This window comes from Sphingomonas sp. 2378 (assembly GCF_038084995.1).
Lineage (GTDB): Bacteria > Pseudomonadota > Alphaproteobacteria > Sphingomonadales > Sphingomonadaceae > Sphingomonas.
In genome coordinates this window covers 1-53137 of sequence record NZ_JAXCMJ010000021.1, presented here as the reverse complement: position 1 = coordinate 53137, position 53137 = coordinate 1, and the positions used below count along the sequence as shown (strand labels likewise).

The following is a 53137-nucleotide window of genomic DNA, read 5'->3' as shown; positions in this document are numbered from 1 at the left end:
TTGTCCCCCTTGCCGCCGTCCGAAACGCCGCCGCCGAAACGGTACACATAGGTCATCGGTTCGATCCTCTTCTGGTCGTATCGTCCGACGCCCTGGGGACACAGGCGTCGGTGTTAATAAGGCGATATTGCCGAAGGGGAAGACAGGAACGTCAGATTCCGCTTCCCGATCCGGCGCTTAGTCATCCCTCGATCCGCGAGAAATCGGCTACCGTGTGGACGGCGGCCCGGACACGGGCGAGCAGCGCGAGGCGCGCGGTCCGCTTGGCCGGATCGGCGTCGTTGACGGTCACATCGTCGAAGAACCGGTCGATCGGCGCACGCAGCGAGGCGAGCGCGGCCATGGCGGCCTCGAAATCCTCGGCCTTCACCGCCTCGGCCGCCTTGGGCTCGGCCGCGTCGAGCGCGGCGATCAGATCGGCCTCGGCGGGTTCGAGCGTATAGGTCGGCGCGGTCCAGGGCTGATCGCCCTCGACGCCTTCCTTCTTCAGGATGTTCGCGGCGCGCTTGTAGCCGGCGAGCAGGTTGGTGCCGTCGTCGGTGGTGACGAAAGCTTGCAACGCGCGGACACGGGCGAGCAGGCGGACGAGATCGTCCTCGCCGCCGAGCGCGAATACGGCGTCGATCAGGTCGTGACGGACGCCTAAATCGCGTTGCTGAACCTTTAACCGATCTGCAAAGAACTCAACCAGGCCTTCGACGGCTGGTATGACCTGCTCGTCTAGAATTTTATCGAGAGCCTCATCAGATATAGACCGTTGCTTGAGGGACTCTTGGAGATCGGCGACTGCCTCCTCCTTCGCTTGGACACCAGCTGCCTCAAATGCATTTAAAACTCGCCCTATCGCCTGATCATCACGCTGCCGCATAAATCGGCCCATGCCAGTACTCATCGCGTTCAGCGATACAGAGGAGATAGGCAGAGCGATCCGATTATCTACGATCAGGCGGATAATCCCAAGCGCTGCTCTCCGCAGTGCAAATGGATCTTTTGAACCAGAAGGCCTTAAATTAACCAAAAAGAATTTTGCGAGCGTGTCGAACTTGTCCGCCAGCGCCACGGCGACCGTCACCGGCGCGCTGGGGACGTCATCGCCCTGACCGACCGGCTTGTAATGATCGCGAACCGCCTCGGCCACGCGCGGGTCTTCGCCCTGCGCGGCTGCGTAATAGCCACCCATCAGGCCCTGGAGTTCGGGAAACTCGCCGACCATGCCGGTGACGAGATCGACTTTCGCAAGGTACGCGGCGCGCTCTGCCAGATCGGCAAGCTCGCCCCCTCCGCTTGCGGGGGGGGATGGGGGGGGGACGGTTCCGCTGGCCACGTCGCTTGGGGCAATGCCTTCCCCTAGCCCCTCCCGCCTGCGGGAGGGGGATTCGGTGACGATCCCCTCTTCCACCAGCCAGCGGGCGAGCTTGGCCACCCGCTCCACCTTGTCGGCGACGGTGCCGAGCTTTTCGTGGAAGACGATCTTTTCCAGCTTGGGCCGCAGATCGTCGAGCCTGGTCTTCAGGTCCGTCTCGTAGAAGAAACGCGCGTCGGACAGGCGGGCGGCGAGCACCTTGCCATTGCCCTCGACGATCTTCGCGCCGCCGTCGCTCGCCTCGATATTGGCGGTGCAGATGAAGGCGTTGGCCAGCTTGCCATTGCCATCGCGGCAGACGAAATATTTCTGGTTCACCCGCGCGGTCAGCTGGATGACCTCCGGCGGCACGTCCAGGAACGCTTCGTCGAAGCGCCCGAGCAGCGGCACCGGCCATTCGGTCAGCCCGGCATTCTCCGCGACCAGCCCTTCGTCCTCGACCAGTTCCAGCCCGGCCTCGGCGGCCAGCACCGACGCACGGTCACGGATGATCGCGCCCCGCTCGTCCTGATCGACCAGCACCTTGGCCGCGCGCAACTGCTCGACATAAGCATCCGCGCCGGTCAGCACGATCTCGGCGGGCGCATGGAAACGATGCCCTCGCGTCGTGTTGCCGCTGGTGATCCCGGCGATCTCGAACGGCACCACCTCTGCCCCGAACAGCGCGACGATGGCGTGCAGCGGGCGGACCCAGCGCATCGATTCGGTCGAGGCGGACTCCGCGCCCCAGCGCATCGACTTGGGCCAGGGGAAGGCGCGGATGATCGCGGGGATCGCCTCGGCCAGTACCTCGGCGGTCGGGCGGCCGGGCTTTTCGGTGATGGCGAAGAGGACACCGTCACGCTCGGTCAGTTGCTCGCGGGTCAGCCCGGTCTTGCGGAGAAAGCCCTCCAGGGCCTGGGGCGGGGCGGAGGCGCGCGGGCCCTTCACCTCCTCGGACACGGCCTCGGTCGCGGCGGGCAAGCCCTTGGCGATCAGCGCCAGACGCCGCGGGCCCGCATAGGTGACGATCTCGCCCGCCGACAGCCCGGCCTTGGCGAGTTCGGCGGTGAACAGCTTGGCGAGATTCTCGCGCGCGCCCGCCTGCATCCGGGCGGGGATTTCTTCGGAGCGGAGTTCGAGCAGGAAATCGGTCATGGTCACTCTCAATTCCTCCCCATCTCTGATGGGGAGGGGGACCGGCGCAGCCGGTGGAGGGGGCGGCGGGCATCCGCCGCTGACGCGGCGACCCCTCCACCATCACTGGCGTGATGGTCCCCCTCCCCAAGCTTGGCTTGGGGAGGAATGGGATGCGGGGTCACGCGGCCCATCCGTTCTTGTCCATCCAGGCGCCGCATGCGCCCTTCGCCAGATCGCGGACGCGGCCCATATAGGCTTGGCGCTCCGCCACCGAGATCACGCCGCGTGCTTGCAGCAGGTTGAAGGTATGGCTGGCCTTGATCGCCTGTTCATAGGCGGGGATGGGCAGCTTGGCCTCCAGACAACGCTCGCACTCGGCCGCCGCCTTGCGGAAGGCGTCGAACAGCGTGTCGGTGTCGGCGACCTCGAAATTCCAGGTCGACATCTGCTTCTCGTTTTCGAGAAACACGTCGCCGTAACTCACGCCCCGATCGTTGAAGCGCAGGTCGTACACATTGTCGACGTCCTGGATATACATGGCCAGACGCTCGAGTCCGTAGGTCAGCTCGCCCGCGACCGGCTTCATGTCATATCCGCCCATCTGCTGGAAATAGGTGAACTGGGTCACCTCCATCCCGTCGCACCAGACCTCCCAGCCCAGGCCCCAGGCGCCCAGCGTCGGGCTTTCCCAATCGTCCTCGACGAAGCGGATATCATGCTTGGCCATGTCCACGCCGATCGCGGCGAGACTGCCCAGATACAGGTCCTGCAAATCGGCGGGCGAGGGCTTCAGGATCACCTGATACTGGTAATAATGCTGGAGCCGGTTGGGGTTCTCGCCATAGCGGCCGTCGGTCGGGCGGCGGCACGGCTGGACGAAGGCGGCGTTCCACGAATCCGGCCCCAGCGCCCGCAGCGTGGTCGCGGGGTGAAAGGTGCCCGCCCCCATCTCCATGTCATAGGGTTGCAGGATCACGCATCCCCGCTCGCTCCAATAGTCATGGAGGGTGAGGATCATGCGCTGGAAGGACAATGGTCCTTCCGGGGGTCCGTTCCGGGTCTGCATAATGGGCGCAGGCTTTGGCGGAAGGCCCCTTCGCGGTCAAGGCGAGCCGAGGCCACCCCTGCCCATGCAGTCAGCTACACATGATATTTTGTCAGGCGTTGTTGACATTGTCGCGACTCACTGTCACTTTGTCATGGTCACCTGACATTAGGTCATGGTGTGATGACAAGGGAGGCCAGCCATGCCAGAGGAGGTGGAGATGAAAAATCGCCTCAAGGTACTGCGCGCCGAACGCAATTGGAGCCAGGCGGAGTTGGCCGGGCGGCTCGACGTGTCGCGCCAGGCCGTCAACGCCATCGAGACGGGGAAGTACGACCCCTCGCTGCCGCTCGCGTTCCGCATCGGCCGCCTGTTCGCCATGCCGATCGAGGAGATTTTCGATGACGAACATGATGGTGAATGACGCGACCCTTCCCGCACACCCCGGCCTGATCGGGCGGCTGTGGCGCGGACAGGCCCAGCTTTGCGCCGGGCTGGCCACGGGTCTGATCGGGCTGCCGATCATCGGCGGCCAGGTCCCGGACATGGCGGGCCGACCCTATGCCATGACCTATGCGCTTGTCGCCTTGGGCCTGGCGATGGTCGGCATGACCATGACCGTCCGGCTATGGTGGTGGAGCGCGCGGTTGAGCGCCGGGCTCGCCGCGGGACTGATCGCAGTCCCGCTGATCGGCGGGCGGGGACCAGCCATGATGACGTCCGGCTACGGCATGGCTGTTATCATGTTGCTACTCTTCGCCGCGAGTGGCGCAGTGGCCTATCTCGTGCGATATCGATCATGAGACGCCGCCTGACCCATGCGGCCATCGGCGCAGGCATCGCCCTGTCCCTGTTCGGTTGGAGCGTCGGGCGCTCAGGTGAGGTCGCTGGCCACGCCATCGTGCCCGGCACCCTCGCCGCAATCGGGGCCCCACTCCCCCATGTCTCCGTTCAGCTTTCGATTGAGGTACGACCATGACGACCCAATCTCCTCGCCCCATCAAAGGCCCCAGCGAGCGCGCCAATCACCGGCTGCTTGCCCTGTGTGGCGGCATCGGCGGTATCGCCGGGCTGTCGACCGCCATCGTGGTCCTGCGCCAAACGCCGGGCGGCGATGCCCGACCGGATCTGTGGTCCTCGCCGTTGCCGCTCTGGTTCGGCATACTCATGGCGCTGATCTGGGGCGTGGTCGTGCCGGTCATTTCGTGGCGCTGGCACCATGTGGTCGATGAGCATGAACGCCAGGCCTATCGCGATGGTGCGGTCGCCAGCTTCTATACCGTCGGACTGGGCGTACCGGTCTGGTGGTTTCTGTGGCGCGGCGGCGCACTGCCACCGGTTCGGATCGAATGGGTCTATTTCGCGATGATGGCGGTCGGCGGGCTGGTCTGGCTCTACCGCAAATATGCCTGATCCGCTGCTCCTCCCCTTTTCTTATCGAAAGTCCGATCCCATGAAGACGATCATGAAAACCGCCCTCACCTCGCTCGCGCTGATGCTGGCGCTCCCGGCCTGTGCCCAGACCACGCCCGCGAAGGACCCCAATGACGCCGATCCGGCGCTGTGGGTGGTCAAGGATGCCGACACCACCATCTATCTGTTCGGCACCATCCATGTGCTGAAGCCCGGCCTGAGCTGGTTCGACGAGGCGGTGAAGACCGCCTTCGACAAGTCCGATCAACTCGTCCTCGAAATGGTGCAGCCCGATCCGGCCACCATGCAACAGATCGTCGTGAAGAACGGCCTGGTCATGACCGGCCCGACGCTGACCGAGCAACTGCCCGCCGACAAGCGCGGGGCCTATCTGAAGGCGATGACCGATGCGGGTCTGCCGCCCCAGGCGTTCGACCGGATGAAGCCGTGGCTGGCGGGCGTCACCCTGTCGCTCGTGCCGATCCAGAAGCTGGGTTACGATCCGAAGAACGGCCCGGAAACGGTGCTGGCCGACGCGGCCAAGGCGTCGGGCAAGCCGGTGGCGGGGCTGGAGACCGCCGAGCAGCAGATCGGCTATTTCAACGGCCTGTCGCAAAAGGCGCAGATCGACTTCCTGACCTCGACCGTCGACGACCTGCCCAAGGCGGACGAGGAAATGGCCAAAATGGTGGACGAATGGGCCCATGGCGACCCCGACGCGCTGGCCCGCGACATGAACGAAAGCCTGAAGGACTCGCCCGAGGTCGCCAAGACCCTGCTTACCGATCGCAACGCCCGCTGGGCGACCTGGATCAAGGATCGGATGGCCAAGCCCGGCACCCTCTTCATCGCGGTCGGCGCGGGCCATCTGGCCGGTGACGACAGCGTCCAGGCGCAACTCGCCAGGCAGGGGATCACGGCGCAGCGCATCGCCTATTGACGATGCCTATTGCGATGCGGGGGGCAGGCGCCTTGCCTTTCCGCCCCATCCCCGCTATGCGCCGCCGCTTCCGGTCATGGTCATCCCTGGAGGCGTGGTCGGAAGCCTATATCCATTTTGTTTCGGAGTTACTGGAATGAGCGACACCCTTACGCTCGCCGCCGAGACGCGCGATCAGGTTGGCAAGGGAGCCTCCCGTTCGCTGCGTCGTGAAGGCCGCGTCCCCGCCGTGATCTATGGCCGCAACCAGGCCGCCGCGTCGATCCATCTCGAAGAGAAGGCCCTCGTCAAGGCGCTGATGACCGGCCATTTCTTCACCTCGGTCATCATGGTGGACGGCCAGCGCACGCTGGCGAAGGACGTCGCGTTCCATCCGGTCACCGACCGCCCGCTGCACGTCGACTTCCTGCGCATCGGCGAGCATGAGACCGTCACGGTCGCCGTGCCCGTCGTGTTCACCGACGAAGACCAGAGCGGCGTGAAGCAGGGCGGCGTCCTGAACGTCACCCGTCACGAGATCGAGCTGGTGGTCGACGCCGCCAATATCCCGACCGAGATCACCGTCTCGCTGAAGGGTGTGGCCGTGGGCGACTCGATCCATATCTCGGACGTGCAGCTGCCCAAGGGCGCAGAGCCCGCCATCGACGACCGCGACTTCGCGATCGCGACGATCGTGCCGCCGACGGTTCCGACCGCCACGGACGAAGCGGCAGCGGCCGAAGGTTCGGAAGAGGCCTGATCCGGCCTCGCTTTCTCTCACGAGTAAGCGAACGAAATCAGGGCAGGTGGCGGCGACGCCCCTGCCCTTTTTCGTGCCCGCTCAAATCCTCCCCAAGTTCGCTTGGGGAGAATTTGGAAGGATGAATAAGGCCGCCGAACCCGAAGGTCCGGCGGCCCCGCTTATCCCCGCTCAGGGATCATGTCGGAACGGAGGGGATGTTCCGATTCGGCCTTAGCCCTGACCCTGGCTCAGAAAGCCGGTCAGTTCGGTCTTCGACACCGTCTTGTCCTTGTCGGTATCGGCTTGGGCGAAGGCGGTGCCGATCCACTTCCTGGTCGCGGGCGCATCCGCCTTGGTCGACGGATCGGTCTGCGATTTCAGTGCGACCATCCACTGGCCGAACTCGGCCCTGTTCAACTTGCCGTCGCCGTCCTTGTCATAGGTCGGAAACTGGGTGTCCACGACCTGCGCGATCTGGTCGCCGGTCGCCTGGACCTGGCCCTGTGCCGGAGTCGTGGCAGCCGGATCGGTCGCGGGCTGCGCGGCCTGCGTTGGATCAGCCGCTGTAGCGGGCGCGGCCTGGACCGGAGCGGGTGAGGTCTGGCCGGGCGCGGTCGCCTCCTGCGCAAACACAGGGGCAGACGCCATCATGGCACCGGCAAGAAAAGCATATTTCATCATCTCGCCTCTCCTTACGCTGGTTCGATCGATGATTATGAAGACCGGAAAAGCATCTTCATCGTTAGAGATACGTTCCCGATCCGCATTTTGCCATATGGGTATCGCACCTTCGGATTTGAAGGCTCGGCTCGTCCCTGCTAACGGCACGACACACCGTGATTCCGAGAGGAAGTGCACGGTCGCCCGTGCCGATTCCACGACCAGAGGTATCCCATGATTCCGCGTTATTCCCGTGCCCCCATGACCCGGATCTGGGATCCGCAGACCCGTTTCCGCATCTGGTTCGAGATCGAGGCGCACGCCACCGACGCGCTCGCCGAACTGGGCGTCGTGCCCAAGGAAGCCGCCGCGCGCATCTGGGAAGCCGACAAGGCGGCGGGCGATTTCGACATCGCGCGCATCGACGCGATCGAGGCGGAGACCAAGCACGACGTCATCGCCTTCCTGACCCATGTCGCCGAGCGGACCGGGCCGGAAGCGCGCTTCCTGCACCAGGGCATGACCTCGTCGGACGTGCTCGACACCTGCCTGGCGGTGCAGCTTGCCCGCGCCTCGGACATCCTGATCGAGGACCTGGACGCGCTGCTCGCCGTCATCAAGCGCCGCGCGCTGGAGCACAAGCTGACCCCGACCATCGGGCGCAGCCATGGCATCCATGCAGAGCCCGTCACCTTCGGGCTGAAGCTGGCCCAGGCCTATGCCGAGTTCGACCGCAACCGTGCCCGCCTGGTCGCGGCGCGCGCCGATATCGCCACCTGCGCCATTTCGGGCGCGGTCGGCACCTTCGCCAATATCGACCCGCGCGTGGAGGCCCATGTCGCCGAGAAGATGGGCCTGACCGTCGAGCCCGTCTCGACCCAGGTCATCCCGCGCGATCGCCATGCGATGTTCTTCGCGACTTTGGGCGTCATCGCCAGTTCGATCGAGCGACTGGCCACCGAAGTTCGTCATCTCCAGCGCACCGAGGTTCTGGAGGCGGAGGAATATTTCTCGCCCGGCCAGAAGGGTTCGTCGGCGATGCCGCACAAGCGCAACCCGGTGCTGACCGAGAATCTGACCGGTCTGGCCCGCATGGTGCGCGGCTATGTGACCCCGGCGCTTGAGAATGTCGCGCTGTGGCATGAGCGCGATATCAGCCACTCCTCGGTCGAGCGGTATATCGGCCCCGACGCGACCATCACCCTGGACTTCGCCCTTGCGCGTCTGACCGGCGTGATCGACAAGCTGGTCGTCTATCCGGCGCGGATGGAGAAGAACCTCAACAAGATGGGTGGCCTCGTCCATTCGCAGCGCGTGCTGCTGGCGCTGACCCAGGCGGGCGTGAGCCGCGAGGACAGCTATCGCCTGGTCCAGCGCAACGCGATGAAGGTGTGGGAGTCGGACGGCGAATTGTCGCTGATGGAGCTGCTCAAGGCTGACGCGGACGTGACGGCGGCGCTGTCGCCTGAGGAGATCGAGGCGCGGTTCGACCTCGATTATCACTATAAGAATGTCGACACGATCTTCGCACGGGTGTTCGGCGAGTGATGAGTTGGGGGAGTTCCACCGGCGGAGTGACGCCGGGAAAGGGACTCCCCTCCCCCAGCCCCTCCCGCTTGCAGGAGGGGAGTTGTTTTGGGGAAACGCCTGCCCGTAACCACTCCCCTCCCGCAAGCGGGAGGGGATAGGGGAAGGAACGCCCGCTGTTATCGAGCCCGGCGACCGCCGAGCCCCCTCACCCCACCCACTGCGCCAGCCAATCCGCCACCGCCTGCGGCGTCATCGCCCGCGCATCGGCCAGCGCCGTTTCCCGCCCTGCATTGACCAGCTTGTTGGTCTTCGGATCGACGATCAGGACGGCTGGCACACCCTTTAGCCGTCCCTGGATGCCGTAGGACGCCGGAATATCCATATTCTGGTCGAACCGGCCGACATCGACCGTCACCACCTCGAAATGCCTGGCGACGAAGGGCCGCATCTGCGGCGTTTCCATCACGCCCGCCAGCAACCGGCAGTCGAGGCACCAATTGCCCCCCAGATCGATCAACACCCGCTTGTGCGCCTTCACCGCCCGCACCCGCGCCGCCGCGATCTCCGCCTTGGCGTCGCCCGCATGATAGGGAAGCGGCAAGGGCTTGGCCAACGCCTCGAAACTGGCGATCCCGACGCGCGGAGCCGATACGGGCGCCGCAGCGGGAAGCATCATCGCGGCCGTCATCATGGCCACGCACGTCATCACTCTACGCATCGGCAATCTCCTTATCTTACCGCCATCATGGAGGAGCGCAGCCCTCACTGGCAAGCGCCCCTCCCCCGGCCTCAGACGCGGGCGTTGACGCGGCGCTGATGCCGCTCGATGGCAATCAACAGGAAGAAGAACATCAGGATCAGGAATCCCGCCAGCACGTACAACATGAGGTGCAGCGAGCCCCAACCGATATTTTGGCCCTCTGCAATATCGGCGCGCTTGGCGGTGACGGACGCCGCTTCCCGCTCGCGTCGTTCAGTCAGCAACGTGAAATAGCGGTCCTGCATCCCCCGGAAAATCTGCGTATGGGACAGTAATCCGTCGGGCAGCGCCATGGACGTGACCGTCTGCGTATAGGGCACGCTGACCTGCCGCGTGACCGCACAGCCAATGGGCGCCTCGTACCAGCTTTCGCAATTGGTGCTCAGGCTGTCCCAACCCCGCCGGGACTCGATCCGGAAACGCTCGACCTGGCGTCGGACAGGCTTTTTGACGGCCTCCTTATATTGCTTCAGCCGCGCCATCGTTTCGGGCAGCGTCGACGCCTGGGTCATGGCCTGGAGCAATTCCTCGAGATCGGCGCGATCCTTGGCGAAATCGCCTTCGCTGCGTGCCAGCGCCGCCAGCCGCTCGCCCGACTTTACGAAATTGTCGTCGAACTCGTCGCGATTGAGGCGCTTGTCCTCGGCCCGGCGAAACGGCTCGAACCGGGTCTGGTAGAGCGAATGATATTGGTCGACGAAGCGGCTGTAGAATTGCCGCTCCGCCTTGAGCGACGGGCCGTCGTTCCGCTTGGCGGCGGCCTTCACCGCTTCCGGTGCGATGGCCGACGGCAATTCCGATGCCGCGACCGACACCGGCTGCTCGACGACGGATTCGGGCGACCGCATGATCCGGACCGTCGCCGATACCGCCAGCCACGCCGCCCAAATCAGGACGCCCGTGGCGATGACCAGGATCGCGGTTCTCAACAACAACAGATATAAGCGTTCGATACGGTCCAGCGTGGTCGCGAACCGCGACGCAGGCGGTATTGCCTCAACAATATCGGACATGATTCCCCCCAGTCTAAGAACGCCGGAGGGAGTACGGTCATGTCCTGACTAACGCAGACGGCTGGAGAGTCGAGAACCAGTCCTGGCGGACCTGTCCCGCTTTGGGGACATTACTCCCCCGCGAAGACACTCTTCAACTTGGCGAAGAAGCCCTGGCTTTCGGGGCATTCGTCGCCTGTCTCGGTCTCGCGGAAGAGTTCGAGCAATTCGCGCTGGCGGGTGGACAGCCGGGTCGGCGTCTCGACCTCGATCTGAATGACCAGATCGCCGGTGCCGCGCCCTTGCAATACGGGCATCCCCGCGCCGCGCTGGCGGAGTTGCTTGCCCGACTGGATGCCCGCCGGGATCTTGATCTCGTGCGTGCGGCCGTCGAGGCCGGGGATGGACAGCGATCCGCCCAGCGCCGCCGTGGTGAAGCTGATCGGCGCGCGGGCGAACAGGGTCGTGCCCTCGCGCTCGAAAATGGCGTGCCGCTTCACATGGAGGAAGATGTAGAGGTCGCCCGCCGGCGCACCGCGCGCACCCGCCTCGCCCTCGCCGGACAGGCGGATGCGGGTGCCTTCGTCCACGCCCGCCGGGATGTTCACCGCCAGCGTCTTGGTCTTTTCCACACGGCCATCGCCGCGACAATCGGGACAGGGATCGGCGATGATCTGGCCCGCGCCCTGACAGACCGGGCAGGTCCGCTCGACCACGAAGAAGCCCTGCTGCGCGCGCACCTTGCCGTGCCCGCCGCATTGCTGACAGGTCTTGGCACTGGTCCCGGCCTTCGCGCCAGAGCCGTCGCATGTGTCGCACGTGGCCGAGACATCGACCGTGATCTCGGTCTGCTTGCCGTGGAACGCTTCCTCGAGCGTGATCTCCATATCGTAGCGCAGGTCCGCGCCACGCCGGGGGCTTTGCCGCCCGCCGCCGCGTCCCCCGCCCATGAACTCGCCGAAGACGCTTTCGAAAATGTCGGAAAAGGCGCCGAAATCCTGCGCGCCGCCGCCACCGCCGCCGCCCATGCCCTGCTGGAACGCGGCATGGCCATAACGGTCATAAGCCGCCCGCTTCTGGGGGTCTTTCAGACAGTCATAGGCTTCGCTGATCGCCTTGAACTTGGCCTCGGATTCCTTGCAGCCCGCATTGCGATCCGGGTGATATTGCATGGCCAGCTTGCGGTAACGCGACTTGATCGTCGCATCGTCCGCCGTGCGCTCGCATTCGAGCAGTTCATAATAGTCGATCGTCGTGCTCATGCCCGGTCTCGCCCCGTCCGCCTGTGCGTGGCCCGCCGACCGACCATGCCGTCAGGCCGGACGGAGCGATCGCCCAAGCGCTTCGCCACTTCATGCCCCGAAAGGCGGTATTCTCACATCGGAACCGAAGGCCCGGCCCACCCGAAGGCAGGCCGGGCCGACGGCCTTACTTGGTCTCGTCGACTTCCGAGAATTCGGCGTCGACGACATCGTCCTGCTTGGCCGCACCGGCATCCGCCGAGGGCGAAGCCTCGGCCTGCTGCTGCTTCTCGTAGATCGCCTGGCCCAGCTTCATCGCGACCTGAGCGAGCGCCTGCGCCTTCTCGTTCATCGTGTCGGGATTGCCACCCTCGACCGCAGTCTTGGCCTCGGCGATCGCCGCCTCGATCTCGGACTTGAGCGAGGCATCGACCTTGTCGCCATTGTCGGCAAGCTGACGCTCGGTGGTGTGGATCAGCGATTCGGCGTTGTTCTTCGCCTCCGCCTCGGCACGACGCTTCTTGTCCTCTTCCGCGAACTTCTCCGCGTCACGGACCATCTGGTCGATGTCGTTGTCCGACAAGCCGCCCGACGCCTGGATGCGGATCTGCTGCTCCTTGCCGGTGCCCTTGTCCTTGGCGGAGACGTTGACGATGCCGTTGGCGTCGATGTCGAACGTGACCTCGATCTGCGGCACACCGCGCGGCGCGGGCGGGATGCCGACCAGGTCGAACTGACCCAGCAGCTTATTGTCCTGCGCCATTTCGCGCTCGCCCTGGAAGACCCGGATCGTCACCGCATTCTGGTTGTCGTCGGCGGTCGAATAGACCTGGCTCTTCTTGGTCGGGATCGTCGTGTTGCGGTCGATCATCTTGGTCATGATGCCGCCCAGCGTCTCGATACCCAGCGACAACGGGGTCACGTCGAGCAGCAGCACGTCCTTGACGTCGCCCTGGAGCACGCCCGCCTGGATCGCCGCGCCCATGGCGACGACTTCGTCCGGGTTCACGCCGGTATGCGGCTCCTTGCCGAAGAAGCTCTTCACCACTTCACGCACGCGCGGCATACGGGTCATGCCGCCCACCAGCACCACGTCGGCGATCTCGTCGGCCTTCATGCCCGCATCGGCCAGCGCCTTCTTGCACGGCTCCAGCGTGCGCTGGATCAGGTCCTCGACCAGACGCTCCAGATCGGCGCGGGTGATCGACTTGACGAGGTGCTTCGGGCCGTTCTGGTCGGCGGTGATGAAGGGCAGGTTGACCTCGGTCGACTGGGCCGAGGACAGCTCGATCTTCGCCTTTTCGGCCGCTTCCTTCAGACGCTGGAGCGCCAGCTTGTCCTTGGTGAGGTCGATGCCCTCGTCCTTCTGGAAGCCCGACGCCAGGAAATCGACGATCTTGTTGTCGAAGTCCTCGCCGCCCAGGAAGGTGTCGCCGTTGGTTGCCTTCACCTCGAACACGCCGTCGCCGATCTCGAGGATCGAGATGTCGAAGGTGCCGCCGCCAAGGTCATAGACCGCGATCGTCTTGCCGTCCTGCTTCTCCAGGCCGTACGCCAGAGCAGCCGCGGTCGGCTCGTTGATGATGCGCAGCACTTCCAGGCCCGCGATCTGGCCGGCGTCCTTGGTCGCCTGGCGCTGCGCGTCGTTGAAGTACGCCGGAACCGTGATGACCGCCTGGGTCACCGTCTCGCCAAGGTAGCTTTCGGCGGTTTCCTTCATCTTCTGGAGCGTGAAGGCCGAAATCTGCGACGGGCTGTAATCCTTGCCGCCCGCATTGACCCACGCGTCGCCGTTCGGACCGCGCGCGATGGCGTACGGGACCAGCTCGGTGTCCTTCTTGGTGACGGGATCGTCGAAGCGGCGACCGATCAGGCGCTTCACCGCGAAGATGGTGTTGTCGGGGTTGGTCACCGCCTGGCGCTTGGCAGGCTGGCCGATCAGGCGCTCGCCATCCTTGGCGAAGGCGACGATCGACGGCGTGGTGCGCGCGCCTTCCGCGTTTTCGATGACCTTGGGCTTGCCGCCCTCCATGACAGCGACGCAGCTGTTGGTGGTGCCGAGGTCGATGCCGATCACTTTTGCCATAAGTCTCTAAATGCCCCTCGAGAACATAGTCTGAAAGTTCGATGCCGGGGTCGTTCGGTCCCGAAAGCGGCGACCCGAAAACCCCGTTCACTGGCCGGATATAGGTGGGCGATCCGTTGCCGCAAGATTGGATGGAACCTAGGGTCGCGTCAGGATTTGCCGAAACGGGAGGGTTTGTCATGCGTCGCGCCATTTTTCTGGGGCTTTCGGCACTGGTCGGGGCGGCGGCGCTGACCGGATGCTCGCAAAAGCCCGAGCTTTATGCCGAGGAGGGCTGGGTCCGCCTCGCCGCCGTGCCGGGACGCCCGGCGGCGGCCTATTTCGTCGTCCATGGCGGGCCGAAGCCCCTCGACCTCATCTCGGTCGGGAGCGATGTCGCCATCACGTCCGAGATGCACGAAGGTGGAATGGCGATGAAGAAGGTCGACACGGTGCCGATCCCGGCGGGCGGCACGGTCGCCTTTCGGCCGGGCGGGCGGCATGTGATGCTGTACGACATGAATCCGGGCGTGAAGCCGGGGCGCATCCTGTCGCTGCTCCTGACCTTTTCGGACGGCACCCGGCTGCGCCAGGGAGCACGGGTGATCGGCGCGGCCGATCCGGCACCGCAGGGTTCGTGACGAAACGCCCCCTCACTCCCGCGGAGGAAGCGCTGGCGCGAAGCGTCTTCGGCGATGCGATCGATTATGACCGGGTGCGGCTGTCCCCGACCAAATGGGCGTTCTTCCAACCGCGCAACACGGTGATGGCGCCGACCGGCTGCATCCATTTCCATCCCGAGGGTGGGTTGTGGCGCGAGGATTTCGGCGCCTGCCCGCTGCATGAACAGGGGCTGTTCGTGCATGAGATGGTGCATATCTGGCAGCATCAGCGGGGTATCTTCCTGCCGCTGAAACGCCATCCCTTTTGCCGCTACAGCTATGCCCTGAAGCCAGGGCAGGCCTTCAGCCGCTATGGCATCGAGCAGCAAGCGGAGATCGTGCGCCATGCGTTCCTGTTGCGGCGGGGAGCGGTGGTGGCGGGGGCGCCACCGGTGGCGCAATATGAGACTTTGGTGCCGTTTCGGGGGGCTTAGCGAGGGGGTTTCGCTTGGGGCGGGGCCCTCCCCCATCCCCTCCCGCCTGCGGGAGGGGCGCGATGCGCGGCGAGGGTACGCCCTATCCTCGACGGCGGGAATGCGGCTGCCCCATGCACGCCCCTCCCGCAGGCGGGAGGGGATGGGGAGGGAAAGCCCCGAACTCCGATACAAAAAGGGCGGACCCACCGGCCCGCCCCTTCCGTCATGCATCACGCAAGGACCGGATCAGTCCGGCTTCTTCGCCACCGCCACCAACGCGGGGCGCAGCAGGCGGTCCTTGATCATGTAGCCCGACTGCATCTCCTGCACGATCGTGCCCGGCTCCTGGTCGGAGGGCATTTCGATCATCGCCTGATGCCTGTTGGGGTCCAGCGTCTGGCCCATCGCCTCGATCTTCGTGATGCCGTGACGGCCCAGCACGCTGTCCATCTCGCGGCCCGTCGCATCGAGGCCGGTCACCAGCCCCTTCCACTTGTCATCCTCGCGCAGGTCGGCGGGGATGGTCGCCAGGGCGCGCTGGAGGTTGTCGGCAACCGACAGGATGTCGCGCGCGAAGGACGTCGCGGCATAGTTGCGCGCGTCCGCCGATTCCTTTTCGGCGCGGCGGCGGACATTCTGAATCTCGGCCTGGGCATAAAGATATTGTTGCTTCGCCTCGGCCAACTGGTTCTCCAGCTCGGCCAGACGGTCCTGCCCCGCCACTTCGGGCGCGGCCTCCGCCGTTTCGTCGCGAAGATCGGTCTGGGTTTCGTTCGTCTTGTTGTCGCTCATCATAATCCCTGTTCAGCCCATCATCCGGGCAAGCGTTGCCGCCGTGAAATCCACCATGGGCACGACGCGGGCATAGTTCAACCGCGTGGGGCCAATTACGCCGACCACACCGACCACCTGGCCGTCCAGCCCGCGAAACGGTCGCGCGATCACCGACGATCCCGACAGCGCGAACAATTTGTTCTCCGCGCCGATGAAGATCCGTGTCGAATCCCCGGCGCGCGCGGAATCGAGCAGATGCGCGATCTCCTGCTTGCCTTCCAGATCGTCGAGCAGGTCGCGCACCCGTTCCAGATCGGCGGCGGCGGCGGCATCGATCAGCCGCCCCTGCCCGCGCACGATCAGGATGGGACGGCGTTCGCCATCCTCGCTCCAGACGGCCAGTCCCTGTTCGACCAGCGCCCGCGCCGCGCCGTCCAGCGCCGCGCGGCCAGCCGCCAGTTCCCGCTCCAGCCGCTCACGCGCCTGGCCCAGCGTCAGCCCGGCGAGGGTGGCGGACAGGTAATTGCCCGCCTCGATCAGCGCCGACGCCGTCATGCCCGGCGGCAATTCCAGCACCCGATTCTCGACCGCGCCATCCTCCGCCACCAGCACGGCCAGCGCTTGGGTCGGCGAAAGCGGGACGAAGCCGATCGAACGCAACTTCATCTCACGCTTGGGCACCATGACGAGGCCCGCACAGGCCGACAGCCCGGACAGCACCGCCGTGGTGGCGGCAAGTGCTTCCTCGACTGGGCCGGAGCGCGCGGCGCGCGCCTCGATCGCGGTACGCTCCTCGATACTCGGCTCCATCGCGTGCATCATGCCGTCGACGAACAGCCGCAGCCCCATGTCGGTCGGCATCCGCCCCGCGCTGGTATGCGGCGCGGCGAGCAGCCCGCGCTCTTCCAGTTCCTGCAACACGTTGCGGATCGAGGCGGGCGACAGGTTGATCCCCGACAAGGCGATCGTCTTCGACCCCACCGGCTGGCCGCTGGTCAGATAGCTGTCGACCACCACGCGAAAAATATCGCGCGCCCGGTCGGTCAGCTCGGTGATCGGTAGGGTGACCATGACGGAAATGTAGGCACGCGCGGCGCGCCACTCAACCGCGATCGGAAGACCTCTCTTCTTCTCCGCGCCCTCTGCGCCTCTGCGCGCAAAAAAGAGAGTGTTCACGCGAAGCCGCGAAGGCACGAAGATTTTCAGTCCCCTCTTCGCGCCTTCGCGGCTTCGCGGCTTCGCGTGAACCATTTTGTCGCGCAGAGGCGCAGAGGACGCAGAGAAGATAGAGTGTCTTCCGATCGCCGCCGTCCTCTCTGGCGCTATTCGCGGGGGGCGGTTAGGGCTGGGGTCAAGGAACAAGGAGAAGACTATGCGCCCGTCCGGCCGGATGCCCGACCAGATGCGTCCCATCACCATCGAGCCGAATTTTACCCGCCACGCCGAAGGATCGGTTCTGATCGGGTTCGGCGATACCAAGGTGCTCGTCACCGCCAGCGTCGAGGAGCGCGTCCCCCCCTTCCTGCGCGGCAAGGGCGAAGGCTGGGTCACGGCCGAATATGGCATGCTCCCCCGCGCCACCCACACGCGCGGCAGCCGCGAGGCGGCCAAGGGCAAGCAGTCGGGCCGCACCCAGGAAATCCAGCGGCTGATCGGCCGATCCTTGCGCGCCGTCTGCGACCTGAAGGCGCTGGGCGAGCGGCAGATCACGCTCGACTGCGACGTGATCCAGGCCGATGGCGGCACCCGCACCGCCGCCATTTCGGGCGCATGGGTCGCACTGCGCATGGCGGTCAACAAGCTCCTCGCCGAGGGCAAGCTGACCAGCGATCCGATCCGCCACAAGGTCGCCGCCGTGTCCTGCGGCATCCATCAGGGCACGCCCGTGCTCGACCTCGACTATATCGAGGATTCGGGTGCCGATGCCGACGCGAACTTCGTGCTGATCGAGAACGGCCATATCGCCGAGGTCCAGGCGACCGCCGAACACGCCACCTATGACGAAGAGGCGCTGCTGCGTCTGCTCCGCCTGGCGCGCATGGGCTGTACCGAGATCTTCGCCGCGCAGGACCGGGCGATCCGCGCATGAGCGGCGAAGGAAACGGCCGTCAGGCAATCCGCAAGCTCGAACCCGGCAAGCTGGTGCTGGCCAGCCACAACAAGGGCAAGATCGTCGAATTTCGCGAACTGCTCGCCCCTTTCGGCGTCGAGGTGATCGCGGCGGGCGATCTGGACCTGCCCGAACCGGAGGAGACCGGCACCACCTTCGTCGCCAATGCCGAATTGAAGGCGCTGGCGGCGGCGGACCTGTCGGGGCTTCCCGCGCTGTCCGACGACAGCGGCTTGTGCGTCGATGCGCTGGGCGGTGATCCGGGGCTGTTCTCGGCGCGCTGGGCGGGGCCGGAGAAGGACTTCGCCATGGCCATGCGCGCGGTCGAGGATCGGCTGAACGAGGAACCGGACATGAGCCGCGCGGCGCATTTCGTCTGCGCGCTGGCGGTGGGCTGGCCCGACGGCCATGTCGAATGGTTCGAGGGCCGCGTCGACGGCACCATCGTCTGGCCGCCGCGCGGGGACAAGGGCCATGGCTATGACCCGATTTTCCAGCCGATCGGCTATACCGAAACCTTCGCCGAGATGGACCAGGACGAAAAGAACCGCATCAGCCACCGCGCCGATGCGTTCGGCCAGTTGGTGAAGGCGGTATTCTAAACAATCCTCCCCGGCACGGGGAGGTGGCAGGCCGAAGGCCTGACGGAGGGGGGCTTCCGCAAAGGATGCCCTTTACGGCGATCCCCCCTCCACCATCCTTCGGATGGCCCCCCTCCCCGTGCCGGGGAGGATGAAGTTAACCCTTGGCCAGCCGCTTCTGGTTGGCGGTCACCGCGCGGTGCACCGGCGCCATCGCCTGGAGCGGCATCGACGCGCCGATCAGCATCGCGCGCGCCATGGTTTCCCAGGCATCCAGCATCCCGCCGCGCGGGTCGTGTCGGGACAGTTTCGACAAGGCCGCCTGATCGCGGTTCCAGACCTTGGCCGACTGGTCGAAAGCCTTCACCTTCTCGCTGACCATCAGGGTCATTTCCGCCGCCGAGGATGTGCCGGTCGCCATCGCGCCCATACGGGTCGCCATCACGCTCTGCGCGCTCAGCATCGATTCGCCCGCCATTACCGCGAAGCGTGCGGGCGCGGTCCAGAAGGTCAGCCAGGCCATCGGATCATAGGGATTCGCCATTGCATATTGCCTTCCCGCCGTTCCGCGCGAGTCAGAAGCTCCGCTCGCCGACGACGTTACCGGTAGGGCTATAGCGGCAAACGAGGAAGTCGTCGCGCCTGTTGCTCGCCATCGCGCAACCGACCGCCGTGGATCGGGCCCAGACGATCTGGGTGTAATGCGCCACGTCGCCGAACTGGCCGGTGCGGCTGGCCTGGGGGATGGGCAGGTTCACGAAATCGCGCTTCTCCGCCACCCAATGCCCCATCATCTCGTCATAGCGATAGGCCCCGCGCGTGCCGGTCCACAGATTCTCGCCCTGCCGGGTCGGCCCCTGCGGCTGCTCGGCATGCTGGAAGCGCCCGGTACGGGCCATCTCCTGCGCATAGGCCAAGGCACTCGCCGCCAGCCGGTCGTCCCAGACCAGCGGCGGCAGCCCGACCTCGGCCCGCGCCGCGCGGTGGCCGTCCAGCATCGCCTGACGGAGCAGGCCCGCCCCGCGTGCGGCGGGTATGTCGGAGGAGCGTTGCTCCACCACCCGCGCGGGGGCGCGCTCGGTCGAGCCGCCCTGAGCGGACACCTTTGGCGCGGACACCATGGGCCCGCATCCCGCCAGCAAGGCGGCAAGGACGGGCAGCGATAAGAGATGGCGAAGTGCGACCATCGCCGCCATATCGGGGCGCATCATGTCCTCCGCAATATCGACCGTTTCGCCTTTGGCTCCCGCCCCGCTGGCGCTTTATGTCCATTGGCCCTTCTGCGTCTCCAAATGCCCCTATTGCGACTTCAACAGCCATGTCCGCGAATCGGTGGACCAGGCGGCGTGGGCCAAGGCGCTGCTCGCCGACCTGGCGCATGAGGCGGCGGCGTTGCCGGGGCGGCGGTTGACGTCGATCTTCTTCGGCGGTGGCACCCCCTCGCTGATGCCGCCCGCCACCGTCGCCGCGATCCTGGACGCCGCGGAGCGCCATTGGGGCTTTGCCGAGGGGATCGAGATCACGCTGGAGGCCAATCCCTCTTCGGTCGAGGCGGCGCGCTTCGCCGATCTCGCCGCCGCCGGGGTGAACCGCGCCTCGCTGGGCGTGCAGGCGCTGGATGACGAGGCGCTGCATTTCCTGGGCCGCGCACACGGCGTGGACGAGGCGCTGCGCGCGCTCCAGACGGCACAAGGATTGTTCGGTCGGGTCAGCTTCGACCTGATCTATGCCCGCCCCGGCCAGCCTCTGGCCGAATGGGAGGCCGAGCTGACCCGTGCGATCGGCTATGGCACCGAGCATCTGTCGCTCTATCAACTGACCATCGAGCCGGGCACCCGCTTCCATACCGAGGCGACGGCGGGGCGGCTGACCATACCCAACGGCGATGCCGCCGCCGACCTGTTCGAGACGACGCGCGCGATCACCGCCGCCGCCGGGTTGCCCGCCTATGAAACCTCCAATCATGCCCGGATCGGGGCGGAGAGCCGCCATAACCTGACCTATTGGCGCTATGGCGACTATGCCGGGATCGGCCCTGGCGCACATGGCCGACGCGAGGGTGTGGCCACCGTGCGCCGCAAGAAACCCGAAAACTGGATGACGGCGGTTGAGCGCAACGGCCATGGCATCGAGGTGGAGGAAACCCTCCCCCCCATCACCCGCGCGACCGAGGCGCTGGTCATGGGGCTACGCCTGACCGAGGGCGTGGACCTGGCGCGCGTGACGACGCTGGCCGGGGGACGCTATATGGTGGACCGGGATGCGGTGGCCCTGCTGTCGCGGCAAGGGCTGGTGCGGATGGAGGCCGAGCGGCTGATCGTCACCGATGCGGGCGCGTTGCTGCTCGATGCGATCCTGCGGGAAGTGGTGGTGACCGACGAACTCGATGCGCGATGAGGTAAGTCCGCCGCTCCCCTCCCCTTCAGGATTCCTCTGCGAAACTCATCCATGCCCACCCCGGCGGAGGCCGGGGTCCAGTCAGGGCGTGATTGCAAGCAACTCTAATCGCGCACCAACTGGACCCCGGCCTCCGCCGGGGTGGTATATGTTTTCGGGCAATGTACCCGCTTTCGCAGAGGAATCCCGTCAAGGGAAGCGGCTCTGCAAGTGCAACCCTCGGGACAAGGCCCCACCCCAACCCCTCCCCTGAAGGGGAGGGGCTTTGGCCGGCTCGATACGGTGCGACCGTTCCCCTAACGCACCGTCATTGCACCGCCTCGCGCAACCACGCCAGATAGCGCGGCGAGGCGTCGGTGATCGGCACGGCGACGATCTCCGGCACGTCATAGCTGTGCAGCGCCTCGATCGCCTCGCACAATGGGGCGAAGCGGCTCCGAAGCGTCTTGATGTGCAGCATCACCTCCGGCTCGTGCTGCACCGCGCCGTTCCAGCGATACCAGCTTTCAATCGGCATCATCTGAACACAGGCGGCCAGCCGCCCTTCCACCAGCGCCTGGGCGATGACGGCGGCCTCTTCGCGGGAGGCCGCCGCGCACATCACGACGATGGCGTCGTCGCTCAATCCCCGAACCCGGTCGGCGCGGGCGACACCGTCACCGCCGTGCCGCCGCGGATCTCCTGCACCTCCAGCGCGCGCTCGGCCACGCCGTCGCGGCCGAAGCGGAAGGCGCCGTCGATCCCCGAAAAACCATCCGCCGCCCGCAGCCGTGCCTCGGGGAAGGCCGCGTTCATCTTCCAGTCGCGCGCGATCCGCACGGTCAGCAGCACCGCGTCATAGCCCAGGCTCGACAGGCGATAGGGCGCGGCCTTGAACCGGGCGCGATATTTGGTGGCATATTGGCGGTAGAGGTTGTTCGACACGCTGGCGAACCATGCCCCGTTCAGCGGCGCCCGCGCGGCGATACCCGATTCGGAATTCCACAATTCGGTGCCCAGCAATCGCGTCGTCGCGCCCGACCCACGCTTCAGGATCGGGGCCGCCGCCGCCGCCGCCGCGCCGCCATCGGCGATCAGCACCGCGTCATAGGGTGCCTTGGCGCTCAGCCGCTGCGCCGCCCCCGCGATGCCGCCCGCGACCCGGCCATAGGGCTGGAGCGAGACGACCTGCCCCCCCGCCCCTTCGACCGCGCGAAGAAAGGCGGTCGAGGCGCGCTCGCCATAAAGGCCGTTGGGCACCAGCCCCGCAAAGCTGGTGACGCCCCGTCCGCGCGCATAATCGACCACCCGGTCGATCGACTGGGCGGGGGTATAGCCCATCAGATAGGTGCCGTTCCCGGCCACGCCCGCATCGTTGGAGAAGCTGATGACCGGCACCTTCGCCGCCCGCGCGACAGGGGCGACCGCGCGGACATCCTCGGACAGCAAAGGCCCCAGGATCAGTTGCGCGCCCTCGGCAATCGCCTTTTGCGCCGCCGCCGCCGCGCCGGGCGTGGTGTCGTAATTGGTGATTCGGATCGTGTCCGCCTGCGCGTCGAGCAGCGCCATCATCGTCGCATTGGCGATCGACTGGCCCACCCCGGCATTGCTGCCCGATAACGGCACGAGCAGCGCGATGCGGTGCCGCGCCGTATCGCGCGGCAGGCCGGGCTCGACCTCGGTCGAGGGGCGCGGGCTGGTTTGCTGGGGGCGTACCGGGGGTTGTTCGACCGGCCCGCGCGGCACGATCGTCTGACATGCCGCCAGAAACAGCGTCGCGGCCAGCGCCACCGCGCGGCCCAACCGCCCCGCCCCCATTTTTCCGGAGCGCGGAATGACGGCCCCCGGTTGTACGAACAGCCCTGCCTCTGTCATGACGATCCCCGTGACCCAATCCGAACCTATTCTCGAACCCGGCCTGTACATCGTCGCGACCCCTATCGGCAATCTCGGCGATCTGTCCCCCCGCGCAGCCAACATATTGACGAAGGCCGATGTCATCGCGGTGGAGGACAGCCGCGTGACCGCCGGGCTGCTCCGCCATATCGGCATCAAGCGGCCCATGCAGCCCTATCATGACCATAATGCCGAGCATGTCCGCCCCGGCCTGATCGCCCGCATGGCAACCCAGGCGGTGGCTCTGGTGTCGGATGCAGGCACGCCGCTCATCTCCGATCCGGGGTACAAGCTGGTCCGCGATGCGCGCGCGGCGGGCCATATGGTCGTAACGATCCCCGGCCCCTGCGCCGCCATCGCCGCGCTGACGCTGGCGGGCCTGCCGACCGACCGGTTCCTGTTCGCGGGCTTCCTGCCGCCCAAGGAAAAGGCGCGCGCCGACGCCATTGCCGAGATCGCGGGCATCCGGGCGACGCTGGTCCTCTACGAATCAGGGCCCCGCCTCGCCGCGACGCTGACCGCGCTGGCGGAAGGATTGGGCGACCGCGAGGCGGCGGTGACGCGCGAGATCACCAAGAAGTTCGAGGAGGCGGTGACCGGCACCCTCTCCACCCTCGCCGCCCGCTATGCCGAAGGGGGCCCCAAGGGCGAGATCGCGATCGTCGTCGCACCACCGGGCGAAGCGCCCCCCGCCACCGAACAGGATGCCGACGCCGCGCTGGCCGAAGCGCTGACCCGCCTGCCCGTCGGTCGCGCGGCAAGCGAGGTCGCCAAGGCGCTGGGGCTCGACCGCAAGGCGCTCTATGCCCGCGCACTGGCGATGAAGGACGGCAATTCAAGCGATTAGGGTCCGGCATTAGCGATTCGGCAAGGATCGGGCGCGCAGGGAGATGTCAGGAGCCGCTCCCCATGTACGCCTTCCAATTTCGTCACGACCTCAACCTGCTCGACATCCAGTGGACCGGGCATTTCACGCCCGAGATCGCCATGCGCTATGCCCGGGAATTGCTGGACGCCTTCCGGCGCAGCGGTTTCCGCCCCGGCTATCGGCTGCGCATCGACATGTCGGCGATCAACGTCCAGCCCAAGGATGCGATCATGACGGTGCACGAAGCGCTGCGCGACTTCCCCCGTGCCAGCCGGATCGCGATGATCAACGGCAGCGCGATCGGGCGCCAGCAGATCCGGCGACTGATGACCCAGCCCTATCTCCGTGTGTTCGATCCCGCCGAAGACAGTCTGGCCTGGCTGACTGCGCCCGAGGACGTGGCGGCCTAAGGGCCGACACGAAACCGGACCGATACGGGCTTGCGCCGATCGATGGCGCTTCGCACGATATGGCATGGCATCCGATCATGTCCGCATACGGTCCCGTACCCGTTCTCTGACAGCGAGTGAGAGCGGACGTCCCATCTCCAAAAGGCCGACGCCCGAACGGCAGCGTGCCGAGGAGGCGGGTCGTCGCGGTGAACGCCTCGCCGCCTGGTGGTTGCGCCTGAAAGGCTGGACCATCCTCGGCCGCCGCGTCCGCACGCCTGCGGGCGAGGTCGACCTGATCGCGCGGCGCGGGTCGCTGGTCGCGTTCGTCGAGGTGAAGACGCGCAAGACCGCCGCCGAACTGGACTTCGCGATCGACGAGCGGCGGCTCGCGCGGGTGGCCGCCGCCGCCGAGGTGCTGATGCCGACTTACGCCGGGCCAGGCGACGATATCCGGGTCGACGTGATCCTGCTCGCGCCGGGCACCCGGCCGCGTCACATCGAAAATGCCTGGTGCGGGTGACAGCGGACGAGCGAAGGATTACCTCCCCTGCCGAAAGACCCGCCCGAACGAAGGAACGTCCCCATGTCCAAGCCACTGACCGTCGCCGTCCAGATGGACCCGATGGACCAGATCAACATCGCGGGCGATTCGACCTTCGCACTGATGCTCTCCGCCCAGACGCGTGGGCACAGGCTGTTTCATTACGATGCGGGCGACCTCAACTGGTCGGACGGGCATCTCTGGACCAGGGCTCACCCCGTCACCGTCCAGCGGGTCGCGGGCGACCATTACGACTTCGGCGATCCCGTAAAACTCGATCTGGGCAATGAGGCCGATGTCGTGCTGATGCGGCAGGACCCGCCCTTCGACCTGGGCTATATCACCGCGACCCATTTGCTGGAGCGGGTCGCCGAGAAGACGCTGGTGGTCAACAATCCGCGCAGCGTGCGCAACGCGCCGGAAAAGGTCTTCGTCCTCGACTATCCGCAGTTCATGCCGCCGACGCTGGTCACCCGCTCGCTCGACGAAGCGCGTGCGTTCTTGGCCAGGCATGGCGAGATCGTCATCAAGCCTCTCCACGGCAATGGCGGCAAGGCGATCTTCAAGGTCGGGCGCGACGGCGCGAACCTGTCCGCGCTGATCGAGGTGTTCAACACCGCCTATCGCGAGCCGCACATGGTCCAGGCGTTCCTCCCCGCCGTGGCCAAGGGCGACAAGCGCATCGTCCTGATCGACGGCGAAGTGGCGGGCGCGATCAACCGCCTGCCGGGCGAAGGCGAGATTCGCTCCAACCTGGCGGTCGGCGGTTCGGCGCAGAAGACCGAGCTGACGGAGCGCGAGCGCGAGATCTGCGCGGTGCTCGGGCCGGAACTCAAGCGGCGCGGGCTGCTGTTCGTCGGGATCGACGTGATCGGCGGCGAATGGCTGACCGAGATCAACGTCACCTCCCCCACGGGCATCGTCGCGATCGAGAAATTCGACGGCACCGATGTCGCCGCGCTGATCTGGGACGCGATCGAGGCCAAGGTCGCGGCGAAGAGTTAACCCAATCAATCCTCCCCGGCACGGGGAGGGGGACCGCCGCAAAGCGGTGGTGGAGGGGGCGTGCGGCACAGGCCATCCCGTGAGGAAGCCCCCCTCCGTCAGGCCTTCGGCCTGCCACCTCCCCGTACCGGGGAGGATTTGCCCTCACGGAACCCATCCCCCGTCCCATGCTTTTCCTGTCCCAAGCAACGAAGGGCATGAGCATGGGTGCAACGACAATCGGCGCGCTGGTCGGCGCCGCCATCGACGGGATGTCGGGCGACGACGGGGTCGGCGACGGCGCGGTGATCGGTGCCGTCACCGCCAATGTCCTGAAGATCGTGCTGCCGCTCGCCATCACCTATGCGGTGGGATGGGCGGTGCTGCGCGGCGCGGGTGAACTCAAGGACCGTGTTTTCGGAGAGGTGCAATGATCGGACGGATCGTGGGAGCGCTGGTCGGGCGCGAAGTCAGCCGCCGCGACGGCAATAGCGGCCTGAAGGGCGCGGCGCTGGGCGCGCTGGCGGTCGGCGGCATGCGCCGCCTGGGTCCGCTCGGACTGCTGCTGGGTGGCGGCTATGCGGCCAAGAAGGCCTATGACCGGCACAAGGCGAGTAAAATCGCGGGCGACCGCTACTAAGGGACGCTTTCCTCCCGCTCCACTGGTCGCAGCGCGTCAAGCATGTCTTGACGCGCTGCGACCGCGTGCGTCAAAGGCAGGCATGTCCAATTCGCCTGCCCATCCCGACGATCCCCACAAGCTGAAGCGCCGCGGCATGTTGTTCGTGCTGTCCTCCCCCTCGGGCGCGGGCAAGTCGACCATCGCGCGCAAGCTGCTGGCCGATGATGACGGCCTGCAAATGTCGGTGTCGGCGACGACGCGCGGCATGCGGCCCGGCGAAGTCGATGGGAAGGACTATCACTTCGTCGATCTGGAAGAATTTCGCCGGATGGTGGCGAATGACGAATTCCTCGAATGGGCGCATGTCTTCGACAATCGCTACGGCACCCCGCGCGCGCAGGTCGAGGCGATGCTGGCGACGGGCAAGGACGTGCTGTTCGATATCGACTGGCAGGGCGCGCAACAGCTCTTCCAGATCGCTGGCGGCGACGTGGTCCGCGTCTTCATCTTCCCGCCGTCGATGGAGGAGTTGCGCCAGCGGCTCGAACGCCGCGCGACCGATTCGGTCGAGGTGATCGATGCGCGCATGGCCCGCGCGACCAATGAGGTCAGCCACTGGGACGGATACGACTATGTCCTGGTCAATGACGATGTCGAAAAATGCTTCCAGGGCGTGAAGACCATCCTGCAAGCCGAACGGCTGAAGCGTTCGCGCCAGACCGGGTTGATCGGATTCATCCGGAAGCTGACGACGAAGTAAGGGGTTCGTCGCTTCGGGGCGGCGGTGTCGCGTGCACTTCGACTTCGCTCAGTGCAAACGGAGGAGTGGAAGCAGGAAGCGAAGCGGCACTCCATCCACGTTCAAGCGAACGGAGGAGTGGCCGCAGAAGCGAAGCACCCCCACCCCCGTTCAGGCTGAGCGAAGTCGAAGCCCACGCCCTGCCCTGTCCGCCAGCGGAATCCCGTGGGCTTCGACTTCGCTCAGCGCGAACCGAGGGGTGGGCGAGTCGAGACGTTGCGACCGGAGTTGCAGAACGCGAACGGAGGGCGGGATCGATCAAAAGCCCGGCACGCTCCGTGCAGGCAAATCACCCCCCGAGCGCCTTCAAGAATCCGACCGCCGCATCGAACTCCCGACGCTTCGCCCCGCGCGCTTCGACCGCGAGATAATCCTCGCCCCATTGCTCGACCTGGAAATCCTCGTCGACATGCGCCGCCGTCCACACGGCATCGGCGTCCGCCGCCCCCTCCAGCAGAGCCAGCGCCAGGATCAATGACCCGCTGATCGTCACCACCGGTGACAACGCGGCCAGTTGAAACGCCCCCAGTGCCGCCACCGCCTGCGACAGCCGCGCGACGGTCGCCTCGGGCTGCGGCTGGTGCATGATCCCCGTCACCAGCGTGAAGTGAACGTCATAGCGGTCACGCGCCCAGTCGAGCAGCGGGTTCCACACCGCATCCTGCCGCACGATCAGCTCCGGCGGCGAATCCGCGCGGTAACAGAGCAGATCGCTCTCGGCGTAGCGCGCCAGCCCGGCGGCGAAGGGAGCCGGATCGACCGCGATCCGGTCGATCGCGGCATTGGCCAGCCCGGTCAGCGGCATCGCCCGCGGATCGACCGTCTCGCCGACCGAGCGCCACTCCCCGGCCACCGCCTCGGCCAGCGCCGACGTAGGCAGGGCCAGCGGGGTACGGCCCGGCGTCCGCACCGGGCGATCGTCCAGCCGTACGACACGGTCGGCATCGACATCGACCTGCTTCCAGAAACGCTTCACTCGCCACCACTCCGCCACCGATGCGCCAGCCCGGCGGGCACGATCGCGATCATCGCCAGCGCCGACAGGACGATCGCCACGCCCAGCACCTTGTGGGGCCAGGCCACCCCGCGCGAGGCCAGGACGATGCCGAACACCGCACCCGCCACGCCGATCAGCCGCACCGCGACGATGACCAGCCAGCGCCGCCGGGCGCGTGCGATATCCTCGCTCATGGCCGCACCAGCAGGGTGGGCAGGTCGGCCACCTCCTGCGCGACGACCTCCGCCCCCGCCTTCACCAGTTCGTGCACGTCATGATATCCCCAGGCGACACCGACCGCGAAGGCGCCCGCCGCCTTGCCCATCGCCATGTCGAAGCTCGTATCCCCGATCATCGCCACGTCTTCGGCGGCCACCCCGGTCTCGGCCATGGCGGCAAGGACCATCGAGGGATCGGGCTTGGACGGGTGGCGGTCGGCGGTCTGGAGCGTGACGAAATGATGCGTCAGGCCATGTTCGGCCAGCACCCGCGCCAGACCGCGATCGGACTTGCCGGTCGCCACGCCCATCAGCCAGCCCTGTTCGGCCAGATGGTCGAGCAGCGCCGCGATCCCCTCGAACAACGGCTCGGGCTCCATCGCGCCCTCGGTGCGCAGCCGGAAAAAGGCGGCCTTATAGTCGGCGGCGAGGCGATGATGCGCTGCGTCCGGCTGGTCGGGGGCGAGCACCCGCATCGCCTCGACCAGGCTCAATCCGACGATTCGGCGAATCGCGGAGGCCGGGGGCGGGGTCAGGCCCGACAGGGCGAACGCCTCGACCGCCGCGAGGCAGATATTGGCCTGGCTATCGACAAGGGTGCCGTCGCAATCGAACAGGGCAAGGCGCGGTCGCGTCATCCGCCCTCTCCTATCGGCATGGCGGCCATGGGGGAAGCATGGCGTTTCGCATGAACGACAGCTAACGACCGCATTCAGCATCGGAACATCGCGAATCGGGCAGAAGAGCATCAACGACGACGGGAAGCCCCGCCGCCGCCGGATCGAAGATCAAGGGAGATTGTGATGTTCAAGAAGCTCTCGCTCGCTGCCGCTGCCCTTGCTGTCGGCGCCACGGCCATGGTTCCCACCGCCGCTTCGGCGCAGCGTTATTATGACCGCTATGACCGCGCCTATGGCGGGGCCTATTCGGACGGTTACAACCGTGGTCCGGGCTATGACCGTGGCTATTACGACCGTCGCGGCGGCTATGATCGCGGTTATTACAATCGCGGCCCGCAGCGCTGCAACAGCGGCACCACGGGCACCATCGTCGGCGCGATCGCCGGTGGTCTGCTCGGCCGTACGATCGACACGCGGGGCGACCGGACGCTCGGCACGGTCCTGGGCGGCGGCGCCGGTGCGCTGGCCGGTCATGCGATCGAAAAGTCGAACAACCCCGGCTATTGCCGCTAACACCCGGTTTTCGAGGGGGTTCGCCCCCTCCCCCGGTTTCGTCGGAGCCCCGTCGGCCTTCTGGTCGGCGGGGTTTTCCGTGTTGCAACCCTTGTCTTGCCATGCACCTTGTATAGCAAGGTACATGGCGTTATAGTTGACTATATGGATATTGCGGGCTGGCAGTCACAATTGCGCAAAGGGGCGGCCGAGCTGGTGCTGCTCTGCGTGCTCGCGCGCGGCGAGGCGTATGGCGTCGAGATCCTGGCACGCATTCGCGGAGGCGGTGACCTGGTCAGCGAGGGCACGCTCTATCCGCTGCTCAGCCGGTTGGAGAAATCGGGCCGCATCGCCGCGCGCTGGGAATTGCCCGCCGAGGGCGGCAATCCGCGCAAATATTATCGCCTGACCGCGGAAGGGGCCGCGCTCGCCACCGCGATGCGCGCCGCCTGGATCGACTTTCGCACCACCATCACGACCCTAGTGGAGGATCAGCCATGACCGAGCCCGCCCGAACCATCGCCGACTATGTGCGCCGTCTCCGCTGGTCGCTCCAGGCGATCCCCGCCGAGGATCGGACCGGTATCGTCCGCGAGATCGAGAGCCATCTGACCGACAGCCTTGCCGCCGGACCGGAGAGGCTGGACGCCAGCCTGTCGGCGCTGGGATCGCCGCACGCGCTGGCGGCGCGGTTCGTTCAGGAATATCGGCTGGCGGGTGCTTTGGCGGAGGATCGCCCCGCGCCCCTGCTCCGCGCGATGCTGGTCCGGTCGGGGCGCAGCGTGGCGGCATTCGGTGCGGTGCTGGCGGCGATGCTGCTGTATCTGTTCGCCTTCTGCTTCGCCGCCGTCGCCGTGACGAAGCCGCTATTCCCCGCCCATGTCGGACTGTGGTCGCTACCCCAGGGCAGAGCCTTCGGCATCCTGACCGACCCGCCCGCCGCACCGGACGTCATGGGCCTGTGGATCCTGCCGGTCGCGTTGGCCGGGGCGCTGGGTTGCTATGCTCTGGCGACGCTGGTGCTGCGCGGCACCGGGCGGCATCTGTTGGGGCGGGCCGCCTGACGATCCTCCCCGGCACGGGGAGGTGGCAGGGCGAAGCCCTGACGGAGGGGGATTCCACACAGGGCGTCCCCTTGCGGCTCGCCCCCTCCACCATGCTTCGCATGGTCCCCTCCCCGTACCGGGGAGCATTGAATCAGCGCGCGCCCCGGCCCCGCCGTTCGCCGCGGCGTTCCTTGCGATATTGTTTGGCATGCGCCTTGGCCCGCTGCTTCAGCACGTCCTTGGGCGGCGGACCGCGATCCTCGTCCTGGGGCAGGACATCGCCGCGAATCTCGTCGAAGCCGAGCTGGTTCATCGACTCGGCGAAGTGGCTGGGCAGTTCGGCGGTCTGGTCGATCCGCCCGCCATCCGGGTGATCGACCCGGATGCGGCGCGCATGCAGGTGCATCTTGCGGCTGATCCCGCCGGTCAGGAACGCCGCCGCCCCGCCATATTTGCCGTCGCCGACGATCGGATGGCCGATCGCCGCCATGTGCACGCGCAACTGATGGGTGCGGCCCGTGAACGGCTGCAACTCGACCCAGCAGCAGCGATTGCCCGCCCGCTCGATCACCCGGTAGCGCGAGCGCGCCGCCTGGCCGTTCTCCTCGTCGACATGCATCTTCTCGCCGCCGGTGCCCGGCTGTTTGGCGATCGGCAGTTCGATCGTGCCGTCCTCGATCGAGGGGACGCCGACGACCAGCGCCCAATAGATCTTCTTGGCGGTGCGCCCCGAAAAGGCCTTGGCGAAGAACGCCGCCGCCCGCGCATTGCGCGCGACGAGCAGCGCGCCCGAGGTGTCCTTGTCGAGCCGATGGACCAGCTTGGGCCGCCCCTCCGCCTCGAATTGCAGCGCGTCGAGCAGCCCGTCGACATGGGTGGTCGTCTTGGTCCCCCCCTGCGTCGCCAGGCCCGGCGGCTTGTTGAGGACCAGCGCGTCGCGATCCTTGTGGATCACCATCTCGCGCGCGAACGCCTCTTCATCCTCGGACAGGATGTTGCGCGGGCGCATCGTCGGCTTGCTGTTCTCGACCAGGGCGGGCTCGGCGGGGGGCACGCGCAGCACCTGGCCCGCGATGATGCGGTCGCCCGGCGTCGCGCGCGCGCCGTCGACGCGCAACTGCCCGGTGCGGGCCCATTTGGCGACCGTCGTGAAGCTGGTTTCGGGCAGATGCCGCTTGAACCAGCGATCCAGCCGAATGCCGTCATCGTCATAGCCGACCGTGAATTGGCGGACAGAGTCCGTCATGCGAAAATCCTCGTCAACGAAAGCCCGGCCCACAAGGCGACCAGTGATCCCAATATAGACAGCGCGACGTAAGCGAGCGCCACCGCCCCCTGCCCCCGCTCGATCAGCGTGATGGTGTCCAGCGAAAAGGCGGAGAAGGTCGTATACCCCCCCAGCACCCCGACGCCGATGAACAGCCGCCACCCCTCATGCCCACCGATCCGCGCCAGCGTGCCCGCGAGCAGGCCCATGGCGAGACAGCCGATCCAGTTGACCGCCAGCGTACCGAACGGAAAGCCGGGGCCGAGTGCATCGGTCAGCACCCGCCCCGTCCAATACCGTCCCCCCGAGCCCAGCGCGCCGCCCAGCATCACGAGTAGAAGCGGTGACATAATCCCGTCCCCCTAGCGCAACCGCGCGTTCGGCGCAAAGGACAAGCGTTTTGGGCCGTAGCGTCCGTCGAGGGCCCCCTTTCCTCCCCTGCAAGGGGAGGAACAAGGTCGTGCCCTACCCGCCCTTCACCACAAGATCGACATCGGTGCCGCCCCCGGTGCGCGCGGTGGCGTAGATCATATAGGCCGCATCCCCCCGCGTGCCGCCCAGCACATGCTGCGCGCCGTCCATCTTGTGCTCGGCGGAATAGCCCGCACCCGAGGCGCGGGTGTAATAATAGTCGACGACCTTGGCCACCGGGGCGGAGGTGCGGATGCTGACGATCCGCAAGGCACAACCCTGAGCGTCATTGCCCGCCGCCTCCGCCACCTGACCGCCCGGATAGACGGCGAACGCGGCGGGCAGACGCCCCGCCCAGCCCGCCGAATAGCGCAGGCCGTCCACGCAAGCGGCATTGCCCGCCTGCTGTCCCGCCTTGGCCGCGAGCGTGAAGGCCCCGGCGGCGGCGCGACATTCGGGGCAGTCGCGCGCGGCCAGCGGCGCGGATTTCAGCGTCTTGGCATCGACCGGATCGGCGGGCAGCGGCAGCGAGGGCAGCATGTCGCTGACGGGCTGGTTCGGCGGGCGCACCGCATTGGCGTTGGCGCTTTGGGTCAGGCCGGGATCGACCATGATCTGCGCGGCCAGCGCCTCGCGCAGTTGCGGGTCGCGCGTCGGACTGCCTTCGTTCATCGCGGCCAGTTCCTTGTCGAGCGCGTTGAGTTGCGCATCGTCATCCTGCCCGCTTCCGCAACCCGCGAGCAGGAGACACCCCAGGGGAACGAGGATTCGTCGCGACATGGCCATCATTCCCTTTCCCTAGCATGAGGTCGGCGGGTGATCCCTAACGGCGAATCGCCCATTGCCAACCCGGCGTCCCGGTGCGGGATCGTCCGCGCGCCGCTTGTGCATCGGCGAGAGCGACGCCATCTTGCCGCCATGCTGAACCTGTTCTCGATCCTTATCGGCTTTGTCGCGCTTATGCTCGGCATCGTGCCGTTCCTGCCCTTTTTCGCCTGGGGCTATTGGTTCGTCATCCCCATCGCGATCGTCGGCGCGGCGGTGGGCGCGCTGTCGTCGCGGAACAGCGGGCGCAATCTCAACCTGATCCTGATCCTGATCTTCGGCCTTCGCCTGATGCTGGGTGGCGGCCTGATCTGAACGAGGAACGGCCCGGCGAGTCTCCCCGCCAGGCCGTCCCGATCGTCCGGCCTGCCGGATCAGCGGCAGCGCACCTGACCGCGATCGACCTGCTGGCCCAACAGCGCGCCGCCGCCCGCGCCGATCACCGTGCCCAGAAGGCGCGAACCGCCGCCCGCGATGATGTTGCCCAGCGCACCGCCCGCCAGACCGCCGATCACCAGCCCCGTGGTGCCGTCGTTGCGGCGGCAATAATAGCGACCGTTCATCCCGCGATAGATGCGGTCGTTCCGTCCCAGTGTGCGGGGCTGATAGAAACGGCCATCACGATAATAGCGTTGGGGGTCATAGCCGCGCTGGCCCGGCTCGAACCGGTTATAGTCGTAATTGCGCCAACGGACATTGCGTGTGTCGCGCCGATAGTCCTTGCGCGCGTCGCGGATATCTTCACGATATTCGCGGCGGGCATCGCGAACGTGCTCGCGATATTCCTGGCGTGCTTCCCATCCGTTGCGCTGGGCGGCGACGGGCATGGCGGCAAAGGCGGTGGCGGCAATCGTCGCCGACAAGAGAGCGATACGCATGACTGGACTCCCGATGATGATGCGGATTCAACGCGCATCTTTGTCGGCCTGTTGCGTGAACCGAAAACTACGTGCCGTTCACGATCGGGACAGCGCCAACAGTTGCTTCCCTTCAAAAGAAAAGGACGCCACCCGAAGGTGACGTCCTTTTCGTCATTCCGGCGAACCGGCCTGTGGATATTTAGCGGCAGCGACGGTTGCTGGTGCCGCGCTCGACTTCGCGACCCGCCAGCGCGCCGACGGCGGCACCGCCCAGCGTGCCCAGCGTCCGGTCGCCGCGCGTATCGATCGTGCGCCCCAGCAGCGCACCCGCGACGCCGCCGACGACCAGACCGGTCGTGCCATCGGGCTTGCGGCAGCGGACGCGACCGCGATCGTCGCGCCATTCGCGATACTTGTAGCGACGCTGCGCATCGGCGGCAGTAGCCGGCAGGACCAGCGAGGGGACGACCATCGCGGTACAACCCAGGGCGAGCATCAATTTCCGCATGACATTGTTCCTTTCAAAATGATCTGACGCCGTAACGTCCATATTCTACTGTCCGTTGCATGAACGCGAGATAACGTCGCATTCATCTTGCGGACGGCCTTTCCGGTGCGGGACAGGGGCTATAGGGTCGGTGGCGATGCTGCCCGAACCGACCGCCATGCTGCCCGCCGTGATGCCCTGGCTCGACCTTGCCGGGCTGGCGGTGTTCGCCGTCTCGGGCGCGCTGGTCGCCGCCAAGCATCGCCAGACGATGGTGACGCTGGTCTTCTTCGCGCTGATCACCGGGGTCGGCGGGGGGACGTTGCGCGACCTGTTGATCGATGCGCCGGTCTTCTGGGTGCATGATCCGCGCGTGCCGCTGGTCTGCCTGATGGCGGCGATCGCGGTGTGGGCGACGCCCGAGCGCTGGTGGCGGGGGAGCGCGCTCGACTGGTTCGATGCGGTGGGGTTGGCGGCCTATGCCGTGTACGGCGCGGCCAAGGCGAGCGGCTATGGCATCTCGCCCATCCCGGCGGCGATGCTGGGGGTGGTGTCGGCCTGTGTCGGCGGGATCATCCGCGACGTGATCGCGGGCGAGCCGTCCATTCTGATGCGTCCCGAACTCTACGTCACCGCCGCCGCGCTGGCGTCGACCAGTTATGTCATCCTGACGTTCTTGGGCGTGCCGCTGGCCGGGCCGATCGCGGCGCTGGCCGGGTTCGTGCTGCGCGGGGCGGCGATCCATTATCGAATCGCCCTGCCCGCCTATCCGGCCAAAGGATGGGATCGGGAGTAAGCCCATCAGGATACCCCTCCATCCGTTCGCGCTGAGCGAAGTCGAAGCACACGCTTTGCCATAGCGGCTTGGCGGGCGGATTCCCTTGGCCTTCGACTTCGCTCAGGCTGAACGGATGTCTGGTTCACCAAGCCCCGGCGATCACCGCCCGAGCATCAACTCCGGCCGCACCACCCGGTCGAAGGTCGCCTCGTCGACCAGCCCCAGTTCCAGCCCGGCCTCCTTCAGCGTCTGTCCCTTGTGATGCGCGTGCTTGGCGATCTTGGCGGCGTTGTCGTATCCGATCTCTGGCGCCAGCGCGGTCACCAGCATCAGCGAGCGGTCGAGCAACTCGGTGATCCGGTCGCGATTGACCGTCATCCCCTCGACCGTGCGTTCCGCGAAGCTTTCCATCCCGACCGCCAGCAGATGGATCGACCGCAGCACATTCGCACCGATCAACGGCTTGAACACGTTGAGTTCCAGATGCCCCTGCAAGCCGCCCGCCGTGACGGCGGCATTGTTGCCGATCACCTGTGCGGCCACCATGGTCAGCATCTCGCACTGGGTCGGGTTGACCTTGCCCGGCATGATCGAGCTGCCCGGTTCGTTGGCGGGCAGTTCCAACTCGCCTAGCCCCGAACGCGGGCCGGAGCCGAGCAGGCGGATATCGTTGGCGATCTTGGTCAGCGCCACCGCCAGGACGTTGAGCGTGCCGTGCAGGTCGACCAGCCCGTCATTGCTGGCCAGCGCCTCGAACTTGTTAGGCGCGGTGACGAAATCGAGCCCGGTCGCCTCCGCGATCTCCGCGGCGATCGCCTCGGCAAAGCCGTTGGGCGCGTTGAGGCCGGTGCCGACCGCCGTCCCGCCTTGCGCGAGCGGCAGGATATTGCGGTGGAGCGTCCCCTCGATCCGGTCGCGGGCATTGGCGAGTTGCTGGACGTAACCCGAAAATTCCTGACCCAGCGTCAACGGGGTCGCATCCTGCAAATGGGTGCGGCCGATCTTGACGATCGCGTCCCATTCCCTCGCCTTGGCATCCAGCGCGGCATGAAGCCGGTCGAGAGCAGGAAAAAGCTGCTTCGTCACCGCCAGCGCGGCGGCGACGTGGAGTGCGGTCGGGAAGGTGTCGTTGGACGACTGGCCGCGATTCACATCGTCATTGGGGTGGACAGGCGACTTGCCGCCGCGTGTGCCGGTGAGGATTTCGTTGGCGCGGCCCGCGATCACCTCATTGGCGTTCATATTGGATTGGGTGCCAGAGCCGGTCTGCCAGATCACCAGCGGGAACTGGTCGTCATGCCGCCCGTCGATCACCTCCTGCGCCGCCGATTCGATGGCGTCGGCCTTTTCGGGGGCAAGGCCATGGCCACGATTGATTCGCGCGGCGGCCTTTTTGACGATGGCCAGCGCATGGACGATGCCGATGGGCATCCGCTCGCGCGCGCCGAAGGGGAAGTTTTCGAGGCTCCGCTCGGTCTGCGCGCCCCAATAGGCGTCTCCGGGGACTTCGATCGGGCCGATCGAGTCGGTTTCGGTACGGGTCTGGGTCATGGCAACAGGGACTCACCGCATGGGGATTGGGTTCCCCATCTAATCATGCTGGTCCCGGCATATAAAGGTCCTACCCCGGCGAAGGCCGGGGTCCAGTCACTGCAAACCATCGATAGCGCTTGGCGTTCGCCTCTCACGCGATGACGTTCTTTGCCATCCGCGTCAGAAGAACCGGGCCCCGGCCTTCGCCGGGGAACAAGGAATTTTTGGTTCGCGCGGAGGCGCGGAGAACGCGGAGGTGTCTGGCATTTGGCCACCGCATCCTGCCCCACCCAGGTCTATTGGAGCAGGTCCATAGACGCCACGAAGCGCATCTTCTCCGCGTTCTCCGCGCCTTCGCGCGAACCCAGTCTTCGTTACTTCTTCCGCTTGAAATCCACCGCGACGACGTTGCTGCCGTCTTCGACGGGCTTGCCGACGGGTTCGTCATTTTCGGCCGAATCATGCGGATCGGGTTCGCCTTCGGGATCGTCGGCGACCTGGAAGCCCAGTTCGAACTGCACTTCCGGGTCATGGAAGCGGGTGATCGCCGAATAGGGAATGACCAGCTTCGACGGCACCTGGTTGAAGCTGAGGCCGACCGAGAAGCGATTTTCATCCACCGTCAGGTCCCAGAATCGATTCTGTAGGACGATGGTCATCTCATCCGGGAATCGCTCGATCAGCCGCTGCGGAATGTCCACACCGGGCGCCTGGGTCTTGAAAGTGATGTAGAAATGGTGCGTGCCGGGCAGGTGCCCCGTCTCCGCCACCGGGCCGAGCACACGCCCCACCACCGTGCGCAGGGCCTCCTGCACGATTTCGTCATAGGGGATGAGGCTGTCGGGCAATCCTTCGGTCATATCCCTTGGACTAGCGGCCTTTGATCGCGGGTCAAGATTGCATGGGACGGATAGGTGTTTATGGGAAGGCCATGCGCACCGCCTCCGTCCACCGCGCCACCGCGGAAACCGTCATCGACGTCACCGTCAATCTCGACGGCACCGGCGTCTATCAGAACGCCACCGGCATCGGGTTTCTCGACCATATGCTCGACCAGTTGTCGCGGCATTCGCTGATCGACCTGTCGGTCAAGGTCGAGGGCGACCTGCACATCGATGGCCACCACACGACCGAGGACAGCGCGCTGGCCATCGGACAGGCCTTTGCCAAGGCGCTGGGCGACAAGCGCGGCATCTATCGCTACGGCGAGGCACTGTCGCCGATGGACGAGGTGCTGACCCGCACCGCGCTCGACATTTCGGGCCGCCCCTGGCTGGTGTGGAAGGTGCCGTTCACCAATCCGATGCTGGGCACGCTCCAGACCGAGATGATCGAGCACTGGTTCCATAGCTTCGCCCAGGAGGCCGGGATCACGCTCCATGTCGAGCTGCTCCACGGTCATAACAACCATCACATCGCCGAGAGTATTTTCAAGGGGCTGGCGCGTGCCCTGCGGATGGCGGTCGAGATCGACCCGCGCAAGGCGGACGCCATCCCCTCGACCAAGGGCATGTTGTGACGCTGGCGCTGATCGATATCGAGTCGGGCAATCTCCATTCGGTCGAAAACGCCCTGCGCGCGGCGGGGGCGAGCGATGTGGTCGTCACCGCCGACCCGGACGTGATCGCCAAGGCCGACCGGATCGTCCTGCCCGGCGTCGGCGCGTTCGGGGCCTGCGCGGCGAATCTGCGTGCGGTCGATGGATTGGAAGAGGCGCTGCGCGACGCCGCCCTCGCCCGCGCGCGGCCCTTTCTGGGCATTTGCGTGGGGATGCAGTTGCTCGCCGACACGGGCGAGGAGATGGGCGAGCATCGCGGGCTCGGTTGGATTCCCGGCCGGGTCGCGCGTCTGGCCCCCAGTGATCCGGCGGCCAAGGTGCCGCATATGGGCTGGAACGATGTGCTACCCGTGATCGACCACCCGCTGATCGTGCCGGGCGAGGCCTATTTCCTCCACAGCTTCGCCTTTACCGGCGAGCATGTGCTGGCGACCACCGATCACGCGGGCCCCGTCGCAGCCGCGATCGGCCGCGACACGGTGGTCGGCGCGCAATTCCACCCTGAGAAGAGCCAGCGTTACGGCCTCTTCTTCCTCACCCGTTTCCTGGAGTGGCACCCGTGAGCCTTATCGTCTTCCCCGCCATCGACCTGAAGGGCGGCCAGGTCGTTCGTCTGGCCGAGGGCGATATGGACCGCGCGACCGTCTATGGCGACGATCCGACGCATCAGGCGATGCTGTTCGCCGAGGCGGGGGCGCAGCATCTCCACGTCGTCGATCTCGACGGTGCGTTCGCGGGCACATCGGTCAATGGCGAGGCGGTGCAGGCCATCGTCAAAGCCTTTCCGGGCCATGTCCAACTGGGCGGCGGCATCCGCAAGCCCGAGAATGTCGAACGCTGGTTCGACCTGGGCGTGTCGCGCGTGGTGATCGGCACGGCGGCGCTGGAGAATCCCGATTTCGTCCGCGACATGGCCAAGGCCTATCCCGGCGGCATCGTCGTCGCGGTCGATGCCAAGGACGGCATGGTCGCGACGCGCGGCTGGGCCGATGTGTCGGACGTGTCGGTCGAGGACCTGGCGCGACGGTTCGAGGATGCGGGAGTCGCCGCGCTGCTGTTCACCGATGTGGGACGCGACGGGATGCTCAAGGGCTGCAACGTGCCCGCCACCGTCGATCTGGCGCGCGCGGTGCGCATCCCGGTCATCGCCAGCGGCGGCGTGGCGGGGATCGGCGATATCCATATGCTGGCGCTCCATCATCAGGACGGGGTCGAGGGGGTCATCACCGGCCGTGCGCTCTATGACGGGCGGCTCGATCTGGCGGCGGCGCTGTCGGTGGCGGCGGCCGCATGACCGTCCGGGCGCGCGTCATCCCCTGCCTGGACGTCGCCAATGGGCGCGTGGTCAAGGGCGTCAACTTCGTCGACCTGATCGATGCGGGCGATCCGGTCGAGCAGGCGCGCGCCTATGACGCCGCCGGGGCCGACGAACTCTGCTTCCTCGACATCACCGCCAGCCATGAGGCGCGCGGCACCATATTGGACGTGGTGCGGCGAACGGCGGCGGTGTGCTTCATGCCGCTGACCGTCGGCGGCGGGGTGCGCACGGCGGAGGATGCGCGTGCGCTGCTACTGGCGGGCGCGGACAAGGTGGCGGTCAACTCCGCCGCCGTCAGCCGCCCCGAAGTCGTCTCCGACATCGCCGAGCGATTCGGCAGCCAGTGCTGCGTCGCCAGCGTCGACGCGCGACGGACGGCGGATGGCTGGGAGGTGTTCACCCATGGCGGGCGGCGCGCTACGGGCATTGATGCGGTCGAACATGCGCTGCGGCTCGCGGAACTGGGTGCGGGTGAGCTGCTCGTCACCTCAATGGACCGGGACGGGACTCGGGGCGGCTATGACCTCGACCTGATCCGTACCATCGCCGACCGGACCAGCGTGCCGGTGGTCGCGTCGGGCGGCGTCGGCGGGCTGGACGATCTGGTCGCGGGGGTTCGCGACGGCCATGCTTCGGCGGTGCTGGCGGCGTCGATCTTCCACTTCGGCGATGCGTCGATTGCGGATGCGCATCGCGCGCTGGCGGCAGCGGGGGTGCCGGTTCGGGCGCATTGATTTTCGCGCGAAGCCGCGAAGATTTTTGTTCGCGCGGAGACGCGGAGAGTTTGGTTTTCGGGCGGGCGCTGGCCTTCATCACTAGGCGGTGCGTGTCTCCCGATCGATGGGGCAGAGCACCCAATCCCCGTTCAGTCTGGGCGAAGTCGAAGGCCATGGGATAACCCCGCCAACTGGCAAAGCGCTAGACGTGCGCTTCGACTTCGCTCAGCGTGAACGGAAGGCGAGCGGAAGACCTGCTGAGGCCGTGTGGAAGGCCAATCGCCAACCCCACAACCAGACTCTCCGCGCCTCCGCGCCTCCGCGCGAATCAAAAAATCTTCGCGTCCTCGCGTCTTCGCGTGAACCAAAATCCCCCGGATGACCCGCGCCCGGACGGCTGCTAAACTGCCCTCATGCCCCTCGCCATCATGACCGCCGCCAATGGCCACAACGATGTCATCACCCCGCGCACCCATCCGGAGCTGTCGGACATCGCGCTGTTCGTCTTTGCGATCGCGGCGATCTGGCTGCTGCGCAACCTGATGCGCCGCCGAAACCGCAAGGATTGACGCCGCCCGCCGCCTGCGCCACCCACGCCGCCATGGACATGCTCGACCGCCTCGAAGCCACGATCCGCGCGCGCCGGGACGAAGGCGACGCCGCCACCTCCTATGCCGCCAGCCTCTTTGCCAAGGGGCGACCCAAGATCGCGCAGAAGCTGGGCGAGGAAGCGGTCGAGACCGTGATCGCCGCCATGGCGCAGCCCGACAAGATCGTGTCCGAAGCCGCCGACCTGATGTTCCACCTGATCGTGCTGCTGACCGATACCGGCCATTCGCTGGACGATGTCAGGGCCGAACTGGCGCGGCGCGAGGGCGTGTCGGGGCATGACGAAAAGGCCGCGCGGCCTCGCTGACCCCTTTTGCGGAGAGTATCGACCATGCCGATCGACGCCACCCTGCCCTATGACGACCAGAATATCTTCGCGAAGATCCTGCGCGACGAAATCCCCTCGCGCCGCGTCTATGAGGATGAATGGGCGATCGCCTTCCACGACATCGCACCGCACGCACCGACCCATATCCTGGTGATCCCGCGCGGACCCTATGTGTCGTGGGACGATTTTTCGGCGCGGGGCAGCGAGGCGGAGATCGCCGGTTTCGTGCGCGCGGTCGGTCATGTCGCGCGGGAAGCGGGCGCGGTCGAGCCGGGATACCGGTTGCTCGCCAATATCGGGCCGGATGCGGGACAGGAAGTGCCGCATCTCCATGTCCACATCCTTGCGGGTAGGCCGCTCGGCCCGATGCTGGCAGGCTGATGGAGCCGATGGGCACACCCCTCCCGCAAGCGGGAGGGGATGGGGGAGGGCACGGGGTCTCGCAGAGAGCATCGCCCGTGGCTCTTGCCCCTCCCCAACCCCTCCCCCTGCCGGGAGGGGGGCTTAAATCCCCTCCCGTCGGCGCATCCCCGGCGTCTTAGGGATTGCGCGTAATAAAATTGCAGCTAACCTTCCGGATCATTCACCAGACACCGGGGGCGTTCCAGATAGGGGCCGCCCTTCCCTTGGGGGGATTGGACATTCATGATTTTCGGGCGCGTTAAGCCTCTGGACGCCATTTTGGCGACCGCCGAGAAGAAGGGGCTGCAACGATCGCTAGGCGCGTTCCAGCTCACCATGCTGGGTATCGGCGCCGTCATCGGCACGGGCATCTTCGTTCTGACCTCCGAAGCCGCGCAAAAGGCGGGGCCGGGGATGATGCTGTCCTTCGTGATGGCGGGCTTCGTCTGCGCCGTGGCGGCGCTCTGCTATTCCGAGCTGGCCTCGATGGTGCCAGTCGCGGGATCGGCCTATACCTATACCTATGCGGTCATGGGCGAGTTGCTCGCCTGGATGGTCGGCTGGGCGCTGATCCTGGAATATGCGGTGGGCGCGTCCGCCGTCGCGGTCGGCTGGTCCGGCTATGTCGTCGGGCAGATCCGCAATTTGCTGGGCATCGACATACCGATGGAATGGGTCAACGGCCCCTCCTCGGGCGGTTACATCAACCTGCCCGCCGTCGTCATCTCGCTGCTCGTCACCTGGCTGCTGGTCATCGGCACCACCGAGAGCGCGCGGTTCAACGCGATCCTCGTCGCGATCAAGGTCGCCGCCCTCACCCTGTTCATCGCCCTGTCGGTGCCGGTCATCAACGGCGCGCATTTCGAGCCGTTCATGCCCACCGGGCTGACCGGCGTCGCGGGGGCGGCGGCGTCGATCTTCTTCGCCTATGTCGGCTTCGACGCGGTGTCGACCGCCGCCGAGGAGACCAAGAACCCGCAGCGCAACGTGCCCATCGGCCTCATCGCCTCGCTGCTGTTCTGCACCGTCTTCTACCTGCTGGTGTCGGCAGGCGCGATCGGCTCGCCTTTGGGTGCGCAGCCGGTGCGCGATGCGGCGGGCACGGTGCTGTCGCCGGGTACGTCGGAACTCGCCGCACAGTGCAAGGCGATCGTCGCCAGCGGCGTGGCCGAGCCCCTGTCCTGCTCGCGCGAGGCGCTGGCGCATGTCCTGCGCACCATCGGCTGGGAAAAGATCGGCAATCTGATCGGCCTGGCCGCGACGCTGGCGCTGCCTTCGGTCGTCCTCATGATGATGTTCGGCCAGACGCGCGTGTTCTTCACCATGGCGCGCGACGGCCTGCTGCCCGAAAAGCTGGCCTCGGTGCATCCGCGCTATCACACGCCGCACGTCGTGACGATCGTGACCGGCATCGCCGCCACCATCGCCTCGGCCTTCCTGCCGGTCGGCAAGCTGGCGGACTATTCCAACTCGGGAACGCTGTTCGCCTTCTTCATGGTGGCGCTGTCGGTGATGGTACTGCGCAAGACCGATCCGACCCGCAAGCGTCCGTTCCGCACGCCCGCCGTGTGGGTCGTCGCGCCGCTGGCGATGGTGGGTTGCGCCTATCTCTACTTCTCGCTGCCGCTGATCGCGATCCTGGTCCTGCCGGGCTGGGGCGCGGTGGGTCTGGCGATCTATTTCCTCTACAGCCGCAAGCGCAGCTATGTCGGGCGTGGCATCATCGACGTGGTCGAGGACCCCGCGATGCAGCCGGAAATCGCCAAGCCGCTCGATCGCTGATCGGTTTCGGCAGGCATTAAAAAGGGCCCGGAGGAGCGATCCTCCGGGCCCTTTGCTTTGGGGGCCGTTGCCCCTCCACCATCCTTCGGATGGTCCCCCTCCCCAAGCACAGCTTGGGGAGGATTGGGTTACAGACCGGCGGCCAGGGCCTTCAGGTCGACCTGGGGCCGCGCGCCGAAATGGCTGATGATTTCGGCGGCACAGGCCGCGCCCAGGGTCAGCGAGGCCTTCAGGTCCTGCCCCTGCGTCTGGCCGTGCAGGAAGCCCGCCGCGAACAGATCGCCCGCGCCCGTGGTGTCGACCACCTTGTCGACCGGATGGGCAGGCACCGTCACCCGCTCGGGCCCACGCTGCGCCAGCGCACCCTTTTCGGCCAGCGTCACGACCAGAGTTTCGACCTTGTCCTTCAGCGACGCGATCGCCGCCTCGACATCGGCGGCCTCGGTCAGCGCGACGATCTCGGTCTCGTTGGCAAAGATCACGTCGATCATGCCGCCATCGATCAGCGCATGGAAATCGGCACGGTGGCGGTCGATCACGAACTCGGCCGAGGCGGTGAAGGCGACCTTGCGGCCCGCCGCCCGCGCGACGTCGATCGCGGCGCGCATCGCGGCGCGCGGCTCTTCCGGATCCCAGAGATAGCCCTCGATATAGAGATAGGCCGCATCCTCGATCAGCGAGCGGTCCAGCGCGCTGGCGGGCAGATAGTGCGAGGCCCCCAGGAAGGTGTTCATCGTCCGCTGCCCATCGGGGCTGACGAAGATCATGCAGCGACCCGTGGTCGGCTGCCCCGCGCGGACCGGCGTGTCGTAGCGGACACCGGCGGCGCGGATATCGTGCGCGAAGACCTCGCCAAGCTGATCGTCGGCGACCTGGCCGATGAACGCGGTCTTGCCGCCCAGCGCCGCGATGCCCGCCAGCGTGTTCGCCGCCGAGCCGCCCGAGATCTCGCGCCCCGGGCCCATCTTGGCATAAAGCGCATCGGCTTCCTCGGTCGAGAAGACCAGTTGCATTGCGCCCTTGGTCATGCCCTGCTCGGCGATGAAATCATCCTCGGCGGAGGCCAGGATGTCGACGATGGCATTGCCGATCGCCACCACGTCGTAAGTGGGCTTGGTCAAGTAACGGACTCCGGAGATAAAGCAGTTGGATGGAGCCGCCCTAGTCAGGGCCTACCCCCCGCGCAAGCCACGGTGCCGCACTGGGGCGACCATACCGGCGTCGCATTGACTTGAGGGCCCACGCCGCGCCATCCCGGACGCATGTTCCGCGCCTTTTTCCTGTCGCTGGCCCAATTGGGCGATCCGGCCATCCGCCGGGTGCTGGTCCGTTCGCTGGCGGTCACCTTCGCGCTGTTCGCCGCCGCCGGGGTGGCGATGTGGTGGGGCGTCCGTGCGGCCCTGACCGGGTGGCTGGGCGCGCAGGCGGGCGGATGGTCGGCGGCGCTGACCCTGGTGGTCGAGTTTCTGGCGCTATGGCTCGCCTTTCGCGCGGTCGCGGTGGCGGTCGTCGGTATCTTCGCCGACAACATCGTCGCGGCGGTGGAGGCCAGGCACTATCCCCAGGCGCTGGCGAGCGCGCGGCCGGTGGCGCTGGCGCGGGGCATGGCCATGGGCCTGGGATCGGCGCTCCGGGTGATCGCGGTCAACCTGTTGCTCCTGCCGCTCTACATCGTGCTGCTCGCGACCGGCGTGGGGACGGCGGCGGCGTTCCTGCTGGTCAATGCCTGGCTGTTGTCGCGCGACCTGGGCGACATGGTGGCGGCGCGGCATATGGACGGCCCCGCCATGCGTCGCTGGCGCAAGGCGACCGGGCCTGCCCGCTTCCTGTTGGGACTTGCCGCCGCCGCCCTGTTCGTGGTTCCGGGGCTGAACCTGCTCGCGCCCGTCCTGGGGGCAAGCATGGCGACCCATTTCTTTCACAAGAGACGACAGCCATGATCCGGTTCCCCGCGCCGCTGCTGCTCCCCCTGATCCTGCTGGCCGGCTGTACCGTGCAGCAAACCGCCGCCCCGGTTCGCAGCACCGGCATGGCCCCGGTGGCGGTGCCCTATACCAGCGTCGGGCTGGAGCGCGTGCTGGGCCAGGACGCCGCCGGGCTGACCAAGCTGTTCGGCAATCCCGATGCCGATGTCCGCGAAGGGGCCGCGCGCAAGTTGCAGTTCCAGGGCAGCTTCTGCGTGCTCGACGCCTATCTCTATCCCAAGGACGGGTCGGAGCCGCGCGTCACCTATCTCGACGCGCGCGAGCCCGATGGCAGCGCGATCGACCGGGCGAGTTGCGTCGCGGCGCTGACCCGGCGCGACGGCGGACGCTGATGCCGCCAGACCTGTGGATCGCCTTCGCCCCCACGACCTCGGCAATCAGCGGAGCGGCGATCCATCCATAATGGAACGATTTTTCCTGACACTATAGTTAACAGGATTTCAGACTTCGAAAATGTTCCCCGCAGTTGCAAAAAAATTGGTGCGGTGCAGGAACAAATTTACTGTGGCGCGCGTATGCGCTATCGGGACGATGAACACCACCGCGTCTTGGCGGTAGTTCGCCATGGGAGATTGAGTATGATGAAGTTCCTGTCTGCTGTTGCCGCCACCGCTCTGGTCGCTGCTCCGGTTGCTGCTGCTCCGACGAACCCGGCCGCCAGCCTGTCGGTTTCGAAGTCGGTTCGCGCGTCGGCTCCGACCGCCAAGAACAACAAGCTGGCCGGTGCGGGCATCCTGGCCGCGATCATCGCTGCTGGCGTCGTTGCCATCGGCGTTGTCGCGATCGTCAAGGACGACGACGCGGACAGCAACTGATCGTCGCGGGCGGCGGAAACCCCGCCCGGACCATTGGCGCATGGGAAACCATGCGGGGGAAGGGAGCCGTTTTCGGCTCCCTTTTTCGTTGGGCGATCGCCGGAACGCGGATCACGCCCCCCATTCGGGACCGTCCGGATCGGGATAGAAGCCATCGTCCCCGAGCGGCGCGACGGGATCGACTGGTTCACGCTCCGGCGGCAAGGTAGGCGCGCCGCCGCCGAAACGGACGCGGATATAGGCGACCGATCCCCTCAGCCCCTGATAGATGGCGCTCACCTCTTCCCCGCGCCGCAATCGCGCCCCGATCAGCGGCGCGCGTTCGGCGGAGAGATAACCGAGTTGCACCTCGCGCTGGCTGAACACCGCCACCGCATGGGGATCATGCCGGTTGCGCGGCTCGGGGCGCAGCGTCACCGGATCGCCGATCGCGGATGCCAGCCATTCGAAACGCCGGTTGCTCCGCGCCTTGTCCTCATTGGGAAAGTCGATCCCCACCACCGCCAGCGTCATCTCGTCCATGCGCCTTTAGCTGGTGCGCCGAAGTCCATCCGTCCAGAGCTCTAACATTCCCGGACAATCCGGCTATGGTGCAATCATCCTGTCCCATTCGGAGTGCCCATGTCCCTGGCCGCCCTGGCGATGTTGCTCGCCGTCCAAACTCCCGCCGCCGCCCCGCAGACCGCGCCCGTACTGACCAGCGCCGACGCGCGTGACGTGCATAGCTTCGCCCGCCCGCTGGAGGCGCGGGTCACCCATGTCTCGCTCAACCTCTATGCCGATTTCGACAGCCATGTGATGCGCGGCATCGCGACCCTGTCGGTCGATGCCAAGCCGAATGCCAAGACGCTGGTCGTCGACGACAACGGCCTGCGCATCGTCACCGTCACCGATGCACAGAACCGCCCCCTGCCCTATAGCATCGGCAAGGGCGATGCGGTGCACGGCGCGCCGCTGACCATCACGCTGAACGGGCAGCGCATTGTGCGGATCGCCTATGCCTCCGCGCCGGGCGCCAAGGCGCTGCAATGGCTGTCGCCCGAACAGACGGCGGGCAAGAAACACCCCTATCTGTTCAGCCAGGGCGAGGCGATCCTCAACCGCAGCTGGATCCCGACGCAGGATTCGCCGGGCATCCGCCAGACCTGGGACGCCACCGTCAATGCGCCCTGCGACCTGACCGTGGTGATGAGCGGCGAGCGGGTCGCCAAATCCCCGTGCGAGGATGGCCGCCACACCGCCAGCTATCGCATGGACAAGCCGGTCGCCCCCTATCTGATCGCGCTGGCGATCGGCGACCTGCAATTCCGCCCGCTCAGCCGCAATACCGGCATCTGGACCGAGCCCGCGATGCTCGACAAGGCGGCGTGGGAATTCGCCGGTCTCGACACGTTCGTGACCGCTGCCGAGGGGCTTTACGGTCCGTATCGCTGGGGTCGGTACGACGTGCTGGTCCTGCCGCCCAGCTTCCCGTTCGGCGGCATGGAGAACCCCATGCTCACCTTCGCCACGCCGACCGTGCTGGCGGGCGACCGCAGCCTGGTCAGCCTGATCGCGCATGAACTGGCGCATAGCTGGTCGGGCAACCTCGTGACCAATGCGACCTGGGACGATTTCTGGCTGAACGAGGGCTTCACCAGCTATTTCGAGAACCGGATCATGGAGTCGATGTACGGCAAGCGCCGTGCCGCGATGGAGGCGGACCTGGCCTGGACCGACATGCAGAATGCGGTGAAGGAAGCCGGTGGGCCCGCCTCGCCCGATACCAAGCTGCATCTTGATCTCGATGCGAAGCGCGATCCCGACGACGGCATGACCCAGATCGCCTATGACAAGGGCGCGACCTTCCTGCGCACCATCGAGTCGGTGGTCGGCCGTGCACGCTGGGACACTTACTTGCGCGGCTATTTCGATCGCCACGCCTTTCAGCCGCAGACCAGCGCGGGCTTCCTCGCCGACCTGAAGGCGAACCTGCTCAAGCCCGGTGAGGCGGAGAGGATCGGCGTCGATGCCTGGGTCTATCAGCCCGGCATTCCCGCCAATGCGGTCCATGTCCGCTCCGACGCCTTCCCCGCGATCGATGCGGCGGCGAAGGCCTTTGCGGCGGGCGGTCCGGTGGCGGCGCTGCCCGACAAGGTCACGACGCAGGAATATGTCCGCTTCCTCGACCAGTTGCCGCGCCAGCTTTCCGCCGACCGGCTCGCCGCGCTGGATGGACGCTTTCATTGGAACGAGACGGGCAATAGCGAGATCCGCTTCGCCTGGCTGCGGCTGGCGCTCGCCAATCGCTACGCGCCCGCCGAGGCGTCCGCCGAGCAGTTCCTGACCTCGCAGGGCCGCCGCAAGTTCGTCGCGCCGCTGTTCCAGCAGCTTCAGGGACAGGGCGAATGGGGACAGGCGCTCGCCAAGCGAATCTACGACAAGGCGCGTCCCGGTTATCATTCGGTCACACAGGTTACCGTGGATCGCCTGCTCGGACGATGAACCGAGTATCTTCGACGGCGAAACGAGGAACGAAATTTTCGTTTCGCCGCCGGATTTTCAGGTCACCGCCGCCGAAACACCGTTCACCGGATATGGTTCCAGCCCGCCTTTCCAAGCCGTTTGGCCCCGGTTAATCGACACTCACACCGACATTCCGACCGGGGGGTCCTGTGAAGTTCAAGGCATTTGCAGTGCGATTCGCGCTGATGGCATCGTGCGGCCTGATGATGGCCACCCCTGCTGCCGCGCAGTTCTGGCAGTGTGCCCCCTATGCCCGCGAGATTTCGGGCATCGATCTTCACGGCAACGCCAACACCTGGTGGGGCCAGGCCGAGGGCCGCTACGAGCGTGGCCACACCCCGCAGCCGGGCTCGGTCCTCGCCTTCGACGCCACCCGCCGGATGCGCGTCGGCCATGTCGCGATGGTCAGCAAGGTCGTCAGCGACCGCGAAGTCCTCCTCACCCATGCCAACTGGTCGCGCCGTGGCGGCATCGAGCGCGACGTCCGCGCGATCGACGTCTCGCCGAACAACGACTGGTCGATGGTCAAGGTCTGGTACGGCCCCAATGGCGACCTGGGCACCTCCGCCTATCCGACCAAGGGCTTCATCTATTCCGGCCACAAGAGCAACGTCGCCGACCTCCCCGCCACCCAGATCGCCTCGCGCGACAATGGCCGTGTCAGCGGCATCCTGACCTTCGCCGCTCCGGTCGAGTAAACTTCCTGCTTTTGGGGCAGATGGCCCCGTCCAGCCGCAAGCGCGAACGGCTGTGGGTTTCGTATTCCGGCAAGGGGCCGGTTCAACACTCCTGACACCCGTTCAGCCTGAGCGAAGTCGAAGGCCACAGGGAATCCCCGCGCGAATCAAGCCGCCCGGAACGTCATCGCCACGCCGTTCATGCAATAGCGCTTCCCCGTAGGCTTGGGCCCATCGTCGAAGACATGGCCGAGATGCCCGCCACAGCGGCTGCAATGCACCTCCACCCGCGCCATCATCAGCGACCGATCGCTGCGCGTCCCCACGGCCCGGGGCAATGGCGCCCAGAAGCTCGGCCAGCCGGTGCCGCTCTCGAACTTGGTCTTGGACGAAAAGACCGGCTGCGCGCATCCCTTGCAGGCAAAGACGCCGCTGCGATGCTCGTCGTTGAGCGGACTGGAATAGGGACGCTCGGTCCCCTCCTGACGCAACACATTATAGGCCGCCGGGCCCAGCTTCTGCCGCCAGGCCGCGTCGCTCATCGCAACCGGAAAGCGCTCCGCCGCCTCGGCTTCCCGCCCGCAGGCGGACAGGCCCGCACCCAGGGCGCCCAGCCCCATCAGCGACAGAAAAGCGCGGCGATCGGAAGGCGATGCGGTCATAAACCCAAGATAGGAAGGGGCCCCCCTCGGGATAAGGGCCCCTAATCCATCGAAGATCAGGAGGAGCGGATCACGCCCCCTTGCGCCGCCAGAAGGGCCGCACGCTGCCCGACTGCAACACGCCCCGCCGGAACAGCCGCGCGCCCAGCGTCACGAAGATCGCCACCCACAGCGCCTGCCAGGCCAGCGCCACCGCATGCGGCCAGAGCGAATCGCTCGCCGCCGCCATCCCCGCCATCGCGAAGGGCGAGGAGAGCGGGAACACTTCGGCGATCACCGCCAGCCAGCTATCGGGCTTGGACAGGCCGCTCAGCGTCAGGGTGAACATGCCCACCTGCACGATGGTGATCGGCAGCGACAGCATCTGGATCTCGCGCATGGTCGAGGCCTGCGCGCCGATCGTCAGGAACACCGATCCGAGCAGCAGATAGGCCATGGTGAAATAGGTCACGAACAACAGGGTGAACATCGGCAGGCCGACCGCCGGGGACAGTTCGCCCACCATGCCACTGAACGCAGGCGGCAGCAGGCTGGTCACCTGGCCCAGCACCGTGCCCCAGAAGCCGATGAACAGCACCGCCACCCCGAACATGCCCAGCAGCTTGCCCAGGAACACCGCCTCCAGCGGCACGGCGGCGGCGAGCACCTCGATCACCTTGTTCGACCGCTCCTCCGCCATGGTGCCGACGACCTGTCCCGCCAGGAACAGGGTCAGGAAGAAGACGCCGAACACCGCCAGGAAGGCGGTCTGGTTCTGCCCGCCCAGCGTCGCGCGCTGGCGGCTGAACGGCACCTTGGTGGCCTCGACCCTGGGCAGTTCGCCGCCCAGCCGCTCGGCCGACAGCGCGCTGCTCGCCAATACCGTCAAATAATCGGCCGCCCGCGTGCCCCGGGGGCCATACAGGATGGTCGGCCGGTCGAGCGGACCATAGAGTATCGCCGTCGCGTCATAGTCGCCGGATTCGAACGCCTTGCGCGCCTGGACCCCAGGCTCGCCCGAGGGGGTGAGGATCGCCAGCGCGGGCGGTTCCTCGTCGCGGCGGAAGACGATGCGCGCGCGCTTGTCCGCCTCGACAAAGGCGCCCGCCACCGCGTTGGGCACGATCGCGACGATGCGCACATGGTCGGCACCGTGATCCGCCGCCTGCGCCGCGCCCATCGCGCCGATGGTGCTGAACGCCACCATGATCAGCGGTGCGAACAGGAACAGCAGGAAGATCGGCGTGAAGACGGTCGCGACGAAATCGCGGCGTGCGATCGTCATGGTCTGGCGGAGCAATCGACGTGTCCGGCTCATGCCGCCTTCTCCTCGACCGGCTCGCCGACGATGCGGACAAAGGCCTCGTGCAGGCTGGGCCGCTCGATCGACAGGTTCATGATCCCCGCTCCCGCCGCCAGCAGCCGTCCCAGCACCGGTTCGATCCCCTCATCGGGCAGGACGAAGCGCCAATCCTCCCCCTCCCGCACCGCGTCGGTGGGAAGCAGGTCGGGGGACGCCCGCTCGGGGTCGCGCGGGCGATAGCGGACGCGCGAACGCAGCGTGCCGCGCGCCTCGTCCACCGTCCCCTCGAACCGCCGCTGCCCGCCCGCGATGATGGCGAGGCGGTCGCACAGCCGCTCGGCATGGGCCATGACATGGGTGGAGAACAGGATGGTCGCGCCCCGGTCGCGCTCGCCCAGTATCAATGCCTCCAGCCGTTCCTGATTGACCGGATCGAGCCCCGAAAAGGGTTCGTCCAGCACGAGCAGCCGGGGCCGGTGGACGACCGAGCCGAGCAACTGCACCAACTGCGCCATGCCCTTGGACAATTTGCGGATCTTGGTATCGGCGGCATGGCCCAGCCCGGCTTGGTCGAGCAGTTCGACCGCGCGTGCCCGCCCGGTCGCCCAGTCGAGTCCGCGCAGCGCCCCCATGAAGGCGATCGCCTCGCGCGCCTTCATCGCGGGGTAGAGCCCTCGCTCCTCGGGCAGATAGCCGACCAGATCGCTGGCCTCGCGCGGATGGTCATGACCGAGCAGCGTGCGCCGGCCCTCGTCGGGCTCGATAATGCCCAGCAGCATCCGCAGCGTCGTCGTCTTGCCCGCGCCGTTGGGCCCCAGAACACCGTAAACCGCGCCGGTCGGAACCGCGATGTCGACGCCGTCCACCACACGCCGGTCGCCAAATCGCTTGGCGAGGCCCGAGGCGCTGACCGCCCACTGATTATCCACGCAACTGTTCCTCCCTGAACGGCTGTGGTAGCGGGCGGACGTGGCGCAAGACAAGCTGGAAACCCGGATTAAGGCGAAGGCGGCGGAACTGGGCTTTGCCGCGATCGGCATCACCCATGCCGACGCCGCGCCGAAAACGGTCGAGCGCCTCCACCAATGGCTGGCCGAGGGGCGGCACGGATCGATGATCTGGATGGCCGACCGCGCGCACCAGCGACAAAGCCCGGCCAGCCTGTGGCCGGGGGTGAAGTCGGTCATCTCATTGGGCGTCAGCTATGCCCCCGCCGAAGACCCGATGCGGCTGGCGGATCAGGGGCGGATCGGCCGCATCTCGGTCTATGCGCAGGGGGCCGACTATCATGACGTGGTGAAGCGCCAGTTGAAGGCGCTGGGCCGCTGGCTGGCGCGGGAAGCGGGTTGCGACCTCAAGGTCTTCGTCGACACCGCGCCGGTGATGGAAAAGCCGCTGGCCGAAGCGGCGGGACTCGGCTGGCAGGGCAAGCACACCAATCTGGTCAGCCGCGACCATGGCAGTTGGCTGTTCCTGGGGGCGATCTACACCACGCTGGAACTGGAGCCCGATGCGGTGGCGCGCGATACGTGCGGGCGGTGCGACGCGTGCCAGCGGGCCTGCCCGACCAATGCCTTCCCCGCCCCCTATCAACTCGATGCGCGGCGGTGCATCTCCTATCTGACGATCGAACATGCCGGGCCGATCCCGGAGGAATTCCGGGCGGCGATCGGCAACCGCATCTATGGCTGCGACGATTGCCTGGCGGTGTGCCCGTGGAACAAGTTCGCGGCGGCGGCGCAGGCGAACATGGCCTTTCACCCCCGCGCGGAACTGACCGCGCCGGAGCTGGGGGATGTGCTGTCGCTGGACGATGCCGGGTTCCGGCAGGTCTTCTCGGGCTCGCCGATCAAGCGGATCGGGCGCAACCGGATGATACGCAACGCGGCGATCGCGGCGGGGAATAGCGGGGCGGCGGAGTTGGTGCCGGTGCTGCGGGGGTTGCTGGGGGATGACGATCCGGTGGTGGTGGAGGCGGCGGAGTGGGCATTGGGGCGGCTGGGCGAGTCGGTCGCCTAGCCACCAACCCTCCCC

Annotated in this window: 66 protein-coding genes (1 of these 66 cut by a window edge); 37 read left to right on the top strand and 29 right to left on the bottom strand. The window is 66.6% G+C overall.

From position 1 onward, the window contains the following. The 3 genes from ppdK to SM191_RS11875 all read right to left on the bottom strand — a co-directional run. Positions 1-56 carry the beginning of a pyruvate, phosphate dikinase gene (gene ppdK / locus SM191_RS11885; RefSeq protein ID WP_341506379.1) on the bottom strand. It extends 2605 nt beyond the left edge of the window, so the window shows 56 of its 2661 coding nt (coding positions 1-56); the start codon lies at positions 54-56; its stop codon lies off the left edge, out of view. 125 nt (positions 57-181) lie between these two features. Further along, positions 182-2500: a glycine--tRNA ligase subunit beta gene (gene glyS / locus SM191_RS11880; protein WP_341506383.1), complete on the bottom strand. Its 2319-nt coding sequence runs from the start codon at positions 2498-2500 to the stop codon at positions 182-184. A 160-nt stretch (positions 2501-2660) separates the two neighbouring features. Next, entirely contained in the window at positions 2661-3500 is an 840-nt protein-coding gene (locus SM191_RS11875; protein WP_341506378.1) for a glycine--tRNA ligase subunit alpha, read from the bottom strand. Positions 3501-3747: 247 nt separating this feature from the next. Between SM191_RS11875 and SM191_RS11870 the strand changes: the two genes are divergently transcribed. The 5 genes from SM191_RS11870 (at position 3748) to SM191_RS11850 (ending at position 6619) form a co-directional block, all read left to right on the top strand. Further along, the gene (locus SM191_RS11870; RefSeq protein ID WP_076709757.1) at positions 3748-3951 is read left to right on the top strand and encodes a helix-turn-helix transcriptional regulator; all 204 of its coding nucleotides are present in this window, start codon (positions 3748-3750) and stop codon (positions 3949-3951) included. Beyond that, entirely contained in the window at positions 3929-4330 is a 402-nt protein-coding gene (locus SM191_RS11865) for a hypothetical protein (RefSeq protein ID WP_341506377.1), read from the top strand. Before SM191_RS11870 ends, SM191_RS11865 begins: the two co-directional genes overlap by 23 nt. A gap of 172 nt (positions 4331-4502) precedes the next feature. Further along, on the top strand, positions 4503-4940 hold the full coding sequence (locus SM191_RS11860; protein WP_341506376.1) for a hypothetical protein: 438 nt from the start codon (positions 4503-4505) through the stop codon (positions 4938-4940). 52 nt (positions 4941-4992) lie between these two features. Then, positions 4993-5880, top strand: a complete 888-nt coding sequence (locus SM191_RS11855; RefSeq protein ID WP_445949849.1) for a TraB/GumN family protein — start codon at positions 4993-4995, stop codon at positions 5878-5880. 136 nt (positions 5881-6016) lie between these two features. After that, the gene (locus tag SM191_RS11850; RefSeq protein ID WP_341506374.1) at positions 6017-6619 is read left to right on the top strand and encodes a 50S ribosomal protein L25/general stress protein Ctc; all 603 of its coding nucleotides are present in this window, start codon (positions 6017-6019) and stop codon (positions 6617-6619) included. A 213-nt stretch (positions 6620-6832) separates the two neighbouring features. Here the strand turns inward: SM191_RS11850 and SM191_RS11845 are convergent, their stop codons facing one another. Beyond that, complete coding sequence (locus SM191_RS11845; protein WP_341506373.1) at positions 6833-7282, bottom strand: EF-hand domain-containing protein; 450 nt, start codon at positions 7280-7282, stop codon at positions 6833-6835. Positions 7283-7495: 213 nt separating this feature from the next. Here SM191_RS11845 and purB point away from each other — a divergent pair, with 213 nt between their 5' ends. Further along, the gene (gene purB / locus SM191_RS11840; RefSeq protein ID WP_341506372.1) at positions 7496-8809 is read left to right on the top strand and encodes an adenylosuccinate lyase; all 1314 of its coding nucleotides are present in this window, start codon (positions 7496-7498) and stop codon (positions 8807-8809) included. Positions 8810-8996: 187 nt separating this feature from the next. Here purB and SM191_RS11835 read toward each other — a convergent pair whose 3' ends face one another. From SM191_RS11835 to dnaK, 4 genes are all read right to left on the bottom strand, one after another. Further along, complete coding sequence (locus SM191_RS11835) at positions 8997-9509, bottom strand: thioredoxin family protein (protein ID WP_341506371.1); 513 nt, start codon at positions 9507-9509, stop codon at positions 8997-8999. Positions 9510-9580: 71 nt separating this feature from the next. Then, on the bottom strand, positions 9581-10564 hold the full coding sequence (locus tag SM191_RS11830; RefSeq protein ID WP_341506370.1) for a hypothetical protein: 984 nt from the start codon (positions 10562-10564) through the stop codon (positions 9581-9583). A gap of 110 nt (positions 10565-10674) precedes the next feature. Next, a complete protein-coding gene (dnaJ, locus tag SM191_RS11825) occupies positions 10675-11805 on the bottom strand; it encodes a molecular chaperone DnaJ (RefSeq protein ID WP_306999060.1) in 1131 nt (376 codons plus the stop codon). Between the two features lie 166 nt (positions 11806-11971). Then, on the bottom strand, positions 11972-13870 hold the full coding sequence (gene dnaK, locus SM191_RS11820) for a molecular chaperone DnaK (protein ID WP_341506369.1): 1899 nt from the start codon (positions 13868-13870) through the stop codon (positions 11972-11974). A 179-nt stretch (positions 13871-14049) separates the two neighbouring features. Between dnaK and SM191_RS11815 the strand changes: the two genes are divergently transcribed. Together SM191_RS11815 and SM191_RS11810 are read left to right on the top strand one after the other, a co-directional pair. Beyond that, positions 14050-14490: a copper chaperone PCu(A)C gene (locus SM191_RS11815; RefSeq protein WP_341506368.1), complete on the top strand. Its 441-nt coding sequence runs from the start codon at positions 14050-14052 to the stop codon at positions 14488-14490. Beyond that, entirely contained in the window at positions 14487-14945 is a 459-nt protein-coding gene (locus SM191_RS11810; protein ID WP_341506367.1) for a vgr related protein, read from the top strand. The genes SM191_RS11815 and SM191_RS11810 overlap by 4 nt, the downstream gene beginning before the upstream one ends. A 228-nt stretch (positions 14946-15173) precedes the next feature. Here the strand turns inward: SM191_RS11810 and grpE are convergent, their stop codons facing one another. After that, a complete protein-coding gene (grpE, locus tag SM191_RS11805; RefSeq protein ID WP_341506366.1) occupies positions 15174-15719 on the bottom strand; it encodes a nucleotide exchange factor GrpE in 546 nt (181 codons plus the stop codon). Between the two features lie 12 nt (positions 15720-15731). Next, entirely contained in the window at positions 15732-16772 is a 1041-nt protein-coding gene (gene hrcA / locus SM191_RS11800) for a heat-inducible transcriptional repressor HrcA (RefSeq protein ID WP_341506365.1), read from the bottom strand. Between the two features lie 301 nt (positions 16773-17073). Between hrcA and rph the strand changes: the two genes are divergently transcribed. After that, complete coding sequence (gene rph / locus SM191_RS11795; RefSeq protein ID WP_306999052.1) at positions 17074-17790, top strand: ribonuclease PH; 717 nt, start codon at positions 17074-17076, stop codon at positions 17788-17790. After that, positions 17787-18413: an RdgB/HAM1 family non-canonical purine NTP pyrophosphatase gene (rdgB, locus tag SM191_RS11790; protein ID WP_341506364.1), complete on the top strand. Its 627-nt coding sequence runs from the start codon at positions 17787-17789 to the stop codon at positions 18411-18413. Before rph ends, rdgB begins: the two co-directional genes overlap by 4 nt. A 136-nt stretch (positions 18414-18549) precedes the next feature. On the opposite strand, the gene SM191_RS11785 is transcribed toward rdgB, so the two are convergent. Both SM191_RS11785 and SM191_RS11780 read right to left on the bottom strand, forming a co-directional pair. Then, the gene (locus SM191_RS11785) at positions 18550-18936 is read right to left on the bottom strand and encodes a hypothetical protein (RefSeq protein WP_341506363.1); all 387 of its coding nucleotides are present in this window, start codon (positions 18934-18936) and stop codon (positions 18550-18552) included. A 31-nt stretch (positions 18937-18967) separates the two neighbouring features. Next, complete coding sequence (locus SM191_RS11780) at positions 18968-19603, bottom strand: CAP domain-containing protein (RefSeq protein WP_341506362.1); 636 nt, start codon at positions 19601-19603, stop codon at positions 18968-18970. Here SM191_RS11780 and hemW point away from each other — a divergent pair. Next, complete coding sequence (gene hemW, locus SM191_RS11775; protein ID WP_341506361.1) at positions 19602-20789, top strand: radical SAM family heme chaperone HemW; 1188 nt, start codon at positions 19602-19604, stop codon at positions 20787-20789. The two genes, SM191_RS11780 and hemW, sit on opposite strands and share 2 nt — an antisense overlap. A gap of 307 nt (positions 20790-21096) precedes the next feature. Here hemW and cutA read toward each other — a convergent pair whose 3' ends face one another. Together cutA and SM191_RS11765 are read right to left on the bottom strand one after the other, a co-directional pair. Continuing rightward, positions 21097-21414, bottom strand: coding sequence for a divalent-cation tolerance protein CutA (gene cutA, locus SM191_RS11770; RefSeq protein ID WP_341506360.1), 318 nt, complete (start codon positions 21412-21414; stop codon positions 21097-21099). Then, positions 21411-22586 carry a penicillin-binding protein activator gene (locus SM191_RS11765; protein ID WP_341506382.1) on the bottom strand — a complete coding sequence of 392 codons (1176 nt, stop codon included), beginning with the start codon at positions 22584-22586 and terminating at the stop codon, positions 21411-21413. Before SM191_RS11765 ends, cutA begins: the two co-directional genes overlap by 4 nt. Positions 22587-22641: 55 nt before the next feature. Between SM191_RS11765 and rsmI the strand changes: the two genes are divergently transcribed. From rsmI to gmk, 7 genes are all read left to right on the top strand, one after another. Continuing rightward, positions 22642-23511, top strand: coding sequence for a 16S rRNA (cytidine(1402)-2'-O)-methyltransferase (gene rsmI / locus SM191_RS11760; RefSeq protein WP_341506359.1), 870 nt, complete (start codon positions 22642-22644; stop codon positions 23509-23511). 62 nt (positions 23512-23573) lie between these two features. Further along, positions 23574-23942 (top strand): STAS/SEC14 domain-containing protein, encoded by a 369-nt coding sequence (locus tag SM191_RS11755; RefSeq protein ID WP_341506358.1) that lies wholly within the window; start codon positions 23574-23576, stop codon positions 23940-23942. Positions 23943-24006: 64 nt separating this feature from the next. Continuing rightward, the gene (locus SM191_RS11750) at positions 24007-24444 is read left to right on the top strand and encodes a YraN family protein (RefSeq protein WP_341506357.1); all 438 of its coding nucleotides are present in this window, start codon (positions 24007-24009) and stop codon (positions 24442-24444) included. Between the two features lie 63 nt (positions 24445-24507). Continuing rightward, entirely contained in the window at positions 24508-25470 is a 963-nt protein-coding gene (gene gshB / locus SM191_RS11745) for a glutathione synthase (RefSeq protein ID WP_341506356.1), read from the top strand. Between the two features lie 203 nt (positions 25471-25673). Beyond that, a complete protein-coding gene (locus SM191_RS11740; RefSeq protein WP_341506355.1) occupies positions 25674-25883 on the top strand; it encodes a hypothetical protein in 210 nt (69 codons plus the stop codon). Beyond that, positions 25880-26089 carry a hypothetical protein gene (locus SM191_RS11735; RefSeq protein WP_267434452.1) on the top strand — a complete coding sequence of 70 codons (210 nt, stop codon included), beginning with the start codon at positions 25880-25882 and terminating at the stop codon, positions 26087-26089. Before SM191_RS11740 ends, SM191_RS11735 begins: the two co-directional genes overlap by 4 nt. 82 nt (positions 26090-26171) lie before the next feature. Beyond that, positions 26172-26831, top strand: a complete 660-nt coding sequence (gmk, locus tag SM191_RS11730; RefSeq protein WP_341506354.1) for a guanylate kinase — start codon at positions 26172-26174, stop codon at positions 26829-26831. Positions 26832-27159: 328 nt separating this feature from the next. Here gmk and SM191_RS11725 read toward each other — a convergent pair whose 3' ends face one another. Genes SM191_RS11725 through SM191_RS11715 form a run of 3 tightly spaced genes read right to left on the bottom strand, consistent with a single transcriptional unit; the run spans position 27160 to position 28723 of the window. After that, positions 27160-27846 carry an ATP12 family chaperone protein gene (locus SM191_RS11725; RefSeq protein WP_341506353.1) on the bottom strand — a complete coding sequence of 229 codons (687 nt, stop codon included), beginning with the start codon at positions 27844-27846 and terminating at the stop codon, positions 27160-27162. Next, entirely contained in the window at positions 27843-28061 is a 219-nt protein-coding gene (locus tag SM191_RS11720) for a hypothetical protein (protein ID WP_267434449.1), read from the bottom strand. The genes SM191_RS11725 and SM191_RS11720 overlap by 4 nt, the downstream gene beginning before the upstream one ends. Beyond that, positions 28058-28723, bottom strand: coding sequence for an HAD-IA family hydrolase (locus SM191_RS11715; RefSeq protein ID WP_341506352.1), 666 nt, complete (start codon positions 28721-28723; stop codon positions 28058-28060). The genes SM191_RS11720 and SM191_RS11715 overlap by 4 nt, the downstream gene beginning before the upstream one ends. A 165-nt stretch (positions 28724-28888) precedes the next feature. On the opposite strand from SM191_RS11715, the gene SM191_RS11710 reads away from it, so the two are divergent. The 3 genes from SM191_RS11710 (at position 28889) to SM191_RS11700 (ending at position 30321) form a co-directional block, all read left to right on the top strand. Then, on the top strand, positions 28889-29278 hold the full coding sequence (locus tag SM191_RS11710) for a glycine zipper 2TM domain-containing protein (RefSeq protein WP_341506351.1): 390 nt from the start codon (positions 28889-28891) through the stop codon (positions 29276-29278). Between the two features lie 144 nt (positions 29279-29422). Next, positions 29423-29758 carry a PadR family transcriptional regulator gene (locus tag SM191_RS11705; RefSeq protein ID WP_341506350.1) on the top strand — a complete coding sequence of 112 codons (336 nt, stop codon included), beginning with the start codon at positions 29423-29425 and terminating at the stop codon, positions 29756-29758. Further along, complete coding sequence (locus tag SM191_RS11700) at positions 29755-30321, top strand: HAAS signaling domain-containing protein (protein WP_341506349.1); 567 nt, start codon at positions 29755-29757, stop codon at positions 30319-30321. The genes SM191_RS11705 and SM191_RS11700 overlap by 4 nt, the downstream gene beginning before the upstream one ends. A gap of 133 nt (positions 30322-30454) precedes the next feature. Here SM191_RS11700 and SM191_RS11695 read toward each other — a convergent pair whose 3' ends face one another. From SM191_RS11695 to SM191_RS11685, 3 genes are all read right to left on the bottom strand, one after another. Next, a complete protein-coding gene (locus SM191_RS11695) occupies positions 30455-31549 on the bottom strand; it encodes an RluA family pseudouridine synthase (protein WP_261269231.1) in 1095 nt (364 codons plus the stop codon). Next, positions 31546-31920 (bottom strand): fluoride efflux transporter CrcB, encoded by a 375-nt coding sequence (crcB, locus tag SM191_RS11690; RefSeq protein WP_341506348.1) that lies wholly within the window; start codon positions 31918-31920, stop codon positions 31546-31548. Before crcB ends, SM191_RS11695 begins: the two co-directional genes overlap by 4 nt. Positions 31921-32035: 115 nt before the next feature. Next, positions 32036-32761: a hypothetical protein gene (locus SM191_RS11685; protein ID WP_341506347.1), complete on the bottom strand. Its 726-nt coding sequence runs from the start codon at positions 32759-32761 to the stop codon at positions 32036-32038. 138 nt (positions 32762-32899) lie between these two features. On the opposite strand from SM191_RS11685, the gene SM191_RS11680 reads away from it, so the two are divergent. After that, positions 32900-33121 carry a hypothetical protein gene (locus SM191_RS11680; RefSeq protein WP_267434441.1) on the top strand — a complete coding sequence of 74 codons (222 nt, stop codon included), beginning with the start codon at positions 32900-32902 and terminating at the stop codon, positions 33119-33121. A gap of 59 nt (positions 33122-33180) precedes the next feature. Here the strand turns inward: SM191_RS11680 and SM191_RS11675 are convergent, their stop codons facing one another. Continuing rightward, positions 33181-33684, bottom strand: a complete 504-nt coding sequence (locus SM191_RS11675; RefSeq protein ID WP_341506346.1) for a glycine zipper 2TM domain-containing protein — start codon at positions 33682-33684, stop codon at positions 33181-33183. 181 nt (positions 33685-33865) lie between these two features. Then, on the bottom strand, positions 33866-34174 hold the full coding sequence (locus tag SM191_RS11670) for a glycine zipper 2TM domain-containing protein (protein ID WP_306999011.1): 309 nt from the start codon (positions 34172-34174) through the stop codon (positions 33866-33868). A gap of 136 nt (positions 34175-34310) precedes the next feature. Here SM191_RS11670 and SM191_RS11665 point away from each other — a divergent pair, with 136 nt between their 5' ends. Next, the gene (locus tag SM191_RS11665) at positions 34311-34949 is read left to right on the top strand and encodes a trimeric intracellular cation channel family protein (RefSeq protein WP_306999009.1); all 639 of its coding nucleotides are present in this window, start codon (positions 34311-34313) and stop codon (positions 34947-34949) included. A gap of 141 nt (positions 34950-35090) precedes the next feature. Here the strand turns inward: SM191_RS11665 and fumC are convergent, their stop codons facing one another. Continuing rightward, entirely contained in the window at positions 35091-36482 is a 1392-nt protein-coding gene (fumC, locus tag SM191_RS11660; RefSeq protein WP_341506345.1) for a class II fumarate hydratase, read from the bottom strand. Between the two features lie 356 nt (positions 36483-36838). Next, positions 36839-37324: an SspB family protein gene (locus SM191_RS11655; protein ID WP_306999004.1), complete on the bottom strand. Its 486-nt coding sequence runs from the start codon at positions 37322-37324 to the stop codon at positions 36839-36841. A gap of 71 nt (positions 37325-37395) precedes the next feature. On the opposite strand from SM191_RS11655, the gene hisB reads away from it, so the two are divergent. From hisB to SM191_RS11615, 8 genes are all read left to right on the top strand, one after another. Further along, complete coding sequence (hisB, locus tag SM191_RS11650) at positions 37396-37983, top strand: imidazoleglycerol-phosphate dehydratase HisB (RefSeq protein ID WP_341506344.1); 588 nt, start codon at positions 37396-37398, stop codon at positions 37981-37983. After that, a complete protein-coding gene (hisH, locus tag SM191_RS11645) occupies positions 37980-38585 on the top strand; it encodes an imidazole glycerol phosphate synthase subunit HisH (RefSeq protein WP_341506343.1) in 606 nt (201 codons plus the stop codon). The genes hisB and hisH overlap by 4 nt, the downstream gene beginning before the upstream one ends. Next, positions 38582-39316 carry a 1-(5-phosphoribosyl)-5-[(5-phosphoribosylamino)methylideneamino]imidazole-4-carboxamide isomerase gene (gene hisA, locus SM191_RS11640; protein WP_341506342.1) on the top strand — a complete coding sequence of 245 codons (735 nt, stop codon included), beginning with the start codon at positions 38582-38584 and terminating at the stop codon, positions 39314-39316. The genes hisH and hisA overlap by 4 nt, the downstream gene beginning before the upstream one ends. Then, complete coding sequence (gene hisF, locus SM191_RS11635) at positions 39313-40074, top strand: imidazole glycerol phosphate synthase subunit HisF (RefSeq protein WP_175313885.1); 762 nt, start codon at positions 39313-39315, stop codon at positions 40072-40074. Before hisA ends, hisF begins: the two co-directional genes overlap by 4 nt. 410 nt (positions 40075-40484) lie before the next feature. Further along, positions 40485-40625 (top strand): hypothetical protein, encoded by a 141-nt coding sequence (locus SM191_RS11630; RefSeq protein ID WP_341506341.1) that lies wholly within the window; start codon positions 40485-40487, stop codon positions 40623-40625. A 32-nt stretch (positions 40626-40657) separates the two neighbouring features. Then, the gene (locus tag SM191_RS11625) at positions 40658-40972 is read left to right on the top strand and encodes a phosphoribosyl-ATP diphosphatase (protein WP_341506381.1); all 315 of its coding nucleotides are present in this window, start codon (positions 40658-40660) and stop codon (positions 40970-40972) included. A 24-nt stretch (positions 40973-40996) separates the two neighbouring features. Continuing rightward, a complete protein-coding gene (locus tag SM191_RS11620; protein WP_341506340.1) occupies positions 40997-41374 on the top strand; it encodes a histidine triad nucleotide-binding protein in 378 nt (125 codons plus the stop codon). A 264-nt stretch (positions 41375-41638) separates the two neighbouring features. Next, entirely contained in the window at positions 41639-43177 is a 1539-nt protein-coding gene (locus SM191_RS11615) for an amino acid permease (protein WP_341506339.1), read from the top strand. A 128-nt stretch (positions 43178-43305) separates the two neighbouring features. On the opposite strand, the gene SM191_RS11610 is transcribed toward SM191_RS11615, so the two are convergent. Continuing rightward, entirely contained in the window at positions 43306-44298 is a 993-nt protein-coding gene (locus SM191_RS11610) for an adenosine kinase (RefSeq protein ID WP_341506338.1), read from the bottom strand. Between the two features lie 141 nt (positions 44299-44439). On the opposite strand from SM191_RS11610, the gene SM191_RS11605 reads away from it, so the two are divergent. The 3 genes from SM191_RS11605 (at position 44440) to SM191_RS11595 (ending at position 45977) form a co-directional block, all read left to right on the top strand. Beyond that, positions 44440-45117, top strand: coding sequence for an EI24 domain-containing protein (locus SM191_RS11605; RefSeq protein WP_341506337.1), 678 nt, complete (start codon positions 44440-44442; stop codon positions 45115-45117). Continuing rightward, positions 45114-45494, top strand: coding sequence for a hypothetical protein (locus SM191_RS11600; RefSeq protein WP_341506336.1), 381 nt, complete (start codon positions 45114-45116; stop codon positions 45492-45494). Before SM191_RS11605 ends, SM191_RS11600 begins: the two co-directional genes overlap by 4 nt. A 246-nt stretch (positions 45495-45740) precedes the next feature. Then, a complete protein-coding gene (locus tag SM191_RS11595; RefSeq protein ID WP_267434425.1) occupies positions 45741-45977 on the top strand; it encodes a hypothetical protein in 237 nt (78 codons plus the stop codon). A 111-nt stretch (positions 45978-46088) separates the two neighbouring features. Here the strand turns inward: SM191_RS11595 and SM191_RS11590 are convergent, their stop codons facing one another. Next, on the bottom strand, positions 46089-46499 hold the full coding sequence (locus SM191_RS11590) for an HIRAN domain-containing protein (RefSeq protein ID WP_341506335.1): 411 nt from the start codon (positions 46497-46499) through the stop codon (positions 46089-46091). Positions 46500-46598: 99 nt separating this feature from the next. Here SM191_RS11590 and SM191_RS11585 point away from each other — a divergent pair, with 99 nt between their 5' ends. Then, on the top strand, positions 46599-48461 hold the full coding sequence (locus tag SM191_RS11585) for a M1 family metallopeptidase (RefSeq protein WP_306998977.1): 1863 nt from the start codon (positions 46599-46601) through the stop codon (positions 48459-48461). Between the two features lie 206 nt (positions 48462-48667). Continuing rightward, entirely contained in the window at positions 48668-49180 is a 513-nt protein-coding gene (locus SM191_RS11580; protein WP_341506380.1) for a CHAP domain-containing protein, read from the top strand. A gap of 146 nt (positions 49181-49326) precedes the next feature. On the opposite strand, the gene msrB is transcribed toward SM191_RS11580, so the two are convergent. The 3 genes from msrB to SM191_RS11565 all read right to left on the bottom strand — a co-directional run bounded on the left by msrB (position 49327) and on the right by SM191_RS11565 (position 52032). Then, complete coding sequence (gene msrB / locus SM191_RS11575; RefSeq protein WP_341506334.1) at positions 49327-49821, bottom strand: peptide-methionine (R)-S-oxide reductase MsrB; 495 nt, start codon at positions 49819-49821, stop codon at positions 49327-49329. A 70-nt stretch (positions 49822-49891) separates the two neighbouring features. Beyond that, positions 49892-51118: an ABC transporter permease gene (locus tag SM191_RS11570; protein WP_341506333.1), complete on the bottom strand. Its 1227-nt coding sequence runs from the start codon at positions 51116-51118 to the stop codon at positions 49892-49894. Next, a complete protein-coding gene (locus SM191_RS11565; protein ID WP_341506332.1) occupies positions 51115-52032 on the bottom strand; it encodes an ABC transporter ATP-binding protein in 918 nt (305 codons plus the stop codon). The genes SM191_RS11570 and SM191_RS11565 overlap by 4 nt, the downstream gene beginning before the upstream one ends. Positions 52033-52072: 40 nt before the next feature. Between SM191_RS11565 and queG the strand changes: the two genes are divergently transcribed. Further along, complete coding sequence (gene queG, locus SM191_RS11560) at positions 52073-53122, top strand: tRNA epoxyqueuosine(34) reductase QueG (RefSeq protein ID WP_341506331.1); 1050 nt, start codon at positions 52073-52075, stop codon at positions 53120-53122. Positions 53123-53137: the final 15 nt, after the last annotated feature.

Excerpts from the sequence above, each read along its gene's own strand:
- glyS (WP_341506383.1), bottom strand. The coding sequence starts at position 2,500 with ATGACCGATTTCCTGCTCGAACTCCGCTCCGAAGAAATCCCCGCCCGG.
- SM191_RS11875 (WP_341506378.1), bottom strand. The coding sequence starts at position 3,500 with ATGATCCTCACCCTCCATGACTATTGGAGCGAGCGGGGATGCGTGATC.
- SM191_RS11870 (WP_076709757.1), top strand. The coding sequence starts at position 3,748 with ATGAAAAATCGCCTCAAGGTACTGCGCGCCGAACGCAATTGGAGCCAG.
- SM191_RS11865 (WP_341506377.1), top strand. The coding sequence starts at position 3,929 with ATGACGAACATGATGGTGAATGACGCGACCCTTCCCGCACACCCCGGC.
- SM191_RS11860 (WP_341506376.1), top strand. The coding sequence starts at position 4,503 with ATGACGACCCAATCTCCTCGCCCCATCAAAGGCCCCAGCGAGCGCGCC.
- SM191_RS11855 (WP_445949849.1), top strand. The coding sequence starts at position 4,993 with ATGAAAACCGCCCTCACCTCGCTCGCGCTGATGCTGGCGCTCCCGGCC.
- SM191_RS11850 (WP_341506374.1), top strand. The coding sequence starts at position 6,017 with ATGAGCGACACCCTTACGCTCGCCGCCGAGACGCGCGATCAGGTTGGC.
- SM191_RS11845 (WP_341506373.1), bottom strand. The coding sequence starts at position 7,282 with ATGATGAAATATGCTTTTCTTGCCGGTGCCATGATGGCGTCTGCCCCT.
- purB (WP_341506372.1), top strand. The coding sequence starts at position 7,496 with ATGATTCCGCGTTATTCCCGTGCCCCCATGACCCGGATCTGGGATCCG.
- SM191_RS11835 (WP_341506371.1), bottom strand. The coding sequence starts at position 9,509 with ATGCGTAGAGTGATGACGTGCGTGGCCATGATGACGGCCGCGATGATG.
- SM191_RS11830 (WP_341506370.1), bottom strand. The coding sequence starts at position 10,564 with ATGTCCGATATTGTTGAGGCAATACCGCCTGCGTCGCGGTTCGCGACC.
- dnaJ (WP_306999060.1), bottom strand. The coding sequence starts at position 11,805 with ATGAGCACGACGATCGACTATTATGAACTGCTCGAATGCGAGCGCACG.
- dnaK (WP_341506369.1), bottom strand. The coding sequence starts at position 13,870 with ATGGCAAAAGTGATCGGCATCGACCTCGGCACCACCAACAGCTGCGTC.
- SM191_RS11815 (WP_341506368.1), top strand. The coding sequence starts at position 14,050 with ATGCGTCGCGCCATTTTTCTGGGGCTTTCGGCACTGGTCGGGGCGGCG.
- grpE (WP_341506366.1), bottom strand. The coding sequence starts at position 15,719 with ATGAGCGACAACAAGACGAACGAAACCCAGACCGATCTTCGCGACGAA.
- hrcA (WP_341506365.1), bottom strand. The coding sequence starts at position 16,772 with ATGGTCACCCTACCGATCACCGAGCTGACCGACCGGGCGCGCGATATT.
- rph (WP_306999052.1), top strand. The coding sequence starts at position 17,074 with ATGCGCCCGTCCGGCCGGATGCCCGACCAGATGCGTCCCATCACCATC.
- rdgB (WP_341506364.1), top strand. The coding sequence starts at position 17,787 with ATGAGCGGCGAAGGAAACGGCCGTCAGGCAATCCGCAAGCTCGAACCC.
- SM191_RS11785 (WP_341506363.1), bottom strand. The coding sequence starts at position 18,936 with ATGGCGAATCCCTATGATCCGATGGCCTGGCTGACCTTCTGGACCGCG.
- hemW (WP_341506361.1), top strand. The coding sequence starts at position 19,602 with ATGTCCTCCGCAATATCGACCGTTTCGCCTTTGGCTCCCGCCCCGCTG.
- SM191_RS11780 (WP_341506362.1), bottom strand. The coding sequence starts at position 19,603 with ATGATGCGCCCCGATATGGCGGCGATGGTCGCACTTCGCCATCTCTTA.
- SM191_RS11765 (WP_341506382.1), bottom strand. The coding sequence starts at position 22,586 with ATGGGGGCGGGGCGGTTGGGCCGCGCGGTGGCGCTGGCCGCGACGCTG.
- rsmI (WP_341506359.1), top strand. The coding sequence starts at position 22,642 with ATGACGATCCCCGTGACCCAATCCGAACCTATTCTCGAACCCGGCCTG.
- SM191_RS11755 (WP_341506358.1), top strand. The coding sequence starts at position 23,574 with ATGTACGCCTTCCAATTTCGTCACGACCTCAACCTGCTCGACATCCAG.
- SM191_RS11750 (WP_341506357.1), top strand. The coding sequence starts at position 24,007 with ATGGCATCCGATCATGTCCGCATACGGTCCCGTACCCGTTCTCTGACA.
- gshB (WP_341506356.1), top strand. The coding sequence starts at position 24,508 with ATGTCCAAGCCACTGACCGTCGCCGTCCAGATGGACCCGATGGACCAG.
- SM191_RS11740 (WP_341506355.1), top strand. The coding sequence starts at position 25,674 with ATGGGTGCAACGACAATCGGCGCGCTGGTCGGCGCCGCCATCGACGGG.
- SM191_RS11735 (WP_267434452.1), top strand. The coding sequence starts at position 25,880 with ATGATCGGACGGATCGTGGGAGCGCTGGTCGGGCGCGAAGTCAGCCGC.
- gmk (WP_341506354.1), top strand. The coding sequence starts at position 26,172 with ATGTCCAATTCGCCTGCCCATCCCGACGATCCCCACAAGCTGAAGCGC.
- SM191_RS11720 (WP_267434449.1), bottom strand. The coding sequence starts at position 28,061 with ATGAGCGAGGATATCGCACGCGCCCGGCGGCGCTGGCTGGTCATCGTC.
- SM191_RS11715 (WP_341506352.1), bottom strand. The coding sequence starts at position 28,723 with ATGACGCGACCGCGCCTTGCCCTGTTCGATTGCGACGGCACCCTTGTC.
- SM191_RS11710 (WP_341506351.1), top strand. The coding sequence starts at position 28,889 with ATGTTCAAGAAGCTCTCGCTCGCTGCCGCTGCCCTTGCTGTCGGCGCC.
- SM191_RS11705 (WP_341506350.1), top strand. The coding sequence starts at position 29,423 with ATGGATATTGCGGGCTGGCAGTCACAATTGCGCAAAGGGGCGGCCGAG.
- SM191_RS11700 (WP_341506349.1), top strand. The coding sequence starts at position 29,755 with ATGACCGAGCCCGCCCGAACCATCGCCGACTATGTGCGCCGTCTCCGC.
- SM191_RS11695 (WP_261269231.1), bottom strand. The coding sequence starts at position 31,549 with ATGACGGACTCTGTCCGCCAATTCACGGTCGGCTATGACGATGACGGC.
- crcB (WP_341506348.1), bottom strand. The coding sequence starts at position 31,920 with ATGTCACCGCTTCTACTCGTGATGCTGGGCGGCGCGCTGGGCTCGGGG.
- SM191_RS11685 (WP_341506347.1), bottom strand. The coding sequence starts at position 32,761 with ATGTCGCGACGAATCCTCGTTCCCCTGGGGTGTCTCCTGCTCGCGGGT.
- SM191_RS11680 (WP_267434441.1), top strand. The coding sequence starts at position 32,900 with ATGCTGAACCTGTTCTCGATCCTTATCGGCTTTGTCGCGCTTATGCTC.
- SM191_RS11675 (WP_341506346.1), bottom strand. The coding sequence starts at position 33,684 with ATGCGTATCGCTCTCTTGTCGGCGACGATTGCCGCCACCGCCTTTGCC.
- SM191_RS11670 (WP_306999011.1), bottom strand. The coding sequence starts at position 34,174 with ATGCGGAAATTGATGCTCGCCCTGGGTTGTACCGCGATGGTCGTCCCC.
- SM191_RS11665 (WP_306999009.1), top strand. The coding sequence starts at position 34,311 with ATGCTGCCCGAACCGACCGCCATGCTGCCCGCCGTGATGCCCTGGCTC.
- fumC (WP_341506345.1), bottom strand. The coding sequence starts at position 36,482 with ATGACCCAGACCCGTACCGAAACCGACTCGATCGGCCCGATCGAAGTC.
- SM191_RS11655 (WP_306999004.1), bottom strand. The coding sequence starts at position 37,324 with ATGACCGAAGGATTGCCCGACAGCCTCATCCCCTATGACGAAATCGTG.
- hisB (WP_341506344.1), top strand. The coding sequence starts at position 37,396 with ATGCGCACCGCCTCCGTCCACCGCGCCACCGCGGAAACCGTCATCGAC.
- hisF (WP_175313885.1), top strand. The coding sequence starts at position 39,313 with ATGACCGTCCGGGCGCGCGTCATCCCCTGCCTGGACGTCGCCAATGGG.
- SM191_RS11630 (WP_341506341.1), top strand. The coding sequence starts at position 40,485 with ATGACCGCCGCCAATGGCCACAACGATGTCATCACCCCGCGCACCCAT.
- SM191_RS11625 (WP_341506381.1), top strand. The coding sequence starts at position 40,658 with ATGGACATGCTCGACCGCCTCGAAGCCACGATCCGCGCGCGCCGGGAC.
- SM191_RS11620 (WP_341506340.1), top strand. The coding sequence starts at position 40,997 with ATGCCGATCGACGCCACCCTGCCCTATGACGACCAGAATATCTTCGCG.
- SM191_RS11615 (WP_341506339.1), top strand. The coding sequence starts at position 41,639 with ATGATTTTCGGGCGCGTTAAGCCTCTGGACGCCATTTTGGCGACCGCC.
- SM191_RS11605 (WP_341506337.1), top strand. The coding sequence starts at position 44,440 with ATGTTCCGCGCCTTTTTCCTGTCGCTGGCCCAATTGGGCGATCCGGCC.
- SM191_RS11600 (WP_341506336.1), top strand. The coding sequence starts at position 45,114 with ATGATCCGGTTCCCCGCGCCGCTGCTGCTCCCCCTGATCCTGCTGGCC.
- SM191_RS11595 (WP_267434425.1), top strand. The coding sequence starts at position 45,741 with ATGATGAAGTTCCTGTCTGCTGTTGCCGCCACCGCTCTGGTCGCTGCT.
- SM191_RS11590 (WP_341506335.1), bottom strand. The coding sequence starts at position 46,499 with ATGGACGAGATGACGCTGGCGGTGGTGGGGATCGACTTTCCCAATGAG.
- SM191_RS11585 (WP_306998977.1), top strand. The coding sequence starts at position 46,599 with ATGTCCCTGGCCGCCCTGGCGATGTTGCTCGCCGTCCAAACTCCCGCC.
- SM191_RS11580 (WP_341506380.1), top strand. The coding sequence starts at position 48,668 with ATGGCATCGTGCGGCCTGATGATGGCCACCCCTGCTGCCGCGCAGTTC.
- msrB (WP_341506334.1), bottom strand. The coding sequence starts at position 49,821 with ATGACCGCATCGCCTTCCGATCGCCGCGCTTTTCTGTCGCTGATGGGG.
- SM191_RS11570 (WP_341506333.1), bottom strand. The coding sequence starts at position 51,118 with ATGAGCCGGACACGTCGATTGCTCCGCCAGACCATGACGATCGCACGC.